The following is a 55346-nucleotide window of genomic DNA, read 5'->3' as shown; positions in this document are numbered from 1 at the left end:
CCAGAATCCCTCCTTTTGGGCCATCCGAAAAATAAAATCACCGATAGAAAAGAAACGATAGTAATAGTTAAAAACCTCTCATGTGCGGCAAAATTGTCAACACGGTCGTTTACAGAGATTGTGGATAAAAAAAGTCGAAAAATAGCGATTCTGCCCGTAGAAGAGAAAAAAAGCAGACGGTTATCCGCATCCCTGTGAGTAACGACATACACATAGGAAGGAATCTGTCCACAAACTTATCCACACCCTGTGGAAAAACCGATTAGCCTATCGGAGTTATTCACGTTTCAAAACAAAGACATAATAACAGATATAAGGCATGGTATCAATGGTTTTTTCACACTTATCCACAAACACAACCACTGGTAGTAGAGACATATTCACACCTCTATATTTTGTGTACAAGCTGTAGATAAACTTGTCGAAATCTGCTTTTGTGGATAAAGTAATATCCACAGATCCGGGAAATAGTTTTGTGGGGATATTTTCCTTGGGAGCGGGAGTCCACTTTTGCTTGACTTTTTTACTATATGTCCTTATAATGCAAAAGAATGTCTGTGCTAGACGGAGGTGTATACGATAATGAAACCAACATTTAATCCTAACAATCGCAAGCGCAAAAAGGATCATGGATTCCGTAAGCGCATGAGCACAAAAAATGGCCGCAAAATTTTAGCTGCTCGTCGCCGTAAAGGCAGAAAAGTTCTTTCCGCGTAAGGCCACATTTCCAGTGGCCTTTTTGTTTGCGCAATGATGTCGGAAAATTCTTTTTAAGGGTGAAGAGGAAGCCGAACCGCGATCGCCATGTGGAACCTTTCTCGTGGGAGAATCGTTACCTAGCTATGCATAGGGATCCAAAAGCGGGGAAGTGATGAAGCCTGATTGAAGAATGAGACCGACTTTTTTATTGAGTTGGGGGAGTTTTAACGTGAATTCCCCTATTATTTTTTTTGATTTTCGCACAAAGTACATATACTTTGGGAAAAAAGTGGACGAAACAAGGATATACTGGTAGATGCTGTTTGCATTTTCTACTATAATTGTGATGTTAGGGGTTGTTTACCTTGCATCGTTCACACCGGCTCAAAAAAAATGAGCACTTTCAAGCAGTGTTTCAACGAGGAACTTCGGTTGCGAACAAGCAATTTGTCCTGTATTTTGCCAAACAGGAGGAACAGGCTGCTTTTCGCGCCGGAATTTCTGTCAGCAAAAAAATTGGTAACGCTGTTATCCGCAACAGAGTCAAACGGCTGATTCGCGAAGCGGTAGCGCGACTGGAGTCAGACATTCCGCTCGGTCTCGATCTTGTCATCATCGCCCGTCCGGGAGTGGAAGCCATGTCGCTTGATGCCATTGAGCAATCTCTGTTGCACGTGATGAAGCGCGCCAAAGTTATCAAGCGGGCACCCGTACATAATGGAAAAAGAGGGTGAAACGATGATTGGAAGAGTCATGGTCTGGTTGATCCGCGGATACCAGTTGTTTATTTCTCCGCTGAAGCCTCCTACGTGCAGATTCGCGCCCACCTGCTCGCACTACGCCATCGAATCGGTTCGCCGTTTTGGTGCGTGGCGCGGAGGCTGGCTGGCTCTTCGCCGCATCCTGAAATGTCATCCGTTTCACCCGGGCGGGTTTGATCCGGTTCCGGATCAACGCAAATAAGCATACCTCAATTGAAGCGGGGAAAAAGGAGGATCACCCTTGAGCAGACGTACCCTCAGCATGCTAATGCTGACCATGCTGGTTCTTGTACTGTCAGGCTGTAACCCGGCGACTGCCGAGCCGATCGGACCTGACGCAAGCGGCTTCTGGGACAAGTATCTCGTATATCCCTTGTCCTGGTTGATTAAAGAAAGCGCTTTGGTGCTTGGAGACAACTACGGTCTCGGTATCCTGATTGCGACCGTTATCATCCGATTGATTGTGCTGCCATTGATGGTCAAGCAAATCAAGAGCTCCAAGAAAATGCAGGAGCTTCAACCGGACATGCAAAAAATCCGTGAGAAGTACAAAAATGATCCGCAAAAAGCGCAACAGGAAACAATGGCTCTCTTCCAGAAACACGGCGTCAATCCACTCGCGGGATGCTTGCCGATGCTGGTGCAAATGCCAATCCTGATCGCCTTTTACCATGCCATCATCCGGACAGAGGAAATCAAGTCGCAATCGTTCCTCTGGCTGACGCTGGGTGAAAAAGACCCGTACTACATCTTGCCGATCATCGCTGCGATTACGACTTACCTGCAGTCGAAAATGATGGGACAAACCACACAGGGCAACCCGCAAATGCAAATGATGCTGGTCATGATGCCGCTGATGATTTTGGCTATCGCCGTCACTTTGCCATCTGCGCTGTCCCTGTACTGGGTATACGGCAACCTGTTTACCATCGTGCAAACGTATTTCCTGTATCGTGATAAAGGCAATAAGCTTTCTCCCAAGGAGGGAACCTCCAAGTGAAAAAGGTGGTAGCTACGGCAAAAACGATAGACGATGCTGTGCAAAAAGCTTTGCTGGAATTGGGTATACCGCGTGAAAAGGCGAGTATCCGCGTTCTGGAGGAGCCAAGCAGGGGCCTTTTTGGACTGATTGGGGCCAAGGACGCCAAAGTGGAAGTAGAATTTCACTTTGACCCGGTTGCACAGGGACGTGACTTTCTTCAAGATGTTTTGTCTAACATGAAGGTGAACGCCAAAGTGGAGACTCGTACAAATGAAGAGGGCATTCTGTTTGATATTCAGGGCAGCAACCTGGGAATCATCATTGGCCGCAGAGGGCAAACTCTGGATTCCTTACAGTATCTCGTTAACGTCGTAGCGAACCGTCATGCGGACAAACATGTGCGCATCACATTGGATGCGGAGAATTACAGGATGCGCCGCAAGGAAACGTTGGAGCAGCTGGCTGACCGGGTAGCCAAAAAAGCTTTGTCTACCAGACGGGATGTGCGGCTGGAGCCGATGTCAGCGGCGGAGCGCAAAGTCATTCATGCCTTCCTGCAAAAAAGAACGGATGTCGTTACCTTCAGTGAGGGAGACGAGCCGAACCGTTATATCGTCATTGCACCGAAAGAAGCCTCGCGTTAGGCTTCTTTTTTTTTTGGTGTTTACCGGAAAAGTCGTGAACTGTCGGGCAATCGACAAGTTGTAACAGGCGAGCGTATAGCGCGGTCGGCAATAAAGTTGTCCACTGTGGATAAAGCCGGGGAGGGTTGAGCTTTTCGCAAAAAGATCATACTGTGGATAACAAGAACGGACAGCAACCTTGGACGGCGGGGTTGCTTTTTCCTGTTGCAAATGAGCGTGTGGAAAATTGCACTTTCATTTGGAATTTTTCAGGGCGATCTGTTAAGCTAGTAAGTTAGTGGCTGACTTGTCTGATTGGAAAGCTAGAGGTGAAGGTCATGAAATTCGATACAATAGCAGCGGTCGCGACACCGATGGGCGAAGGCGGTATTGCTGTCATTCGGGTCAGCGGTGCGGAAGCGATCGAAGTTGTGGATAAGATATATAAAGGAAAACAGCGGTTGTCCACAGTGGACAGCCATACGATCCACTACGGTCACCTGTACGATCCACAGACGGGTGAGCGGGTGGAAGAGGTGCTGGTGTCTGTCATGAAGGCTCCGCGAACGTTCACGCGAGAGGATGTAGTGGAGGTAAACTGTCACGGGGGAATCGTATCGGTTGAAAAGGTGTTGGAGCTGATTCTCGATAACGGTGCCAGACTGGCAGAGCCGGGCGAATTTACGAAGCGTGCGTTTTTAAACGGACGCGTCGATTTGTCTCAGGCGGAGGCTGTGATCGATCTGATCCGGGCGAAGACAGACAGAGCGATGAAGGTGGCTTTGAACCAGGTGGAGGGCAAGCTGTCGCGGCTTATTCGGCAGTTGCGGCAAAATTTGATTGAAGCCATGGCGCATATCGAAGTCACGCTGGACTATCCCGAGCACGACGTCGAAGAGTTTACGCAAAACTTCCTGCGCGGAAAATGCGAGGAGGTAAAAGCCGAGATTCAGCGGCTCCTGCAGACCGCCAAGCAGGGGAAAATATTGCGCGAAGGCTTGTCTACGGCGATTATCGGGCGGCCGAATGTAGGAAAATCTTCTTTATTGAACAGTCTCGTTCAGGAGGAAAAAGCAATCGTCACCGATGTGGCCGGGACGACTCGCGACGTCATTGAAGAGTACGTCAATGTGCGCGGGGTGCCTCTGCGTCTGATTGACACGGCTGGAATTCGCGACACCGACGATATTGTGGAGAAAATCGGGGTGGAAAAATCGCGTCAGCTTTTGCAAAAGGCGGATCTTGTGCTGCTCGTCGTCAATTACAACGAGCCGCTTACAGCTGACGACTATGCGATTTTTGAAGCGGCAAAAGGCTTTCAGGTGATCGTAATCGTAAACAAGTTCGACTTGCCGCAAAAAGTGGATCTGGAAGAGATCAAGCGCCATTTCCCGCAGCAGCCGCTCATCATGACCTCTGCGCGTGAAGAGAAGGGCATCGACTTGCTGGAGCAGGCGATTGGCGATATTTTCTTCAGCGGACGCGTGCAGCAGGACGATTTGACCTATGTGAGCAATGCCCGGCATATTCAACTGCTTCGCCAGGCGGAAAAAGCGATTGACGAAGCGCTGGCCGGTATTGACGATTTGCTGCCTGTCGATATGGTTCAGATCGACATCAAAAAGTCGTGGGAGCTGCTCGGCGAAGTGATTGGAGAGAGTGTCGGTGAGGATTTGATCGACCAGATTTTCTCCCAGTTTTGTCTGGGCAAGTGATCGAAACGAAATGGACTTGGCACACGCCCTAGCAGGGAGTACCGACAGGGCGTGTAGCTTGTTTTTTTGGGAAGCTTTTCAAGTGTAAGCGAGAGAGTCACTCACGAGTAAGGAGGAAAACAAAAATGAACGTTGTACCTGCGTATGAAGCGGGCTCGTTTGACGTCATTGTAATCGGGGCTGGCCATGCCGGCTGTGAAGCGGCTTTGGCGGCGGCGCGCATGGGCTGCAGCACGTTGCTGTTGACGATCAATCTGGACGCTGTAGCGTACATGCCGTGCAACCCGTCTGTAGGTGGCCCGGCAAAAGGCCATGTGGTGCGGGAGCTGGACGCCCTTGGCGGCGAAATGGGACGCAATACCGATAAAACACACATTCAAATGCGCATGCTCAATACAGGGAAAGGTCCTGCCGTACATGCCCTGCGCGCCCAGGCAGACAAGTTCGCCTATCAGCATGAAATGAAAAAAACGATTGAAAATACGCCAAATTTGATCCTCCGTCAAGCGATGGTCGAGGAGTTGCTCGTCGAGGACGGTGTCTGTGTAGGGGTTCTCACCAATACAGGTGCGCGTTACAAGGCAAAATCAGTCGTTTTGACGACCGGAACGTATTTGCGCGGAAAAATCATTCTCGGCGATTTGCAGTACGAGAGCGGGCCGAACAACATGCGGCCGTCGATTCGTCTGGCCCATCATCTGAAAGAACTCGGCTTTGAAATGACGCGCTTCAAGACAGGTACACCTCCGCGTGTGCATAAGAACAGCGTCGATTTTTCCAAAATGGAGATTCAGCCTGGAGACTCGGTGCCACGTGCCTTTTCCTATGAAACAACGGAGTTTATCATGGACCAGCTGCCTTGCTGGCTGACGTACACCAATGAGGAGACGCACGGGCTTATCAACTCGAACCTGCATCGCGCTCCGATGTACTCGGGAATGATCGAAGGGACAGGACCACGTTACTGCCCGTCGATTGAGGATAAAGTCGTACGCTTTAACGACAAGCCGCGCCATCAGATCTTCCTGGAGCCGGAAGGACGGAATACGGAAGAAATGTACGTGCAGGGCTTGTCCACAAGCTTGCCGGAAGACGTGCAGTTGGCGATGCTTCGTTCGATGGCCGGGTTGGAAGAAGTCAAAATGATGCGCCCAGGCTATGCGATCGAGTACGATTCGATTGTGCCGACGCAGCTGTGGCCGTCGCTGGAAACGAAAAGATTGCCAGGTCTGTTTACCGCAGGGCAAATCAACGGGACTTCGGGGTATGAAGAGGCAGCCGGCCAAGGGCTGATGGCTGGAATCAATGCAGCGCGCCGCGTCCAAGGCAAGCCGCCGGTGATTTTGGGCCGGGAACAGGCGTACATTGGCGTTTTGATCGACGACCTCGTGACAAAAGGCACAACAGAGCCTTATCGCCTGCTGACTTCCCGCGCCGAGTATCGTCTGCTTTTGCGTCATGACAATGCTGACCTGCGCCTGACTGATATTGGCTATGAAATCGGCCTGATTAGCGAGGAGCGCTACAAGCGTTTTACGGAAAAACGCCGTTTGATCGAGCAGGAAAAGGAGCGCGTGGAAAATACGCGTGTGCGCCCTGACATGGAGCACGTACAGGAAGTGTTGCGTGCAGCGGGATCGCCGGAATTGACGGAAGTAATCGAGTTGGCCCAGCTGCTGCGCCGTCCGGAGCTGACTTATCACCACATCGAGGCGATGGTTCCTTCGCCGGAAGCATTGCCGGATGAAGTGAAAGAGCAGGTAGAGATCCAGATCAAATACGATGGCTACATTAAAAAGTCGCTGCAACAGGTCGAGCGGATGAAAAAAATGGAGGAACGCCGCATTCCGGCAGACATCGACTACCATCAGATTTCCGGCTTGTCCAAGGAATCCCGGGAAAACATGTCCAAAATCCGCCCGTTGAACATCGGCCAGGCGGCACGTATCGCAGGGGTAACTCCTGCGGACATTTCCGTTTTGATGGTGTATCTGGAGTATAAACGCGCAGGTGCAGCGGAGTAAGGAGATCAGCAAAATGACCAAAGAACAGTTTGCCAAGGCTCTCGCAGCGCAAGGTATTTCGCTAACGGATCGGCAGAAGGAGCAGTTTGACTATTTTTTCCGCCTGCTTGTGGAATGGAACGAAAAAATGAATCTGACGGGTATTACCGAAGAAGGGCAAGTGTACATCAAGCACTTTTACGATTCGATCACGCCTGCTTTGTACTTTCCGTTTGACCAGGTAAAATCGGTGGTGGACATTGGCGGCGGTGCCGGCTTCCCCAGCATCCCGCTGAAAATTTGCTTCCCCCATCTGAAAATGACGATTATTGATTCGCTCAACAAGCGCATGAGCTTTTTGCAGCATGTGGCGGGCGAATTGGGGCTGGATGACGTCTATCCCGTGCATGGACGGGCCGAGGATCGCGGTCAGGAGGCCGGCTATCGCGAGCAGTTTGATCTCGTGGTTGCCCGTGCTGTTGCGCGGCTGAATTTGCTGGCTGAATTTTGTCTGCCATTTGCCCAACCGCAGGGCCATTTTATCGCGCTCAAAGGGGCCGATATTACGATGGAACTGAACGAAGCGAAAAAGGCGATCAAAACGTTGGGCGGCAAAACGCGAAAGGTGGAGACGTTCCACCTGCCCGAGGAAGCTGGCGAGCGCAACATCGTCATCATTGAAAAAATAGAGCCGACGCCGAAGAGCTATCCCCGCAAGGCGGGGGTTCCGGCCAAGAAGCCGATTCTATAGCAAAAGGATGGCAGGAGATCGCAGTTGGTTGCTGCGGTCTTTTTTGTTTTTGCGAAGTGGGGAGGGGGAGGTAGCTAGTAACATGGAAGTGGCTTATAGGAGACCTAAAAAGTTTCCACCAGACCAATCGACCCACGAGTCTTTATATTCCAAGATGAAACAGCCGCTTGGGCTAGTTTTCTTTTTTCTTTGCAAACAAGCAAAACAAAAAGTCACCATTTCTGGTGACTTCGTGAGAATCATATTAATTTGTCAGTTCATAGCAATAGACGGAATAGTTGTAGTTTTTGTTTTCAGAAGAGGAAACTTCTCTGTAAACTTCGAACCAATACTGTTTTCCAGCCTCTACATCAATATCGATATAGTCCTTGGTTTTAGTTGTAGTTTCACCGTTGCAATCTAAAGTAAATAGTTGTCCACCTGCTTTGGAGTAAGTTAATTGAAGACGAATCTTTTGAGTTTTTGTAGCAATGAAGGTGAATTTGTCCTGACTGTCATTGTTATCCCTATCAAGTTTACCATTAATTTGGTTCCCATGAGCCGCATAAAAAGAATTGGCGCTTTTCCAATTGTTATTTGGTTCATACTCCTGGTAAACAGCTGCAAATGCTGAGGTAGAAAAACTTAATGCAAGAGTTAAAGCAACTAGACCACTAGCAAGTTTCTTCATTAATAGTATCCTCCCAATATTGTAAATACATGGAATATCTGTAATTTACCACTTCTTTTCTTTGTGTGTAAATATATTCCATATATAATTCACATAATGTTCACTTTTAATATTGTTACGAAAGCTATAAGCTTCGTGCACTGGTAATGCCAAATAGGTGTTGGTTTTCATCAGCTTCTGGCTATTTTATTGCGATTGTTCCTTCCTTTTTAGTGGAAGCCACCATGGATGGGAAACAAGGAGCGTTTTAGTAAAGACGTGAGCAGGCAATGAGAGATTGACTTTCGAACTTAAAGCCTCGGCAGCTTAAAATTTTGCCTGTTTGGACTGGGGGCGATTTACGGGGTTTAATATAGTGGATCGATCTAGAGGACGGGGGCATGGTTCTAGCAGGAAAGCCGCACAGGTGGTTACTGGCGTATTTTTGGGGTGGTCGGGGCGATCATTAAATTTAAACGACTCAGTGAAAGGCATGGCGACTGTGAATAAGACCGTGAATAAGATGCGGGGAGGCATCAGTGATTTGGCTGATGTTTAGTATCAGCATGTACATAACAGCGTGACTTTGCACTTCTATCTTCTGTTTTTCAGACTCCGCTCTGTCACCAAGATTTCACACCCCACCGATGAGAGCATAGGCGAGGAGGCGCGGGGAAAACACAGTGACAAAGCCCATTTCTATGACCACGATCACAATGGATGTTTCACGTGAAACGTTTTTCCCAAGCAGGAATTGGGCAAAGCTTGCAGAATTACTTAATATAAAAGAAACTAAGTCATTTATAGAGAGAATGACAATAGACAAAGGGGATTTTCAAAACGATCGGGTAGGCAACAATTGAGTCTGGCAGGAAGTGCATCGGATAGGGCTTGGGAACTTTGGTAAGCAGGAGTCAAAAGCTTTCCTTTGATAAAAATGGGATGCAAAGGTCAGGAACGTTTCTGCGTGAATGGGCTAATGATCTGAAATGCTAGGGAACGGAAACTAGCTATGAAGAACTAGCCTAGCCTCGTTTCACAATGTACACAGGACAACCGCATCCACTCAACGCTAAAAGGAAGGCTCTACGATTCCTATTTAACCCTTGGATACTGTATACGGCGTAGCGGAGGGGATTACCTGCGAAATGCCCGATGTTGGACGTTGATGCACTTCTCCATGTCTGACAAAAGGTAAGGTGTGCGAACAAGGTTGTTTATGTTCTAACAGTCGATTCCAGCCGATGTATATACTAGAAAGAAAAATAGCTGGTTACTGAGATTCTGCCATGTGAATGGTCAGAACCTTTTTCGCGTGGGAGAATGTTGCCGTTTTTCTCTATGCAAAAATTTGTATCGAGCAGCGGGTTGGAGCGAAACGGTTGTGTTTGGTCAGTTTCTGGCGTCACAGGATTACATTTTTGCAGGTGATGATGCAAGGGGAGCATGACAAATCGAGGTGTCATGACAGCGAAGGTTGGAATGATTGATGAAGAAGCCCGTGCCAATGTGGCATTCAGTTCTCGTGCAGATGCTCAGGAAGAAAGCTTGATTCTTTTTAAGCTTTACGCACAGAGCAGCGGAGATTTTACATTAGCGCGGATGGAACGGGTAGAAGTGGGGGATTTTCTATGGCAGTGAAGGATTCATTTTCTCGGATTTTTGGATTGACGGACAAGACAGATAATGAAGAAATCAGGCAGCTACCAGTCGAGGAGATTGTGCCGAATCCATATCAGCCTCGGACGGTTTTTGATGACGAGAAAATCGATGAGTTGTGTCAAACGATTCGCACTCACGGTCTGATTCAACCGATCGTTGTACGGGTGAGAGACGGTCGTTACGAGTTGATTGCCGGAGAGCGACGTTTGCGCGCAACCAAAAAGCTAGGCATGGAGAAGATTCCTGCGATCATCAAAGATTTTAACGACGCGCAAACCGCCTCGATTGCCTTGATTGAAAATCTTCAGCGCGAAGGACTGACGGCGATTGAAGAGGCTGTGGCCTACCAGAAGCTGATCGATTTGCACGACTTGACGCAGGAAAGTCTGGCGCAGCGTCTGGGCAAAGGGCAATCGACTATTGCCAACAAGCTGCGATTGTTGCATTTGCCCCAGGAGATTCAAGATGCGCTGTTGACTCGCCAGGTGACAGAGCGCCATGCGCGCGCTTTGATTCCACTCAAAGACGCGGAACTGCAAGTAAAAGTGCTGGCAGAAATTTTGGAACGAGAGTGGAATGTCAAACAGACAGAAGTGCGCGTCAAGCAGCTTCTGGAAGCAGCGGAAAATCCAAAGGCGGAAAAAGAGTCGAAGCCGCGCTGGAAAGCATTTTCCCGAGATGCCCGAATCGCGATCAACACTGTGCGTCAGTCTATTGACATGGTCATGCAGACAGGCTTGCCAGTGGAGACGAACGAAGAAGACCATGAAGAATTTTATCAATTCACGATTCGGATTCCGAAAAACAACAAGTAAGGAACTAAGCGCATATGCAAAATGGCGGGCGAGTTGTTTGACTGCTTGCAAGCGCAAGCTGAATCGCGATCGCGGTCGCACATTTTGGGAAAAGGCTCGATTGGCGTTGCGAATCGTGAGGTGGGGAGCATTTATGGCGGAAATGTTCCCTCTATATCCTCTATATAAAGAACGGAAAGCCAACTCCCGTTACGGGACTGAGCATATTCAAAAGATAGAGTGTAAAAACGGCAAGGGCATGGCGACACGGTCGCCTTTCTTTTTGTGCAAATCCATGTGATAAAATGAAAATGGCTGGACAATGAGAGCCTTACGACTGCAACATCTGCACAGATGTCTCTTTTCTTTTCTTTTCTTTTCTTTTCTTTTCAGTGATGTACAAAGGCATTCATCCACGACCTTGAACGTTTTTCCCAACGTTTGTTTGCTCAGAAGGCATCTTTTACTGGAAAAAGGAGACGGACAAAATCAAAAAAACAGCGTACGGGCAAGCAATAAATCTGGTAACATGGGTAGTACCAAGCTGTTTATTGCATTTTGGGGTTGTCTCGGTTTCCCGATGAGAGCTTGGCTTGCGGGTTAGTGTATCACAGGCAAGCTGGCAAGATTTTTGCTGCATAAGTGAGAGTCGCTGGCAAAACTTTTGTTGCAAAAGTGAGAGTTGCAAAGAAGGCAGTGCGAAAAAAGGCTGTTTTGATGTTTCTTTCATGGTGACTTTCTCAGCGAAATAAACCCTAAACCCTTTTGCAAAAAGCTTTTCTGCAAAAATGTCAGATGCGCACAGTTGAGAGGCACGTCATTGGCCCAACCTTGCCAAGTTCTTAGTAGTTAAAGAAACTAGGTAGTTAAAATCTAGGCAGTTAAAAATCAGCTCTGGTCGAGCAGGATCAGAAAAAGCATAGGCAGTTAAGATGGCGGTTACGATTTTTTTCGTACAGACCAGATATTTTGAAGGAGTCCTGGAAAGGTGAAAATTCCATCTTGCCAGGCAAAATCTGAAACCAGAAGCTTTCCTACACAAAAAAAATGAGGTGGAGAAGTTGGGTAAAATCATTGCGGTTGCGAACCAGAAAGGCGGCGTCGGGAAAACGACTACATCCGTCAATCTAAGTGCTTGTCTGGCCGCATTGGGGAAAAAGGTGCTGCTGGTGGATATTGATCCACAAGGGAACGCAACCAGTGGTATTGGGGTAAACAAAGCCGATGTCCGCTATTGCATTTATGATGTTCTCATTAACGACATCAGCCCCGTCGATGCGACTCTGCCTACCGAGATCGAAGGATTGATGATTATTCCGGCGACGATTCAATTGGCAGGAGCAGAAATTGAATTGGTTCCAACAATTTCCCGGGAGGTTCGTCTGAAAAAAGCCTTGGAGGTTGTAAAGGACAAATACGATTTTGTCATTATCGATTGCCCGCCATCCTTGGGAATTTTGACAGTCAATTCCCTGACGGCTGCTGACTCGGTCTTGATCCCGATTCAATGTGAATACTACGCATTGGAAGGATTGAGCCAACTGTTGAATACCATTCGCCTGGTACAAAAGCACCTCAATTCGCAACTGGCGATTGAAGGCGTCGTGCTGACCATGCTGGATGCACGCACGAATTTGGGGCTGCAAGTAATTGAAGAAGTGAAAAAATATTTCCAGGACAAAGTATACAAAACGATTATTCCACGAAATGTTCGTTTGAGCGAAGCACCGTCACATGGACAAGCCATTATCACGTATGATCCACGCTCGCGTGGTGCAGAAGTTTATTCTGACTTGGCGAAGGAAGTGGTAGGGGTATGAGTAGAGGCTTGGGAAAAGGGCTGAATGCACTTATTACGTCCAATCTCATTGAAGAGGGGGAGCAAGTAAAAGATGTTTCCGTCAGTGAGATTCGTCCCAACCCGTATCAGCCTCGTAAAGAATTCGAACAATCAGCTATTGAAGAATTGGCAGACTCGATACGGGAACACGGAATTATCCAGCCGCTGATTGTCCGGAAAAGCATCAAAGGTTACGAGCTGGTAGCGGGAGAAAGGCGTTTGCGTGCCGCCAAACTGGCAGGCTTGAAGCAGGTTCCGGTAGTCGTCAAAGCCTACACCGATCAGCAACTGATGGAGATTGCGCTCATTGAAAATTTGCAGCGGGAAAACCTGAATCCGTTGGAAGAAGCGGAAGCTTACGATAAGCTGATCGCGCACCATGATTATACCCAGGAACAACTTGCCAAACGGATTGGAAAAAGCAGACCGCATGTAGCCAATATGCTTCGCCTGTTGCAACTGCCGGATAGCATTCGGAAAATGCTTGCAGCGGCGGAATTGACCATGGGCCACGCTCGGGCACTTTTGGCTGTCTCGGATGCAGAAGTGCAAGAGCAGTTGGCAAATGATGTCGTGAAAAAAAGTTTGAATGTGCGGCAACTCGAAGAACTGGTCAAACAGTTGAGTGTTTCACGTGAAACAAAGAAGAAAAAGCCGGCAAAAAGCGAACCGATTTTGATTGAGCTGGAAGAACGGCTGCGCACTCGCTTTGGAACTGCCGTCAAAATTAAAAAAGGCGCAAAACGTGGCAAGATCGAAATTGACTTTTATTCGCAGGAAGATTTGCAGCGGATCATTGAGATACTGAATGATGAGAAGTAAGTCCAGGAGGTAGTCATGGCGATCATCTATTTGGATAACGCAGCTTCAACTTGGCCGAAGCCCCCCAGCGTGAAAGAACGGATGGCTGAAGTCATCGAAGATTTTGCCGCCAATCCTGGCCGGGGTGGACATACCTTGGCGATGAAAGCGAGCAAAACCGTGTTTCGGACACGCGTGCAGTTATCGCGGTTGTTTGGGATTCAAAACCCGAATAACCTCTTTTTTTATCTAAATGCGACACAGGCACTTAACCAGGCGATCAAAGGCTTTCTGAAGCCGGGCGATCATGTGATTTCTTCATCAGTGGAGCATAACTCCGTGAGGCGTCCTATTGAATATATGCGCCGCGTTCATCAGGTAGAAGCTACTTTTGTCGAGCCTAGAGACGATCATCTTTTTCATGTTGAGGATTTTGTCAAGGCAATCCGCCCAAACACGCGTCTTTTGGTCGTCAGCCACGCTTCCAATCTGACAGGAGTCATTTTGCCGATTGCAGAGTTGGGCAAGCTGGCAAAAGAGCGGGGTATCAAGTTTCTGGTAGACGCCTCCCAATCGGCGGGAGTGCTGCCCATTCACGTCGAGGAAATGAATATTGACATGTTGGCTTTTCCGGGGCACAAAGGGCTGTACGGTCCACAAGGGACAGGCGGATTGTACGTGCACAGCGACATTGATCTGGAGCCGTTGCTTCACGGGGGAACAGGCAGTCAGTCTGAAGCGATTGAACAACCGACGACACGTCCAGATCGCTACGAGAGCGGGACGTTGAATACAGTCGGTTTGGCAGGATTACAGGCCGGGGTTGAATTTGTCCTGGAAAAAGGCGTGGAAAACATCCGCCAGCATGAATGGGAGCTTGCCAAAAAAACAATGACAGGTCTGCAGCAAATCCCTGGGGTGCAGGTTTACGGTCCGGGAATTGAAACAGAACGGGTCGCCGTAGTGGCCTTCAATATCGGGCAAGTGGATGCTTCGGAGGTTTCCTTTATTCTCGATCAGCAATACGGCATTGCAACGAGATCGGGCTATCATTGCACGCCGCTGGGCCACCATACTGCAGGTACTGAGCAGCGGGGTGCCGTGCGTGCCAGCTTTGGGGTTTTTAATACAGAGAAAGATGTAGAAGCGCTTATGAACGCGGTCAGAGAGATAGCATCCGCGTTTTCGTAAAGGTAGCTATAGGGGGACAAAAACGTGATCTTGCTAGGAACCATAGTAAACGCTGGCGCCATCATAGCAGGAGCTTTGTTGGGGAGGCTCTTGACGAGAATCCCCGATTCGATCCGGCATACGGTCATGCAAGGGATTGGACTTGCTGTCATGATTTTGGGCATCAAAATGAGCCTTGGATCGGACAACTTCTTGCTGGTGATCGTCAGCATTGTTTTGGGGGCAATAATAGGGGAATTGATAGCGATTGAAAAAGGCTTGAATCATTTGGGCCACTGGCTGGAGCGGAAGGTTGGCGGCGGCAAAGGCAGTATTGCTACCGGTTTTGTAACGGCTACGCTGGTTTATTGTATCGGCGCGATGGCGGTTCTGGGGGCGATGGACAGCGGATTGCGCAACAACCACGATATTTTGTTCACCAAAGCGCTTCTGGACGGTTTTTCTGCGATTATTTTCACTTCGACGCTCGGAATTGGCGTCATGTTTTCGGCCGTACCTGTGTTTTTGTACCAAGGCTTGCTGACGTTGCTGGCTACCCAAATTTACAATGTGGTGAGCCAAACGATGCTCGATGCGATGCTGACAGAAGTAACGGCAGTGGGCGGCTTGATGATTATTGCGATCGGAATCAACATTTTGGAGATAAAAAACATCAGCGTAGCGAACATGCTGCCAGCATTGCTGATTGCGGCACTGGGGGTTCCTGTTAGCCAATGGTTGTCCAGTTTTTTATAAGATAGCGGTAGATAGCGGGAAAAAGACTCTTTCTGCGTGCAGGAGGAGTCTTTTTTTATGGGTGGTGCAGTTGCGGCGGCGATCCGATAATGGAAAAAAGGCAATTCAGCAGAGGTGGCTGGTACAAACAAATCGGGATGCGAGTAATGAAATAACGGCTATATCAAAAGAAAAGATCGTGTGATAATGACCAGTAAAATCGAGTGAGCGTTATGGGGAGAGAAAGGCTATGATTGGTTTTGTCGTCAACCCTGTGGCGGGTAATGGCAAAGGAAAACGAGCATGGGAGAGTATAGAGCCTGTTGTAAAGGGCCTGGGAGCCGTTTTTTCCGTAAGGGAGACATCTGGAGAGGGCGAAGCGGAAAAGTTGGCAAAACAGTTGATTCAAAAAGAGGGAGTAAATAAAATCATTGCTGTTGGTGGAGACGGAACCGTGCATGGCGTGTTGAACGGAATCTACCAGTCTGGACAAGCATGCAAGTTTGGGTTGGTGCCAGCAGGATCAGGGAATGATTTTGCGCGCGCACATGGCATTGTACGTGATCCGTTTGTGGCAGTGGAGCGGATTTTGTCGGAAAAAGAGGAAAGACGGATAGATTTGCTGCTGATGAACGGGCGAATTGCCGCAAATTCGATCGGAGCAGGCTTTGATGCGCAAGTCGCAAAGGCAGCAGAGTCAGCAAAGTATAAAACCTGGTTGAATCGCTGTGGATTAGGTAGACTGGCTTATCCCATTTCCGTCTTGCTGGAGCTGCGCACATTCAGGCCGGCGAATCTGAGCTTGCAGGTCGATGGGCAAACGATCGACAAGACGGGGGTTTGGCTTGTGACAGCCGCCAATATTGCCAATTACGGCGGAGGAATGAAAATTTGTCCCATGGCGGTCGCAGACGATGGCTTGGCTGATTTATGCGTGATAAGCAATGCAAGCCGGGCTGAGCTTTTGCGCGCCTTTTTGAAAGTATACACAGGTACCCACGTCACGCATCCCAAAGTTTCTTTTTATCGGGGGAGGCAGATCAAGATTGAAACGGCTGTGCCGCTTATGGTTCATGCCGATGGAGAAGTGATCGGAGAAACACCCGTTCAGGTGGATATACTCCCCGGTCAACAGGTGATCCTCGTCTAAAAAAAGAGACTTGCCATCCGCAATGGAATCGGGCAAGTCAAGGAAATAAGTATTGATGTGAAAAGATTGAGGGAAGATGGTCAGTCGTGCAAAACACTATCCAAACGGTTCGGCGCAGCAGCGAGCGTTGCAGCTTTGACCAAACCAGAGGCAATAATCTCAGCCATGTTCATGACGACGGCCAATCGCGTGTTTTGAAGTACGAAATACTCCATGAAGCCGCCAACATTGACGATTCCTGTAATGTGGAACGTACCGACTGGCGGCAGTTCCTTTTTGACTCCGGCACCCGGCTTTAGCGGTCCGCTGATGACATTGATGTTGCCGACGTGGCTGAACTGGCCCAAACAGGCATCTACGGCAATCAGTGTGGCGTTCGGGTGGTTTGTTTGGATGTAATCGAGCTTTTCTCGCAAATTCATCGCATGTACCGGATCGTCCAATGTTCCGTACACCTGCAAATGATTCGGTGCCGCCGCCACCAGTTTGCTCCCGACGAGCGGGCCAAGCGCGTCACCTGTAGAGCGGTCTGTGCCGATACATACAATCACAATGTCCTCATCATACGGTTTTAAGCGAAAGCGCTGCGCAAGGTGACTAGCCAGATGATCCTCTGCGTTTTCACTGCGGTATTCCACTTTAAAAGGTGGCAAAGAACAGTTTTTGAGATTTTCAAACGTACCCATGGCTACCCCCACTCTTGCGGTCTTGGCCTAAACGTTATAGAAGAGTATTCACAGTATAGTACCGGGACGTCATTTTTATACCTGCTAATGGGAAGGTTGTGGAGGTTTTGAAAAATCAGCGAAACTGGCAAGCGGGTAAGTGAACGGGTAAAATAAAAGGAGCACGTCAGCCAGTCTTGTGAAAAAGAATACAAGGCGACGAAGGAGGGAGAGGGATGGAAGGAGAGACCGTACTGATTGCGTTTGATTCTACACAGCAAGCTCTGCGTGCGGAAATGCTGCTGGAGTACGAAGATATTGACATCGACACAAGACCGACCCCAAAGGAGATAACGGCCGGCTGTGCCCTTTCCATTGAGTTTCCTTTGCCTGACTATTCTCGCGCCAAAACGATCATGGAAGAGCAGCAAGTAGTCATCCGCGGATATTTTCGTCAGTTTTTCGGCCGATACGAGGAGATTGACGAAAACGGCAGACAGAAGGAGAGGGCAAAATGAGTACAAATACAGAAGGCTTTTTTCAAAAGCTGTACAACCAGATTTACAGCTATCTGACAGATGCCGATATGTGGGTAAATGTAGGGATGGTGTTGGTCAAAATACTGGCAATTGTCATCGCATCGCGTATTGTGGTTTCGTTGCTGCACGCGACAGTCAACCGCATTTTTCACCATCGTCATGGAGGCGGCAAGATCCAGCTGGATCAACGCCGTGTCGATACGATGCGCGTGCTCGTCAACAATATCGTCCAGTATACGATTTATTTCCTGGCGATTTTGATGATCTTGCAGCTGCTCGGGATCGACTTGCGGCCTGTTTTGGTGAGTGCGGGGGTTCTCGGGCTGGCAGTCGGCTTTGGGGCGCAAAGTCTCGTGCGTGACATCATCACCGGTTTCTTTATTATTTTTGAGGACCAGTTTGCTGTAGGAGATGTCGTGACGATCAATAACATGACAGGCACTGTACAGGAGATTGGCTTGCGTATTACACGCGTCCGTAGCTGGACGGGAGAGGTGCATATTTTTCCGAACGGCACGATTACACAAGTGACCAATTTTTCGCTGCAAAATACATTGGCGGTCGTGGATGTCTCGGTAGCGTACGAGGAAAATCTGGGGCAGGTCGAGGAAGTTCTGAAAGAAGTGCTGGCAAAAGCGCAAGCCGAGCTGCCGGACATCGTGGCAGAGCCACAGATTTTGGGTGTGCAGGCTCTGGGGCCGTCTGAGGTCGTCATGCGAGTGACTGCCGAGTGCAAGCCGAATGCACATCACGGCGTCAATCGCAACCTGCGGGCGATGATTCGCACCGAGTTTACCAAACGGGGCATCCAGATTCCGTATCCGAAAATCGTGGCGATGTCGGGAAAAGCACAAGGGCAAGCATAGAAGAGAGAGGAGAAGAAAGATGGAAAGGAAGCAATTCGGGCTGGGAGACATCGTACAGATGAAAAAGCCGCATCCATGCGGAACAAATGCGTGGAAAGTCATTCGCACGGGCATGGATGTGCGGATTAAATGTACAGGCTGCGATCACAGCGTCATGATCGGGCGGCTTGAATTTGAACGCAAGATGAAAAAAATATTGGTTCGCGCAGAGGAAGAGCCAAAAGAGTAAAGCAAAAAACTTTTGAAGGAACCATCTGTCTTTTTCTGCAATGTCCGTAAACAAAGGTGGGGCTGACAATAGCGCGAAAGGATGGGTCAGGCCCGCAGGCCATCATTTTGCCCGGTCATGACGCCAGGCAGGTCAAGCTGGCAGGACAAGCTGGAGAAGAAAGTGCCTCGTGGTCTGCTGCGAGATCAAGCGGGCCATGTGAATAAGTCAAAACGGTCCGGCTTCACGAGTGACGAGAAGTAGTGGAAGCTGGTTGTGGATAAAAAAAGGATGCAGCCTGTAGCAAGAGGCGCATCCTTTTTTCTTTTTGTACGATCAGATGTATCTCCCGGTGATTGTACTTGAGTCCATGACCGATCATTTTCCGTCGGCAGTATAGCCTGAAAATGATCTATGTGGGACGGGGGAAGGTAAGATGCATGGCCATGCAAGCTTACCTTCAGATAGGCCGGATGGCAGCGGGAAGCTTAGTCGCAGTCACAACCTACGATTACGAGAAGGATGAAAAGAACCAGGATCAGCGCGAAATCGTCGAAGCCGTTAAAGATACCCACTTGCTAACACCTCCTACCCTAGTTTCAATACTCATGCTATGTAGGAACATGAAAAGGGGTATGGGCGAATGCCCTGGTTCCTGAAGAAAATAAGTTATCAACAGCCTATCCACAGAAAATGTGGACAACTTTTTGTCGGAAAATGAAGAATAATAAGGGGCCGCGGGATTGATTGAGTTGTGGATAAAAAGTTATCCACAACAATATCCACAAATCTGAATTTTCTCTGGATAAACCAGTTCTTTTTAGTAAATATTTAAAATATTTTTATTAGTAAGAAGGAATTTCGAGGTGCAGCACGTAATTACACTAACTAGATATTGGAAAAGATAATGACAAGGAAAAGGGGCGATTGAGAATTGAAAAAGCAAGTATTTGCATCCGTTACAGCTTTGGCTATTGCACTTTCCGCCGTATCGGTTCCGTTCATCCCGTACAGCACGCCGGCAGTTGCTTTTGCAGCGGAAAAGCCAAATTATCAAACCCGCGCTGAAATTCCAGACCAGTACAAGTGGAAGCTGGATCATATTTACCCGACTGTTCAGGATTGGGAAAAGGACGTAGCCAAGGTGGAGGCTTTGGCGAATGCGTTTACCAAGCATCAGGGCAAGCTGGGGACATCTGCGGCGGCCATGCTCGCTGCTTTCGATGATTACGTGGACATGATGCGACTGAACGACAAGGCGTATGTGTACGCCAACATGTCGCTGGACGTAAACTCGGCCAACTCAGAGCTGCAAAAGCTGGCAGACCGTGCCGAGAAAATGTACACGCTTGTCTCGGAAAAGACAGCATGGCTCCAGCCAGAAATCGTTGCCATCCCGGATGCGAAAATGAAAAGCTTGCTCGCCGACAAGTCACTGGCACCTTACAAGCTGTTTATTGAAGACATGCTGAGAACCAAGCCACATTCGCTTTCTACAGAGACGGAGGAGCTGCTGGCCAAATCCTCTCCGCTGGGCAATGCGCCAACCAACATTTACAGCATGCTGTCCAAAGATGTGAAGTTCCCGAAAATCAAGGATGAACAAGGCAAGGAAGTCCAACTGACGCGCGCCAACTTCGTTTCGTATCTGGAAAGCAAGGACCAGCGCGTGAGAAGAGATGCTTTCAAGGCATACTACAGTGCCCTGACTGAATTCCAGGATTCGTTCGCACAGACACTGGCGGCAAAGGTGAAAAGCGACAATTTCTACGCGCAGGCACGCAACTACAAATCTGCGCTGGAAGCGAGCCTGACCCCGAACAACATTCCGACCAAGGTGTACGATGAGCTGATTGACACGGTTAATGAAAATTTGCCGCTTTTGCATCGCTACATTTCCCTGAAGAAAAAAATGCTCGGCGTGAAGGAATTGCACATGTACGACATCTATGTGCCAATCGTTCCGTCCGACGACAAATACATTTCCTTCGAGGAAGGGAAAAAGATCGTCACCGAAGGGCTGAAAGTAATGGGCGACGATTACGTGAAGGTGCTGGAGGAAGGACTGAATGGCGGCTGGGTAGACGTCTATTCGACCGACGACAAACGCACGGGCGCGTACCAGTGGGGAGCCTATGACACGCATCCGTACGTGCTTTTGAACCATCAGGGCACGCTCGATGACGTGTACACCATCGCCCACGAGATGGGGCACGCCATGCAGTCGTACTACACGAACAAGAACCAGCCGTACATTTCGTCCAACTATCCGACCTTTACGGCGGAAGTGGCTTCCACGATGAATGAGACGCTGCTGTTCAAGAGCATGTACGCCCAGGCGAAGACGAAGGAAGAGAAAATGTATCTCCTGAACCACTACCTGGAGAACTTCCGCTCGACCTTGTTCCGCCAAACACAATTTGCCGAGTTCGAAAAGGCGATTCACGAAAAGGAGCAGGCAGGAGAATCGCTCAACGCCGAGGCGATCAAAAAAATCTACCTCGACCTCAACAAAAAATACTACGGCAAAGACATGGTTTCCGACGAGGAAATCGCCATGGAGTGGGCGCGCGTCTCCCATTTCTTCAATTATAAATACTACGTGTACCAATACTCCACGAGCTTTGCAGCGTCCCAGGCGCTGGCCAAGCAGATTATGGATGAAGGACAGCCGGCTGTTGACCGCATCCGCAAAAACTTCCTCGAAGCGGGCAGCTCGGCTCCGCCAATCGAGGTGCTGAAGGCAGCGGGCGTAGACATGTCTACATCCAAGCCGATTGAACAGGCTATGGAGATTTTTGAAGAGACATTGAATGAACTGGAAAGACTGGTGAACGAAAAGTAAAGCGTTTATCGTCTGCATACCAAAGCAAAGACTCCCTGTTTTCAAGCGGCAGGGAGTCTCTTTTTTTGCCAACAAAGACTTTGCGTTACACCATGATTGGAGAAACCTCCTGATTGACGGGACGGTAAAAAAGGGAAACGGTTTCGCGTAATCAATCATTGTAATAAACGAATCAAGAGGGATGGCCAATTCATGTTTATTCCAAACAACCACTAATAAGCAATCCCCACCCGTACACGCAAATAATCCGAACGGCCAAGCTGCCCGTACGTAAACTCCGCCGTATCGGGAACAGAAATTTGCATGCCATCTACAGGCAAGTAATCGACCTCCACCCGGTACTTGCCTGTGTAGCTACCATCAGGCAAGTAGGTCGGACACACAATCGTCCAGTCCAGCCCGGATTGCTCTAACAGCAAGTACGCCTTGTGGTGCTCCTCGGCAGCCCTGGTCAGCTTTTGCCGCGATTCGCTGGACTGGTAGCGGAGCAAATCGGGGGAGACTCTGCTTTGCAAAATTCCCGCTGTGCCTACGGTGACAATTCGCAGGACGCCCTCCTGTTTCATGGCGCGCACAATGAGCGGCATGCTTTCCGACAGCGTTGTCGTACCGTCTGTGCCAAGCGCGCTGATAACGGCGTCGACACCCTGCATTGCCAGCTTGACGTCCTGTTCATTCAAGACGTTTCCCGTAAGTACGCGCACATTTTCGTGCAAAGGCTGGGGGAGCTTGTCGGCAGAACGCACCAATACCGTAACGTCATGGCCGTCTTCCAGCGCGTAGCGTAAAATATGGCTGCCGACGCGTCCGGTGGCGCCCAATAGCAAAAGCTTCATGCTGTATTCACCTCATAGCGGGATCGTGTCCATGTTTTTTAGTAAGTCTAGCATTTCTTTTTTTGTCCCACCACCATCAGCTATCGTGGAGGTGGAAAGGGGGGACATTCGCCAGCGTCGCGAGCTTCCTGACAGGGCCTAAAGTTGCCACAAGGAGACAATTGTATTCTTAAAACCAAATCTATATACTTAAAAGGATGTTAGGATGATGACAAGGGAGTGTATATAGATGGGTGCATCTTGCGGGATTGTTGGGCTTCCCAACGTAGGAAAATCGACACTGTTCAATGCCATTACACAAGCGGGCGCCGAGTCGGCGAACTACCCGTTCTGTACGATTGACCCGAACGTGGGGATCGTAGAAGTTCCGGACCCGCGTCTGACAAAGCTGACAGAGATCGTGGTTCCGAACAAGGTCGTTCCGACGGCATTTGAGTTCGTGGACATTGCCGGCCTGGTAAAAGGCGCGAGCAAAGGCGAGGGGCTTGGCAACCAGTTCCTTGGACACATCCGTGAAGTAGACGCAATCGCTCACGTGGTTCGCTGCTTCGAGGATGAAAACATTACGCACGTGGCAGGCCGTGTCGATCCGCTGAGCGATATCGAGACGATCAATCTGGAGCTGATTTTTGCCGATCTGGACTCTGTCGAGCGACGTATCGACCGTATCGCACGCAAGGTGAAGTCCGGCGACAAGGAGTCCAAGCAGGAGCTGGACGTGCTGGAAAAACTGAAGGCTGCATTCGAAGAAGGCGAGCCCGCGCGCAGCGTGGAACTGGACGACGATGAGCGCAAATTGATTCGCGACCTGCACCTTTTGACGATCAAGCCGATGCTGTACGTTTGCAACGTGGCAGAGGACGGAATCAACGACGCAGACAACAATCCGCACGTGCAGGCTGTTCGCGAGCATGCGGCAAAAGAAGGAGCAGAGGTCGTTGTCATCAGCGCCAAGGTAGAGGCTGAAATTGCTGAGCTGGAAGGCGAAGACAAAGAAATGTTCCTGCAGGAGCTCGGTTTGGCAGAGTCCGGACTGGACCGCCTGATTCGCGCTGCTTACAAGCTGCTCGGTCTAGTTACCTACTTTACGGCAGGGGTACAGGAAGTGCGCGCGTGGACCATCCGCAAGGGCACGAAGGCTCCAGCTGCAGCAGGGGTGATTCATACCGATTTCGAGCGCGGCTTCATTCGTGCAGAGGTTATTGCTTACGACGATCTTGTAGAGGCCGGTTCCGTAGCGGCAGCCAGAGAGCGTGGAAAGTACCGTCTGGAAGGGAAAGAGTACGTTGTGGCTGACGGAGATGTCATGCATTTCCGCTTCAATGTTTAGTACGAAATAGTTGCTTCACGATAGGCGTTTTGCTATAATACGATAATGCGAGTATTTATGGAGTGCATGTTTGATGCGTTTCGTTTTGGCACTCGCTCCTTGCCCGCACAGGGCCGCAAAGTCCATAAGGAGGTGAAAAGGTATGCGTCAATACGAAGTTATGTATGTATTGCGTCCAGACCTTGAAGAAGAGAAAGTAAAATCCAATGTAGCTCGTTACAGCGAAGTTGTGACTAACTACGGTGGCGAAATCTCCAAGCTTCAAGAAATGGGTAAACGTCGTCTTGCGTACGAGATCAATAAGTTCCGTGAAGGTTACTACGTTCTGATGAACTTCAAAGCGAACGCTGATGCAGTTGCGGAAGCTGAGCGTCTGATGAAAATCAACGACGACATTATCCGCTTCATGTTCGTTCGCGATGAGAAGTAATCGTTGTCGCGGTCAGAGGGGGAACCAAGATGAATAAAGTTATTCTCATCGGCAACCTGACGAAAGATCCTGAACTTCGCTACACGCCAAATGGCGTTGCCGTTGCTACTTTTACCGTGGCTGTCAATCGTCCCCGGACCAATCAGGCCGGTGAGAGAGAAGCTGATTTCATTAATATTGTCGCTTGGCAAAAACTTGCCGATCTTTGTGCAACCTACTTGCGCAAAGGCAGACAAGCTGCCATTGAAGGACGCATTCAAACGCGCTCTTACGATAATAAAGAAGGAAAACGTGTTTATGTAACGGAGGTCGTTGCGGAGAACGTTCAATTTTTGGGCGGTCGAAGCAATGATGGCGGCGGAGAGAATGCAGGATTCGATCCAGGATTTGGTGGCGGAAACAAGCCATCCGGTCAGAGAAACAACGACTTTGATCCGTTTGGTGATCCCTTCGCGAGTGCAGGCAAGCCCATCAACATTTCTGATGATGACTTGCCATTCTAAGAATCGGAAAACTTTCACATTCCTAAGAAGGAGGGACTATCATGGCACGCAAAGGACGTCCTAACAAGCGTCGTAAAGTATGCTTCTTTAAAGTAAACAAAATCAAGCACATCGACTATAAAGATGTAGACTTGCTCAGAAAATTCATCAGCGAGCGCGGCAAAATCTTGCCACGTCGTGTAACTGGTACTTCTGCGAAGTATCAACGTGCTCTGACTGTCGCGATCAAACGCGCTCGTCAAGTAGCACTGCTGCCTTACACGGCTGAATAATTTACACAGACGATAAAAAGGGGGACACAATTGCGTGGCCCTCTTTTTTCCATATTTTTCGCTACTCATAAATGAGGTGCTGACATGCCTTCCAAAACGAAGCAATTGGCTGAAAATGCCCTGATGCTGGGTATTGCACTGGTACTGTTGTTCCTGAGTACATATACCGTACTGGGAGCACTGGTCAGTTTCCTTTTACCGCTGCCGTTTCTTTTCCTGGCCGTAAGCCGCAACGTGTCCAGTATGGTGTGGATCACGGTCGTGTACGCGTTTCTCGGCTGGATCATTGCAGGACCCGTCGCTGCTACGATCGCCGTGAGCGGAGCGGTTTGGGGCTCTGTTATGGGAATTGTCTATGCGAAAAGCGGGAAGGCACTTCCGGCGATTGTAGCCGGGGCGGGTGTTGTGTTCCTCAGCACCGTTTTCACGCTTGCCTTCATGGCATTTGGAATGAACCTGAATTTCCAGACCATACTGGAAGAGGCGGCTCGCATGCGCCCTTCCTTTATGACAAAAGAGCAATTTGACCAGATGGTCGCTCTCATCAAGATGGTGTTGCCTGCAAGCATAGTGATGTTCAGCTTTCTCTCCAGCGCAATTACACATGGATTGGCCAGTCTGATCGGAAGACGGATCAAAAAGCCGATTCCGGCATTGAAGCCAATCCGGGAGTGGAGTTTCCCGAGATCGTTGCTGTACTACTATTTCCTTGCCATGATTAGCATTCTGCTGTTTGGCGCAAGCATGCAGGGAACGTTCTGGGAAACGGCGATCATGAACGTAAAAGTCATGCTGGACGGGATTTTTACGCTGCAAGGCTTGAGCTTTTGCCTGTTTGCAGCGTACCTGTACGGGTGGAAGAGATTGACGCCAGTGCTTGTGGTCTGTCTATTTATTTTTCCGATCTTAAGCACTATACTTAGTCTGGTAGGGATATTTGACTTAGGGCTTCGTTTGCGTGAAAAACTGGAAACAAGAGTGAAGAGGGGCTGAGGAGATGCCCAAATTCCTGTTAAAGCGTTGGTACGGGATGCACATGGTCCTGGCACTCAGCTTTAGCTTGTTGTTGTTGGGGATTTTGACCCTGCACCATTGGATGTACGGGGCGATCGGCATGATCTGCTTGATTGGCCTGATTTTATACGCCCTTCAGGCAGAAAAAGGATTTCAGCGGGACTTGCGCCTGTATTTGGCGACAGTCACCCACCGTGTGAAAAAAGCCGGAGAAGGCGTGATTCAGGAGCTGCCGATCGGGATTCTCCTATACAACGAGGAAAAGGCAATCGAGTGGGTCAACCCGTTCATGACACAGATGTCCGGGGATGAGTCGATGATCGGGAAGAGCCTTCAAGAGGTATTCCCCCAACTCGTGTGGAAGCCGGAACAAAAACGGCTGGAATTTACTTACAATGAGCGGGTTTACGAAGTCATGGTTCGGTCCGATGAGCGTCTTTTGTATTTCAAGGACATTACGGACTTCAAGGAATTGACGACGCGTTACCACCGCGAAAAGGCTGCTCTCGCCATTATTCACCTCGACAACCTGGACGAGGTTGGACAAGTCATGGACGATCAAAGCCGCACGCTTTTGTCGACGAGCGTGGCTGGTGTGATTACAGAGTGGGCCAACAAACATGGCATATACCTTCGCCGAATCACGGCTGACAAATTTTTGGCGCTGATGGAACGGGAAGCACTTGATAAATTGGAAGAAACGCGTTTTGACATTCTCGATGTGGTGCGGGAAATGACCGCGGACAACAAGATTCCGATTACGCTCAGTATCGGGGTGGGGGCGGCTGCAAGCACGTACATCGAGTTGGGGCAAATGGCCCAATCGAGCTTGGACATTGCGCTGGGGCGCGGCGGCGACCAGTGTGCGATCAAGATCGGCAACAAGCTCACCTTCTATGGCGGCAAATCGAATGCGGTTGAAAAACGGACGCGCGTTCGGGCACGGGTAATCGCCCATGCGTTGCGTGATTTGATCCACGAGGCGGAGCATGTGATCGTCATGGGTCACAAGCAGCCGGATATGGACTCCATCGGTGCTTCGCTTGGTGTGTTGAAAGCCGTGCAGTTGCACAACAAGGCAGCCTATATCGTCATGGATGAAGGCAACAACTCTGTCGAACGCTTGATGCGGGAGATTTATGCCAATGAGGAATTGGCTGATGCGTTTGTTACACCGGAGCAGGCGATCAGGCTGGTAACGGGCCGCACGCTGCTGGTAGTTGTCGATACGCATCGTCCTTCGCTGGTCATCGAGCCGAAGCTGCTTGGTGAAACAAGCCGGATCGTCGTCATTGACCACCATCGGCGCTCCGAAGAATTCATCGAACCGGTTCTGTTGTACCTCGAACCGTATGCGTCTTCGACGTCCGAGCTGGTCACAGAGCTTTTGCAATACCAGAGCGAGCGGTTGAATATCGACAATCTGATTGCCACCGCACTGTTGGCAGGGATTGTGGTCGATACGAAAAGCTTTGCGTTTCGCACGGGCTCGCGCACGTTTGAAGCGGCGTCTTTCCTGCGGCGCAACGGGGCCGACACGGCCGCTGTCCAACGTTTGCTGAAGGAAGATTTGTCGCAGTATGTGAAGCGGGCGCGTATCATTATGAATACGGTGACGTACCGAGACAACATGGCGATTGCCATCGGTGATCCTACCGAGAACTACACGCAAGTCCAGGTGGCGCAGGCGGCGGAGCAGCTGCTCACGCTCTCGGGCATCCAGGCATCTTTTGTCATTGCCGAACGGGGAGACGATACAATCCTGATTAGCGCACGTTCTCTGGGCGACATCAATGTGCAGTCGATCATGGAGCTCTTGGGAGGTGGCGGACACCTGACAGGAGCCGCTACGCAAATTCAGGGCATTTCCGTGAAGGAAGCGACACGACGTTTGAAAGAAGCGATTGACTCGGTCGTGTAGGCCAATATGAAAAGGGGGAAACGATGATGAAAGTCATTTTTCTTCAAGATGTAAAAGGCCAAGGAAAAAAAGGCGAAATCAAAGACCTGTCTGAAGGCTACGTACGCAACTTCCTGCTGCCGCGCAAGCTGGTGAAGGAAGCTACAGATAGCAACATCAAAACGCTGGACGCGCAAAAGCGCAGCGAAGAGAAGCGCAAGGAGCAGGAGAAGCTGGAAGCACAGGAGCTGGGCAAGAAGCTTGAAGAGCTGACCGTAAAAGTAACGGGAAAAGCTGGCGAGGGTGGACGGCTGTTTGGTGCCATTTCCAGCAAACAAGTCGTGCAAGCTCTGGAGGAGCAGTTTAAAATCAAAGTGGACAAACGCAAGCTGGAGATGGACGCCATCCGCGCACTTGGCGTAACCCAGATCAAAGTCAAGCTGCACAACGAAGTAACGGCAACACTCAAAGTTCACGTGGTGGAAGAATAATGACGCAATCCTGGAGGGTGTGACGTGAGCGACCTGTTTTTGGATCGTGTGCCGCCGCAGAACAAGGAAGCGGAACAATCAGTGCTGGGTGCCGTGTTCTTGTCTAAGGAAGCGTTAATTACGGCCATCGAGATTCTCCGCCCGGAGGATTTTTACAAGACAGCGCATCAGCGCATCTTTCAAACCATGGTGGACCTGTACGAAAAAGGCGAGCCAGTCGATCTGGTTACCGTAACCGCTGAGCTGCAGGATCACAAGCTGCTGGACGAAGTCGGCGGCGTCACGTATTTGACGGAAATCGCCAGTTCGGTACCGACAGCGGCGAATATCGAATACTACGCCAAAATCGTGGAAGAAAAAGCGCTGCTTCGGCGCCTGATTCAAACGGCGACAAAAATTGCGAATGACGGTTACTCCCGCGAGGACGACGTAACGGAGATCATCGCAGATGCCGAGAAGTACATCATGGAGATCGGGCAAAACCGTAACAGCGGCGGGTTTACGCCAATCCGTGATGTACTTCTGGAAACGTATGAACGGATCGAGTTTTTGAGTCAACGCCGGGGAGATATTACCGGAATCCCTTCCGGATATACCGATTTGGATAAAATGACTGCCGGATTTCAGCGCAGTGACCTCATCATTCTGGCAGCCCGTCCTTCTGTCGGGAAGACGGCCTTCGCCTTGAATGTCGCGCAAAACGTCGCTGCACGAGCTGGAGAGACGGTCGCCATCTTTTCTTTGGAGATGGGCGCTTCCCAGCTGGTACAGCGGATGATCTGTGCCGAGGGCAATCTGGATGCTTCGCGGATGCGTTCCGGGATGCTGGAGGAAGACGACTGGCAGAAGCTGACGATGGCGATTGGGACGCTGGCGAAAGCGCCGATTTTTATTGACGATACACCGGGCGTGACCGTTCAGGACATTCGTGCGAAATGCCGCAGATTGCAGGCTGAACGCGGCCTGGGTCTGATTCTCATCGACTATCTGCAACTGATTCACGGCCGGGGCAAGGGAGACAACCGTCAACAGGAAGTATCCGAGATTTCCCGGACGCTCAAAGGGATTGCCCGTGAGCTGAATGTTCCTGTCATCGCTTTGTCCCAGCTGAGCCGTGGTGTAGAGCAGCGGCAGGACAAGCGTCCGATGATGTCCGACATCCGCGAGTCCGGTGCGATCGAGCAGGACGCCGATATTGTTGCGTTTTTGTATCGGGATGACTACTACGACAAGGAAACGGAAAACAAAAACGTCATCGAGGTCATCATCGCCAAACAGCGTAACGGCCCGACCGGGACGGTAGAGCTGGCATTCCTCAAAGAATTTAACAAATTCGTAAGCTTGGATCAGCGCTTTCGAAATCAGGCTGGTTAATCGAGCGAATGGACAAAAGGCCGGAGCAATTCCGGCTTTTTTTTCTTGCTTGAATTGCCGAACATATTACCATTCCACTATTTAAATGTTCGTATTTTCCGTTGACATACAAGAAATGGTTTAGTACACTTAGATTGTTTCAGGCCCAAAAGGACATGATGATATCAGGAGGTGTTTTTCGATGTCAACAGTCGTTGTCGTCGGAACCCAGTGGGGCGATGAAGGTAAAGGTAAAATTACAGACTATTTGGCTGAAAGCGCAGAGGTAGTGGCACGTTACCAAGGCGGTAACAATGCAGGCCATACCATTATTTTTGACGGTAACAAATATAAGCTGCACCTGATTCCATCTGGAATTTTCTATAGTGACAAAACCTGCGTAATCGGAAACGGTATGGTAATCGATCCGAAGGCGTTGGTTAAAGAGCTGGAGTACATTCACAGCTTCGGTTTTTCTACAAGCAACTTGAAAATCAGCGACCGCGCACATGTCATTATGCCGTACCACATCAAGCTGGATGGCGTGGAAGAAGACAGCCGCGGAGCTAACAAAATCGGTACGACCCGCAAAGGGATCGGTCCGGCGTACATGGACAAGGCAGCACGAATCGGTATCCGCATCGCCGATCTGTTGGATCGCGACGAGTTTGCCCGCAAGCTGGAACGCAATCTGGCAGAGAAAAACATGCTGCTGGAGAAGCTGTACAACACGACTGGATTTGAACTGCAAGAAATCCTGGATGAGTACCTCGCTCTGGCTGAAATCATTCGTCCATACGTAACCGACACATCTGTTGTACTTAACGATGCGATTGACAACGGAAACCGTGTTCTTTTTGAAGGGGCTCAAGGCGTACTGCTCGACATCGACCAAGGTACGTATCCATATGTCACCTCCTCCAATCCGATTGCGGGTGGCGTGACTATCGGTTCCGGCGTGGGACCAACCAAAATCAAACAAGTAATCGGTGTAGCGAAGGCGTACACCACTCGCGTAGGTGACGGTCCGTTTTTGACCGAGCTGACTGACGCTACTGGCGACCGCATCCGCGAGGTTGGTCTGGAGTACGGAACGACAACCGGCCGTGCCCGTCGTGTGGGCTGGTTTGACAGCGTGGTAGTTCGTCACGCCCGTCGTGTGAGCGGTGTTACTGGCCTGGCTATCACCAAGCTGGATACACTCACTGGCATTGAGACACTGCGCATTTGCACAGCGTACAAATACAATGGCCAGATCATTGAATCGTTCCCGGCAAACCTCAACCTGCTGGCAAAATGCGAGCCGGTATACGAAGAACTGCCAGGCTGGACCGAGGACATCACAGGTGTCCGCAATCTGAACGACTTGCCAGAAAACGCTCGTCACTACATCGAGCGCATCACCCAACTGACAGGGATCCCGTTGTCGATTTTCTCCGTAGGACCAGATCGCGAGCAAACGATCGTTGTACGTGGCATCTACGGATAAGACTGGTTCCAACGTCATAGCAAAAAAGACGGCCTGACCATTTTCATGGGCGGGTCACATGAAAAAAGCTGTCGATCATTCGGCAGCTTTTCCTTTTTTTTGCGGACAGACAAGAAACGGCATCCTCTGGGCATAAGGTTAGACATAAGGAAAAAGGGAGAGGTGATCGTGATGATGGGGTTTGACCAAAAAGCCAAGAAGCTGCTGGGGAAAAACGTACAGGTGAAGATGATTAACGGCGTTGTTATCAAGGGGACAATGACTCATTTCAACAACGGTTACCTTTGCTTCATCACCACATACAAACAGCAAAACGACGCAAAGAAAACGACGATTCGCAGACTCGCCTTAAAAGACGTAACATCGATGCAAGAGGTGTAAGCCTGGATGCCCGCGACGAAATAAGCCATCTTTTCCTCCAAAAAGGGAAAGATGGCTGTTTATTGTGTTTTCGTTTTCAAATCTGGCCGCCATGCGAGCGGATGATGGCGGTCGCTTCGTCTCCCCGTTCTTCGGCAACGACTGCAGTCAGCAGCACCGTCCGGGTCAGATTGTCGTCACCGCGGTCGGACATCCCGCTGGCATCCGGATTCGCCGCTGCCAGAACGCGTGCATCCGGTCCGCTTGGAAAATCGCCAGCCAGTGTCAGCACCCCTAACCCCGGAAAATCGCCGGAAACCGGATTGGTGATCTGTTCGATGCCGTCCCCTGGAAATTGACCGACTTTGTCGATTTGAATGGTGGTAAAGCCAGCTTGGCGAAGTGCCTTTTCAGCTTGCCTGGCCTCATCCTCCGTATGGAATCCAGCCAAAATGTTGCGCTCTCTCACGTAATCAGCCTCCCATTTATGAAAGAAAACACCAATTGTATGACCATATGGTGACGCTTTGTCATATTTTTTATTCGACAGCAATTTACACTTGATGCCGTCGTGAAACTTATGGTAAAGTCGACATAGTTGGTTTCTTTAGGCATTTTGGCAGATAATTGGAAACTAAATTTTGGGATATATGACCTGGTCGGTATATTAAAAATTTTCGGAAAATGGAACGAGATAGCTGTATCTGTTTTCAGGAGGGACAAGTTATGCAATGGTCTGAGTGGAAGGCCAAGCTGCAGGAACGGTCCGAACGCATCGTTCGGGATTGCAGCGATCTGGCGAAACGCGCAATGAAACGTACAAGCTCGTACATCCAGGGACATAAAAAGCAAACGATTTCCATCGCAGCGGGATTGCTGGTGACGATCGCTGCCGGAGCCTCGGCGCAATATTACTACACAAGCAATGTCATTTCGGTCTATCACGTTATCGTAAACGGACAGGAAATCGGTGTCGTGAACGATCCAAAGGTCATTCACGATTGGACAGCAGCCAAGCTGGAAGAGGAAAAAGCCAAAAAAGGGCTGAATCTGACGCTGGCCGATTACATTACCTTCAAGGAAGAGCGCCAGTTCAAGGCTCCTTTTGACAATGAGGCCGCAGTCAAAGCGCTGTCTTCCATGGCAGACATCAAGGTTCAGGCAGTGAAGCTGGTCATCGACGGCAAAGTGGTTGGCTACTTGCCCGATCAGCAATCGGCTGAGGAAGTGCTCGCAGATGTGAAGCAAAAATATTCCGGTGTACCTGCTGGCAAGAAAGCAGCAGTCGCAGCGGCTTCCATGGCGGACGTAAAAGCAAACCCGGTAAAAGAAGTGACATTCAAAGAAAAAGTAGAGTTGCAGACGGAGTCAGTAGCTGCAGCTCAAATTTTGCCTGCCGAAAAAGTGGAAGAGCTGTTGATTAAGGGCACGTTCAAGGAATTGAAGCACACGGTAGTTGAGGGCGATTGCATCGGCTGCATTGCCAAAAAGTACGGAATTACCTCAAAAGATATTTACGCCAACAACCCTGGCATTACAGAAAATACGCTTTTGCAGCTTGGTCAGGAAATCAACGTCACGGCGATTCGTCCTTTGGTTACGGTACGGGTAAAGGAAGACGTGTCGCAGCAGGAAGTCATTGCGTTCCCTACGCAGATCAACAACAATGACAAGCTTCCCAAAGGGGAAACAAAGGTTATTCAGGAAGGCAAAAACGGTACGAAGCTCGTTCATTACGAGGTCGTGAAAGAAAATGGACAAGTTGTCGAACGCAAAATTGTCAAACAAGACGTAATTACACAGCCTGTCGCAAAAATCATGGAGCGCGGGACAAAGGTTATTCCTTCGCGTGGGACAGGCCGTTTGAGCTGGCCTGCCAGCGGATACATCAGCAGCGGATTCGGCATGCGCTGGGGCCGATTGCATAAAGGAATCGATATTGCCGGAACAGGGTCTGTCATGGCGGCGGACAACGGACGCGTCAAATTCGCGGGTTGGGACGGCGACTACGGAAAAGCGATCATCATCGACCACGGAAACGGAATGGAAACACTGTACGGTCACTTGAGCGTCATCAACGTAAAGGTCGGCGATGTAGTTCAACAAGGGAAGAAAATTGGCGTAAAAGGTTCGACCGGAGACTCTACCGGTATCCATCTCCATTTTGAGGTTCATCAAAATGGACGAGTTCAGAACCCAATGCGTTTCTTAAAATAGATATGTAATTTTTGGATGGAAAAGGGCGACTCTTTGGAGGAGCCCTTTTTGCTGTGTCAGCCCTTCTGAAGACCCGAATGGCAGGGAGTGGCTGGCAGGGGCTTCTATGCAGAGAGGACATGGTGTATTGTAGAGGAATAGCGATGTTCGAAGTGGAATCCTTATTAGGGAAAAGGAGGGAGCGGGATGGCAAAACTCCTCGTGGTAGACGATGAAAAACCGATTGCAGATATATTGAAGTTCACATTTGAAAAAGAAGGGTATCAGGTCGTGTGCGCCTACGATGGTGACGAAGCGCTTGTAGTCGTCCAGGAAGAGCAGCCGGATTTGATTTTGCTCGATGTCATGCTGCCGGGCAGAGACGGAATGGACGTCTGCCGGGCCGTCCGGCAAACGCACGACGTGCCGATCATCATGCTGACGGCCAAAGACTCGGAGCTGGACAAGGTACTCGGTCTGGAGCTGGGGGCGGATGATTATGTCACCAAGCCTTTCAGCACCCGTGAGCTGGTGGCGCGGGTCAAAGCGCATTTGCGCCGCCATCGTCCAAGGGCAGAGGAAAAAGAAAGTCAGCACCTGTTGCGCGTGTACGAGCTGGAAATTGATTTGAACTCGTACACCGTGGAAAAGGCGGGAGAGCCGCTGGATCTGACGCATCGCGAGTTTGAGCTGCTGGTGTACCTGGCCCGTCATCAGGGACAAGTTTTGACGCGGGAGCACCTGCTTCAATCCGTGTGGGGCTTCGACTATTTTGGCGATGTACGGACGGTGGACGTCACGATCCGCCGCTTGCGTGAAAAGATCGAAGATGACCCGAGCCAGCCGAAGTACATTATTACACGGCGCGGCTTGGGCTACACCATGCGCAATCCCGGAGTGGGAGGCACGCCTGGATGATGCGGCGGCTGTTCAAAACGATCCAGTGGAAAATGGTCGTCATCTACATGCTGCTGATTCTGCTTGCCATGCAGTTCATCGGCGCTTATTTTGCCAGGGAAGTAGAGAGCTATTACATCAATAACTTTTCCGAGGCGCTCAATGCCCAGGCGAGTCTGTTGGCGAGCTTGCTGGAGAGCGATCTGCGGCCGCGCGACGGGAAGGAGTCGAGCGCAGAGCAAAACCGCCAGGACATCGACAACCTCATCAACAACCTGGTGAAAATAAACGGTGCCAACGTGCAAGTCATCGACCAGACCGGAACAGTAGTCAGTACGACAGAGGACAAGCGGACGATTGGTCAGCGCACCTCGCAGCCGGAGGTTACAGTAGCGTTGCTCGGAACGCGCAGTGAGTCGATGCGGATTGACCCGCGCACCGGAGCAAGGGTAAAGGTGCTGGTGCTGCCCGTAAAAGGCGACCAGATCGTCTATGGCGCCGTCTACATGATGGCTTCGATGGAAGGCACCTACACGACGATTCGCAAAATGAACGGGATTTTGGCGACGGGCACGATGTTTGCGCTCGTCATCACGGCGGGCCTGGGGGTCGTGCTCGCGCGAACGATCACCAAGCCGATAAAGGAAATGACCAGACAGGCAAGGCTCGTTGCCGACGGTGATTTCAACAGCAGTGTACGGGTGTACAGCGACGACGAGATCGGCCAGTTGGGAATGGCTTTCAACCATATGACACTGCGGCTGCAGGAAGCGATTTTGCAGCAGGAGGAAGAACGGGAAAAGCTCGCCGGCATTTTGAGCAACATGACAGACGGCGTGATCGCGGCCAATCGCAACGGCCAGATTATTTTGTTCAACCGCGCAGCCGAAGAGATACTGCAGGTGCGGATGGCAGATGTTTTGCGAAAAAACAGGACGCTGGCTGATCTGCTCGGTCTGCCTCCCGAGGAAGAGATGTCTTTGTACGCGCAGGAGGAACCGCTTTTTATTGAAATGCGGCTGCCCAATCGGGAAGAGGTCATTTTGCGCGTGACATTTACGCCCTTGCAGCACGACAGCGGAAAAAAGGGCGGGATTATCGCGGTGGTCGCGGACGTAACGGAGCAGCAACGGTTGGAGCAACAGCGCCGGGAGTTTGTCGCCAATGTCTCGCATGAGCTGCGCACGCCGCTGACGACGATCAAAAGCTACGTGGAAGCATTGCTGGACGGGGCGGTGGATGAGCCGGAACTGTCCAATCGCTTTTTGAAGGTAACGATGTCCGAGACAGAGCGGATGATTCGCCTGGTCAATGACTTGCTTCAACTGAGTCGCTTCGATTCGCAGGGCGTGCGTCTGCACTGCAAGGAGGCGGACATCAGCCGGCTTTTGCGCTATGCAGCCGATCGCTTTTCCATGTTCAGCGAGCAGCAGGAGGTACAGCTTACCGTTGATGTGCCAAACAAGCTGCCGCCTGTGTACATCGATTTGGATGCGATCAACCAGGTACTGGACAATTTGCTGTCCAATGCGATCAAATATACGTCCCAGGGCGGAACGGTTGTCCTGTCCGCCAAAGAAAATCGCAGTCAGAAGCGTGTGCAAATCTCGATTAGCGATACCGGAATCGGGATACCGGCCCGCGATTTGAAGCGAATTTTTGAACGGTTCTATCGGGTTGACAAAGCGCGCTCGCGTGGACAAGGGGGTACAGGCTTGGGACTGGCAATCGCCCGCGAACTGGTTCAGGCTCACGGCGCAGATATTGAGATTACCAGTGAATGGAACGTGGGGACGACGGTGACGTTCTGGGTCCCATTTGCCCAAGGAGGTAATGCGGGATGAAGCGGATGCTGGAGCCTGCCAAGACCGTCTTGCTGATCCTGTTGGTCGTGGCCAGTTTTTGCCTGACCGCTATGCTGTGGTCGAACCAGCCCAATTTGCAGTTTATCGAGCCGGCACGATACACGGAGTCGAAGCCGGTCATGGAAAAGACACTGGAGCAACTGGTGACTCCGGAGTCGGTCGTGTTTCATTACGGGGAAGAGCGCCATACGCGCGCAGTAGCGACGGATGCGCCATACAGCCTGATCGTAAACGAGATGTCAAAATGGATTTTCCTCGATTTCTCCCCATATGTGCTGTCCAATGAAAAGTGGGGAGAAATTGCCCGGGAAAAGTTGGGGCTGGAAGTAAGGTTTCGCAGTACGGTACCGCTGTCGATTGTATCGCGCCTGGTCACTTTCCGCGACGAGTATGACCGCGACATCAAGGGCATTGACCGCTTGTGGCTGTACTACGAAAAAGACGAGGATGTCGTCTACGCGTTGTTTCTCTCGACAGAGGAAGGGCGCATGATGCGTTCGCGCACCTCGATCAGCCCGAAAGATTTGCGCGACTCGTATTTGGCTTCCGGCAGCTCCATGCCGGAGCAAATCATGAAGGTCGTCAAGCCGGAGCGGATGTATTCGGTAATCGAAGGCCCGGCGCCGATCTGGAGCACGTATTACTTGCCCAAAAACCAGATGCGGATGCAGCAGTTCCGCTACAGCTATGTGCCTGTCACCAACGAACGGCTGATGGAGGCGTACTTTATCGACCAGTCGCTGGTCAGACAAATCATGGAGCGGGACAAAACGGTGATTCTCACCGATGGAAGCAGATCGATCCAACTGAGGGCAGAGCAGCAGGCGATCACCTTCACAGACCCCGCTTACCAGCAGCGGGCGCAGGAGCTGTCTGCCGAAGAAAAAGTGCAGAGTGCGGTTACTTTTATCAACAAGCATCTTGGCTGGCTGGACGATTTTCATTTTGAACAAATCAAGAAAAGCTACAATGAAAAAGATTTAATCACCTTCCGCCAGCATGTCGGGGCGTATCCGCTGGTCAGCACAGAAGAGCCGATCCAGATTGATACGATCCAGATTACCCTGGAAGCGGGACGGGTTGTGACGATGAACCGTTCTCTGCTCGATTTGGATAAATACATCGGCAACCAGGAGCAGACGATCATGTCCGGCCCGGAGTTGTACAAGCTGATCCGGGACAAAAAGTTGGCAGATACGGAGCAAATCACGAATGCCTATCTTGCCTATCAAACGGTCATGGGAGACGGATACGTGGATCTGGTTCCGACCTGGATCGTCGAGCTGGCGAATCAGGGGAATCTGTACATTCTCGCGCGAGTGAAGCAGGGAGGAGGAGGGGCGCATGGATTGGAGTAGAACGAAGACCATTCTGATCTGGGCCTTTCTTCTGCTCGATCTGTTTCTTTTCTATCAGGTGTACGTGACGCGCATCAGCCTCTGGAATGACAAGGAAGTGGCGCAGGGAGAAAAGTGGAACATGGAGCTGTATCTGAATCAGCAAAATATTTCCCTGGACACGGAGATCCCGCAGGAAACTCCGGAGATGGCCTATCTGGACGCGGAGTACGTCGGAATCAATCTGATTAGCTTGCAGGAGCTGCCGGGCATTCAGGCGACCGTGGAGAAAATGTCGCTTGCGGCAATGTTGGACCCGCCGATCCAGTTTCGCGGCCAGCTGGCGCCGAATGAGCTGTTGCGTCAGATCGGGCCAAGGCTGATGTACGCCGAGCAGTACGTGCCGGATTCGTATCAGTCGAATCCATCGCGGCTTTTGTACTGGCAGGTTTATGAGAAAATGCCGATCTTCGTCGCCCCTTTGGAAGTGTATTTGGAAAATGGAGCGATTTTTGGCTATCGGCAAACGTTTTTCCAGGTGCGGGAACAAAAAGACGGTCGGCAGGTCATCTCCGGCTACAAGGCGCTGCTTTCGCTGGTCGAAAAGCAAATGATCCAGCCAGGTGAACGGATTGAAAATGTAAGCCTGGGCTATTACGGTTCATACGATGCGGATAAGCAGGTGCTGGCTCCGGTATGGCGGGTCGTCCACGATGGCAAACAGCACTTTGTCAACGCGTTTACCGGTGCTCTGGAGCGGGCGATGGTTACGCAGCGATGAACAGATAGACAGCAAGGGAAAGTGACGGGAAGAGGGATGTTCGGTGAGATTTAGTGTGTTGGCAAGCGGAAGCACAGGCAATGCCATCTACGTGGCGACTGACCGTGTTTCCGTGCTGATTGATGTGGGGATTACAGGCAAACAGGCAGAGGCGGCGTTGCAAACGATCGGCGTCAATCCTGCCGATTTGAGTGCGATTCTCGTCACGCACGAACACGTCGACCATATCAAAGGGGTCGGCGTCATGGCGCGGCGATACAATTTGCCAATTTATGCCAACGAAAAAACGTGGGCGGAGCTGAATGGCCAGATCGGCACGATCAAGGAAGAGCAAAAGCGCCTGTTTGCCGTAGGGGAAAAGCGGGAGCTGGAGGACTTGGGCATCGAGTCGTTCGGCATCTCGCACGATGCGGCGGAGCCGATGGGCTTTTGCTTTTACCACGGCAAGAAAAAGCTCAGTGTCGCAACAGACCTGGGCTATGTCAGCGACCGGATCAAGGAGACGATTCGCGGTGCGGACGCGTATGTATTCGAGTCCAATCACGATGTCGAGCTGCTCCGCATGTCGCAGTATCCGTGGAGCATCAAACGGCGCATTTTGAGCGACGTCGGCCACTTGTCCAACGAAGCAGCGGGCGACGCCCTGACCGAGTGTCTGACAGGTGGGGCAGAGCGCGTATACTTGGCTCATTTGAGCAAGGAAAACAACATGATCGATCTGGCCCGCCTGACGGTGAAAAACATTTTGGAAGAAAAAGGGCTGACCGTCGGGGATGACGTGCATTTGCGCGATACATACCCGGACCGCCCGACCAAGCTGGAAGAGCTATAGGAGCGGTTCGATCCGGGTATGACGGCTGGTGATGGCATCGGAGAGCTTGACCATCGTATCAAGCTGAAAGCTGAGCTGGCTGTCCAGTTCTTTCGCTTTGCTTATCAGCTCGTCATGCGTCAACAGTCCTTTTGCAACGAGAATTTCGATGAGGGCGTGCAGGACAAGCGTATTGTGGTAATCCGTTTCCTGCAGATCGGCGAGCTTGGCGATGAGCTGTACTTCGTTCATACTCTATCAACCCTTTCTTTTCGCTGGCGTCAAAAAAAGCTTTTAATCTATCATATCCGCGCTCTTGGTGAAATATTCCAAGGGCTTTTTGCTTTTTCATTCCACAACCTTTCCATATTTCTCACGCGACTTTGCCGAAACCAGGTCGTATACTAAAGGTGTCATAAGGAACAGACAGCAAAGAACTCATCCATGCAAACAGTGGCACTAGGGTATAGGAGCAGGAAAAACCTGTAACCCTAGTAATTAGCAGAGGAAGAAGGAGAGTGTGAATCATGGGGTTTTACGATGATTTGACTCACGTGGAGCGGAAAAAACGAAGCGGTTCAATCGGTCGCACTGTCTTGACGTCCGTAACGTCAGCGGTAATTGGGGGAATGGTCGTCCTGCTCATGCTGCCGACTCTCTCCAATTCCGGATATATCAATATGGTCGAGCCAGGAACGTCAAACGACATTAGCAATCCCGCAGCCAACCTGTTTGCCACGCCTGTATCGGTGAAGGTTGAAACCAGCACAGTAAATGCAGTGAAAAAAGTGGAGAACGCGGTTGTCGGCGTCATCAATATCGGTCGTGCTCGCAGCAATTGGTTCAGAAATACGCAAGACATCGAGCAGGGCGAAGGTTCTGGCGTCATTTTCGAGAAAAAGGGCGGCAAAGCCCACATCATCACCAACTACCACGTCATCGACCAGGCGCAGAAGCTGGAAGTCGCCTTGCCGACAGGGGAAAAGGTGGAAGCAAAGGTTTTGGGTGCTGACCCGTTCGCCGATCTCGCCGTTTTGGAAATCGACGGCTCCAAGGTAACTACCGTTGCCGAGCTGGGAGACTCCTCCACGCTGCAAGTGGGCGAGCCGGCAATCGCCATCGGGAACCCTCTTGGCATGAAGTTTTCCCGCACAGTGACACAGGGTATCATCAGTTCCCTGGAACGCTCGATGCCAATGGACTTTAATGAAGACGGCCAGGACGACTGGGAACTGGATGTTTTGCAAACCGACGCCGCGATCAACCCCGGCAACAGCGGTGGCGCGCTCGTCAACATTCAGGGACAGGTTATCGGGATCAACACCTTGAAAATTTCCAAAGCCGGTGTAGAAGGTCTGGGCTTTGCCCTGCCAATCAATGACGTAAAAGTCATCGTCAGCGAGCTGATGGAAAAAGGCAAGCTGGAACGCGCCTATCTCGGCGTACAGCCATTCGACCTGACCAACGTGCCGCGCGTGCACTGGAAAGAAACCTTGAACCTGCCGGATGAAGTCAAAGCAGGAGTCGTCGTCCAAGGCGAAGTCGGCAAATTCTCCCCAGCAGGCCAAGTCGGCCTGAGACAATACGACGTCATCGTCAAAATGGACAACAAGGACATTGCCAACGGCGCTCAACTGCGCAAGTTCCTGACCTTGAACAAAAAGCCGGGTGACACCGTTGTGATTACGTACTACCGTGACGGCTTCAAGAAGACAGCTACCGTCAAGCTGGCGAAAACGCCGGAGTAATGAGTTGACGCGATAGTGTGAGCAACAACAGGAAAGCTGTTGGCAGACCGGAGCGTCTCGCCAGCAACCAACCGACAGCAATTCCGGGACGATTTTGTCCCGTTTGCATATAAGTAGTTCCCCCCTCTTACTATTTGTAAAATAGATCCCTTCTTTGTAGAGCGTCGAGCTGAGATCGGCGCTTTCTTTTTTTTGGTCGATAGGAATTTATAAAATTTTACCCTATCCACATAAGTGCAACTACGGCTCTGCTGTCGCCAAAGGCAGGGCAATCGCCGAGTTTTCTAATATTTCAGGATATCAATCCCTTTCTTAGTTTAGAACCGCTTCTTGGCTTTTGACATAAGACAAAGTGATTTTTACATGCTACTTCAACCATTAATATGAAGGAAATCCTTATTATATATTTGGTTATCGATAGTATACGTGTGACTTTTAGCAATGAAGATTCGTCTATAAATCACGAGTGATCCCATTTTTTTCAATAATGGGGATAATAAACAATTTTATTAGCTGATATTGTTCGTTTAGGATTCTAAAAATTTATTCAAAGGAGATGAGCTAGTTTGAAAAATGTTCTTAAAAAGTCAGTAACACTTGCGTGCCTAGCATCTATCTTAGTGACTGGCCAGGCGATAGCTGCCGAAACTTTATTCACCAATAGCTCCTCTACTAATAAAGAATATGATCGTAGCGCAGCAAAAAAATATGCTGAAAAGTATGCTGAGAGACCAGGAAACAAGAATTACGCAAATTACGGAAGCAACAGTGATGGCGGCGATTGCACAAACTTTGTTTCTCAGGTACTGCACGAAGGAGGTGGGTTGGATTTTCATGGCAAAGCAGGTTATAATCGGAATCAAAAGGATTGGTACTATTACGGTCCACATGTTCCCAAAAATACAAATGATAAAAAATCGCGCACATCATCTTGGACTGGAGCCCATCAATTTCGGGAGCACTGGGCCGTAGTGAATGGTTCCGGAGGAAAATTTGCTTATCAAGCCAAAAAGTACACAGTTCAAGAAGCAATCGATAATTTTGATGAAATTTATGATGATTTAAATGTTGGGGATATTGTTCAATTTGTTGATAAACACGGAAAGACATTACACTCACAAGTCGTACACAGGTTTAAAAATAAGGAAGTATATATGGCACAACACTCGGTTAATGATGAAGATTATTATTGGGGAACAGATTTGCCACTAAGTGAATGGCTCAATTATGGTGGTGCATATGTTATTACTATACAGATAAAAAAATGACGACAAATGGATGTTGATTGGAGATGATGATATGCGTAAGGCGAACAAAACGCATGTATTATTTTTCTCTGCAACGCTTCTTCTGGGGTTAGGCATCATTGGGGTTAACGCATATGCTGGTAACCCGCACGACACAGGAACGCTAGTTCAGCAGAAGGAGGAAGTCGATAAAGCAGAATTGCTAGCGAAGCTGGAGGAGGAATTCGAAAAGGAAGAAGAAGCTCTCTATCAGAACTATACCGATGAACAGGCAAAAAAGGTAAAAAAGTTAGCATGGGAAATTGGGAAATTGAGAGAAGAGTTATACCCTGTAGATCCTGAAGAAAAATTGAAAAGTCAACTTTTTGCTTTCAAACAAATGACGCTCATTCACGAAAAAGCTTATAAAGGTGAAAATGTGGAAAGCGTAGATTTCAATGATCCAGAAGTGATTGGAATTTTGGAAAGAATCGAGAAGAGAAAACAACTCATTGAACGAATAGAAAATGAGCTTTCTGGAAATGCGAAGTTTGGGAAGGGGAAGTCCGCTCAACAATTACTCCAAGAATTTGAAAAAGAGAGAATGGCATTACGTGACGCAACTTCGGATACAGGAAATTAAACAGGTACTTCTCTTACTTGTCAATCAGTGGGGCTGTCTGAAAAGTCGATTCATCGGCTTAGAGATGCCCCTTTATCGTTTTTTTTGGTCGATAGGAATTTATAAAATTATACCCTATCGACATAAGTGTAACTACGGCTCTGCTGTCGCCAAAGGCTCGGCAATCGCCGAGGTTTCTAAAGAGAACGAGACCGCTTCACCTAGCGACTTGGTTGTTTTCACATCCATACTTTACTTGGTTTCATAACAGCAAATTACCACGTGATGGACTTGTCTTGCTGTCTTTCTGGGGTAGAATAAGAAGCGACATGATATGCGCGGAAAAGAGGTAAGAGAGATGGACAAGATGATGGAAAGCATTCAAATAGAGGGTAAGAAAGTGGAGTTGCAGGCGGGGTATCCGGTGCGTTTTTCCTGCATGGAGCATCTGGAGCAGGAGCTGGACGACTACGTGAACGACTTCGAGGCAGCACCAGACACGTACCCGGCGCAGGCGATCGACGACAGTGCAGCTGACAAGCGCTGCCGGGTATGCGGCGAGCCAGGCCAGATTGCGCTTTTGAAAGAGAAAGGAATGTAGACGACCGTGCAAATTTCGATCATCACCGTAGGCAAGCTGAAAGAAAAGTATTTGCGTGAGGGCATCGCCGAGTATAGCAAACGCCTGTCTGCCTACTGCAAGCTGCAAATTATCGAGGTCAACGACGAAAAAGCCCCGGAAGAAATGAGCACGGCCGAAATGGAGCAGGTAAAACGCAAGGAAGGCGAGCGCATTCTGGCGCAGATCAAGCAGGACCAGTATGTGATTGCGCTGGCGATTGAGGGGCAAATGTGGTCATCGGAGAAGCTGTCTGCGGAGCTGGACAGACTGGCCCTGCACGGCCGCAGCCAGGTGGCGTTCGTGATCGGCGGATCGCTCGGGCTGGCGGATACGGTCCTGAAGCGGGCAAATGTGCTGTTGTCTTTTTCGAAGATGACGTTTCCGCATCAGTTGGTGAGGCTGGTGTTGTTGGAGCAGGTTTATCGGGGGTTTCGGATTAGTCGGGGGGAACCGTATCATCGCTAATGGTAAAATGTTAAGGGAGTTCATCACCTCCCCGATCCCGGTTTTATTAAAATTTGAGTAGGTTACGCCGTCCAGCACGCTAGGGTCGAAATCGGTAATATAGTCATAATTGTGGTAGACCTTTTGCAATAACTCAAAGGAGCGGGATTGCAAAGCTTCAATCGTGAAATCAAACAGTAAATTGATCTGAGTCACACGTCGCCCGATTTTTCTGGGCGATTCTTTTGTAATCTGGATGTCTTTGATGATCAGCCGGAGCAGTGACTTCTGTTCATCGGGATCAACACTCATGAGCACGTTGTGGAAATCAGAGAGCAATTTCTTTAGAGCGTGGAAGTCGACGGGTTCCGTTTCCTGATTGTCCAGCTGAACGACCAATCTTTCTCGCTGTTGATGGAGAGTTTTAAGCTCGTCTTGAAGTGCTATCAAATTCGGCTTGAATATTTCCAAAAGATCGGTATCCGTCATGATTTTTTCCTTGAGGTTATCGAGTTTCTTCTGTGTTTTGGCGAGTTTGCCTTCAATGAGTTTCTTCTGTTCGAGAAGAGGTTTCTCGGCATTCATTCTGTCAGAGTTGATCTTTTTCACCAGCTTTTCAAGCAGGTAATCGTCTGTTACGATTCGGGAAAGCTCATCAAACACTTGTTGCTCCGCTACATCCGCCCGTATCCCGTGTGGACTGCATACAGTTTTCCCTTTGTTGTGGTGTTGTCCGCAATTGTAGTAACGATAGGTTTGGCCGGTTGCCCCTTTGGATCTTCCGGCAACCATGCCATGACCGCAGGCAGGACACCGCAGCAATCCGGCCAGAATAAAGGGTGTATGGGAGCGGGTTGGCTTGTAAGACCGTTTTTTCATCAGCCGCTGGACATTTTCCCATTGTTCGTGTGAAATAATTGGTTGGTGTGTACCATCAGCGAGTATGTAGTCTGGATTTTTCCCTTTTCTTCTTTTCTCCGACCAGTTCTCCAATTGGTTGAATCTGATCTTTCCGATGTAAATGGGGTTATTCAATATATTTTTAACACCCAGGACGTTGAACGGGTTGTGGTTCTTTGTTCGATATCCCATTTCGTTGATACGACGTGTAATCGCCTTTAATCCCATACCCTGTTCTGCGTAATTGAAGATTGTCCGCACAATATGAGCTTCTTCCTCATTAACGACAAGCTCCTTGTTAACTGCATCGTAACCCAATATCCTGCCGCCATTGTATTTTCCTTGCTTTGCACGTTCGGCCATCCCCATTTTCACACGGGTAACGATTGTATTACGTTCCAGTTCGGAGATGGAGCTAATCATCTGGAATACGGTTCGTCCTATCGGTGTGGAAACGTCAAAGTTTTCATGCAAGCTGATTAGTTTGACGTTGTTTTTCTCCAAGGTTTCGATAATGTCCAATGAGTCCTTCAATTTTCGGGCGAGGCGATCAAGTTTGAAGACCAATACATAATCAAAAGTTTGATTGCCGGCGTCTCTCAACAATTTCTTCATTTGCGGTCGCCCTTGAATACTTTTGCCGCTGACACCTTCATCAATGTATCTGGCAACAATTTCAATGCCATGAAGATCGGCGTATTTCTCAAGCTCAGAGATTTGGGCCGGGATGCTGTATCCTTCCGTTGCTTGTTCTTCAGTACTTACCCGGGCATATATGGCCGCTGCTTTATTACTCTCCAAGTTTATCCCCCTCCATCTTCGCTTTTATTTCATTTTTCAATTCATCAAGAAGTGGTTGAAATTTATGGACTGTATACTTGGTGTCTGCAAGCTTTGAAGTAACGTGAATTACCGCCACGATATCCGAAATAAGATTGAAAATTTCTTGATCGTAGTCAAGTGAGTTGATTTCGGAAAGGAGATTTAGACGATGTTTGAGCTCTTCTTGATTAGCAATCAAATGTAACCGATTCAAAACATTTACGGCGAAATCGTTTATTGATTGGTTATCTTGATTCAATGGTTGCAATGGTAGACTTGTTTTTAACCACTCATCGTATGTCAGCTTAATCTGATACTTATGACATGCAGTGATCAGATCAAAAAGAGTTTGTCTCATCTGAGATTGATAGATTAGCAATACAATCTGTTCAATCTCAATTCCAAGCACTTTTGCGAGTTTTTCCGCATTTTCAAATGAGGGTGCATATTTGCCCATTTCAACATCGCGGATGTAGGTGTGAGATACCCCCGTCAGCTCCGACAATTCACGATAACTTAGTTCCTTCGCCGTTCTTTTTGATTTGATAAGTTCAGCAATATTCACTTTATATCACCTCAAAACTAGTATATTCGTAAATTTTAATATTTACAACATAAAATTTTTGTGATAAATAATAGTATCAAGTAATGTAAAACAAATTGTTTACAAAAAGGAGGGTGTCTGATCGTGGTCAAGAGTCCCTATATATTCATCTGTCGGGAGACGGCGTTCATTCCAAGTGATATCTACCCACATGAAGTAGTTCAAGAGAAACGTCGAGCAGAACAACAGTTTCTTTCCAAGCTGGCGAAAATCCTGGACGATTATTTGAAAAATAATAGAGATCCTCCAGATTGTAATGACGCTGAAACGCAAGAATGACAACATGTCCATAACCATAATCAATTTGAAATGCATCATAACAACTAATAGGTCAGAAATCGTTCGTGACTACGTACATAAGGAGGTCAAAACGATGATTGATACTGTGAAATTCGACATACCACTAAAACTTACAGAAGCACAAATTGAGCAAGTGCCTTGGACGGAAATCAAAAAGACGATGCGGAGGAAAATGGTCAGATGCGAGTTGTTCAATACACAAGATGATACTCAGCCTCGCATCGTATACTCCTACAAGGAAGATGACTTGAATCGTGCATGGCTTAAAGTAGAACTGTCTGTGCCTCGCTTTCTGCATGGTAGCAACGTCTATGAGTTGAAACAAGCCGAAGTAGAGCCGACGCTCAGGAAGTTGCGTCGCTACGTTGCAAAGATGTTGCTGATTCCACTCTCACAAGTACCGCATTTTGAAGAGTGGGAAGTCGAGAAACTGCACATCTGCAAGAACTTCAATGTGGGCCCTCATTTACAAGATTACCTGAAAATGTTGTCCACCATTCAAAAGCCCGGTGGGTACAAGACGGTTCCTTACAGGGCCGCCGAGAGCAACAGACTGGAGTCCGTTGTTTATCAGCGGAAGTCAAAGAAAAACAAAAGCATTTACAAATTCTACGATAAACGGGCTGAGGTTGAGCAGAAAGCAAACTACCCCGGCAAGAACCAGCACCAAAAGGATGCCGAAGGGATTTTACGCTTTGAGATTGAGCTCACCTACGAAGAGATGAGAAAACAGAGCCCCAAAAGACTTGCAAAAGACCTGCTGAATCCGAAGTTCGCAGTCAAGGTGCTTCAAGAAGGGCTCGACTCGTTAGGTGTGACCAAGCCGATCAAGCAGTCATCATTAAACCAAATGATTGAGACCATCAATTCGCAGCGACTCAACGTCAGGAAAAAGAACATGTTGATTGCATTTCTTTACGAACTGCATATGAACGGCAAGAGCTACTGCAAACAGAAATATTGCCATACAACCTATTACGAGAATTACAACCAACTGAAGGAAATTCTCGGGATGAGCGAGATTCATTTCTCTGATGTTGATCTTCCGCCGCTCAAAGTCCATAAAGATTCATTCAAAAACAAAAAAAGCCGTTTTTCCAGCGAGCACGCCGGTAAAACGACTAAATAAAATGCCTAATGAAATTATACCATTACACTTAAAAAGAGAACAGCCAAAAACCATAATCAAGATACATAGGGAGGTATTCCTGTTGATACAGTTTATCGAATTCCGAATGCCACTCATAATGTCCGATAGCTCTGTTCTACGTCTTGAAAATAAGCAAACTCGTCGTTGTGTGTCTGTAGAGCTTTTGCCAAGCCGCACAGAAAAGCATTATAAAATTGCCAAAGTTCAGGTCGATGTTCCCTCACTGCTCATGTATGGAGATTATGACGAGAATGTGGGTATCGGAGACATCCCTTCTTTCTTAGAAAAAATATGTTCAGTGATTGCTAATCAGGTCGGTATATCAAGAGATTGTTTGCATCACCTGCCCTCCTGCAAAGTCGACAAGCTCACGATCGGCAAGAATGTATTCCTTGGGAATCGGGATTTTTATCGCGAAGACATTCCTCCAGCGGAATGTATCTTGTATAACGCCCCGAACAAATGGGTGTATCATGTCGGACCAAAAGCTACCTTCCTGACGGAATTCCGTGGTCAGGGGAAGAAAGTCATGCGGCCAAGTGATGCTTTTGCAGGGTGCGATTATACGAAGTCCATTTCCATTCCCGAGGGCATCATGAGTTACCGGTTTGATCTCACACAAGAGCAGATGACTCGAATCAGTAGACATCATCTGCTGACTCAACTGCTTGATGAACCAAAACTTCATGAAGTGCTTATGGAATGGTCGAACAAACTGCCAAAGTTACCGGTCTTTGATTCTTCAGACCAGGTCATACGATGCATCAAAGGTTCTCACGCCCCAATCCATACTAAGCATCGGCTGATAAGATTTCTCCGTTTATTGCTGGATTGCGGCTACAAAAAATGCAAACGATACTATTCAAAAGCATCGTTTTACCGACATTACTCCGATCTAAAAAAGCTGTTGAGGATACCTGCCATCATTTTGGCTGAATATAATGACGATGACGTGATGTTTCTTCAACCTTACCAAACATGGCAAGCAGAAAGCCGTCAAGGCCGAGGCGAAGCCGAGCTTGTGGAAGCCTTGACGAGCGTCTCTATTCACCAACACTATTGAATGGTCTCAGCGTTAGCTGGGGCTCGCTCACCGGCGAGGTGACGGGATGCAAGGGCGGTAGTCCTTGCGGGCCCCTCAGGGGCGGTGGGGTGGTCTTCTGTAACGGTAGGGGCCGCGAGCGTTAGCGAGCGGCCCATCTTCTGATATACAGGTTGAACTGTCTGTTGATTCAGATTGCATACACGCAAACGTGATATCGCCGATCTAAATTGACCGACAATACCGTGTTGTGTAAACATTACATCAGACCGTGCTCTTTCATACTGTAGTACTGATCGCCGCCAATAATGACATGATCCAGCACCTCAATGCCGATGATGTTACCTCCCTCTACAAGACGTTGTGTTATCTGAACGTCGTCGGTAGAGGGGCTTGGATTACCGCTCGGATGATTGTGTGCCACAATGATAGAAGCACTACTCCGTTTGATACTTGATCGGAATACTTCGCGGGGATGAACGATTAAAGCGTTTAAACTGCCAATCGAAATAGTTTCCCTCGCAATGACACCGTTCTTTGTGTTGAGAAAAAGCACAACAAAATGCTCGCATTGCAAATACCGCATTTCAGGAATTAGTAGTTTGGCAACGTCACGGGGGCTTCTGATGATATACGGCGATTCCGCTGGAACATTCAACTTTCTCGCCAGTTCAAGGGCGGCCAGGATTTGTTTTGCCCGTACTTTGCCGATGCCTTTAATCTGCATCAATTCTTGCTCCGTGACCGACATCAGATCGGCAATCGACGAGAAGCGGGTAAAGAGTTCTTCTACAATGTAAGAGCCGGGTCGCTCAGCAAGCGTTTGTGCAAACAGTTTTTTGATCGTATCGTAATGATTCATCGATTATACCTCCTGAATATGCAAAGGGGAGGAACCGCTTTGGCTCCTCCTCTTGCGTGATATGAGAAAATTGGGATAAGATGAAACTGAGATTTTCTTTTAGTCGCTCCTTTAACGGGCGGCTTTTTCTTTTTCAATCTGATCAATCTCCAACTGGATGAGCACGAGCTCTACCAGCACACGGGCGTACTGCATTCCTTCCCATGTGTTGAGCGGGGCATCCTTGTCCAGCAAACGTCGGGTTAGCATCAGCTGTCTTTTTCTTTCCTTCAGAAATCTCAGGCGATCCATTTTGTTTCACCTCCTTTCACGTGATGTGTTTTCTTGCATCAGGATCAGCATCTAATTATCCCGGCCTTCAATCCTGACTGGTGGTTTTCTGCACACAAAAAGTGATCAAGAGGGTGATTGTTGCTTCTTTAAGTGCGACAATGGCATACGTACCTTCATCGATCTGTACGCTGTAGATGAACCCCTTCTCCTCGCAGAAACCGAGGTATTCCTTTTGGCTGTTGCATTTAAATGCCTGATAATTCACGACCTTTCACTCCCTCTAATGGCATAAAAATAGCCCTTCTGCCATGAATCAGTGCAGAAGAGCCACTCAGTTCCGTTGACTTCTCTTTTTCACATACCGCTGTAACTGCTTTGGATAGTGCTTTTCAAAGTAGCGAATGACGAATCTGGTTGCCACATCCCTCTCAATCTTCCAGAAGCGGATGACGTATGCGTGCAAGACGTGACCGGCCATTCGAATGTCTCCGTTCAGAGCCAACCGATTTAACAGCACTACAAGGTCATCAGACAGATTCATTTTGTTCTGTTGCATTCGTTACAACTCCTTTCTTCCAATTTTCTCGTTCAAGCGACCGCAGGACGTTGATCATGTCCATTTGAATTTGCAGTCTTCTGATCAAGTCCCGAACCTGTTGTAGTCTGTGTGCGTTCCTTAGATGATTGGTGTCTGAGTTCCTCAACAATCTCTCCCAGACCAACAAATCGGCCTGTTTCAATTCCAGCGTTTTCAACAAATCCCTCATAGTCATCTCACCCCCTTTCATCGTCCCGGCACTCTCACAACCGGTCATTTTCACTGTCTAGCAACACCAAATAACCCGCTTTGATTCAAGCAGGTACCATTACCAAAAAACTATTGCAGATGAACCATCGTAGATTACGAGTGCGGGCGGACGGCAACTCTAAAACCGTAATGCATGTACCACCCGTCCATCTTCAAATCCCTAGCGATTTTTTCATAATCAATGTAGTAACTTAGTGACGAAGGAACGGAACCGAAGCAACCCTCATCGACCATCTCCGCTGCGACATCACATAAGTTGTCCACGTCAAAGTACGCACTATAGTCGCCGCTCTCTAACAGCCGCACAACCTCTTCCACGTTGTCCACGCATTCACAAAGAGCGATAACAACCCTTCTGTCATAGCGAGTCAAAACGTCGGCGGCTTTATTGATCATAAACACATTGTCATACTCGTTGATGGAGAAAGGTGCTTCGTAATCATGGATGGCGTATTCCTCATCCTCGCCCAGAATTTGCTTTAACCGTTTCTCCAATTCTTCACTACTCAGCGGTAGTGTCAGCCACTCACCAATTAATTTTCCTTCGTTGTACTTTGCCAGATTGGCAACATAGATTTTAACCTCCATACAGACTCCCTCCGATTAAAAAAAATAAATTTGTTCACCACACTTCATCCGGGCTTTCATTCAAATCAACACTGCCTGATCATCCAGATTCACCTCCTCTCAGTGTAGGAAGCCTCTCACCTTCCCTGTTCGCTGTGATGCTCAGCAGAGCGACAAAAACAAAAAAAGGACTGCGATCTACCGATAAATCTGTAGATCACAGTCCTTATAGAACCCGGTGGGGCATGAAACGGCAGGCGGGGGTACTTCAAATGTGCAGAGTGGTACTTCGGGGAAATCTGTCTATTTTTTTGCCCTTTAAGGCGATTTTACGATTGGTTTCGGTGAGTACCGATTGAGGTTGCTATATCTTTCGCAATTCTGTGAATCAGTTTTACTTCATCCATGCTCAGATTAATCAGCAAGCTTCTGTGTGCTTCTATGAGCATCCGTTTATCCAAAAGTTCGGTTTCAATATCCGTTTTGTGAAACTGGAACAGTTCGACAGGTGTAATCTCCAGTGCATTGATAATCTTCTCCAACGTGGCGAGAGAAATATTCCGGTCACCACGTTCAATGCCACCAATGTATGAATAATGAATGTCTGACTTTTCTGCCAAGGCTTCTTGAGTCAGCCCCTTTTCCTTCCTCAATGAACGAATTCTTTCCCCGATCAACTTTAAGAAATCTGACAATGATACCACCTCTACACAAGCGTAGGTGAGTATCGTTTATATCTGTCAGTAGTACAAACTAGAAAAAAATTATATAATTTTGCATAAAGATAAAATTGGTTGTCCTTGGTAACGATATAATAGATAGGTGTTTTTGTAGAGGTGAGATGGATGAGGATACAACATAACCTTTCAGCGATAAACTCGCTCAACAAGCTGAATCGGAATAATAGAAAAACTGCCACATCAATTGAAAAACTATCCTCGGGACTCCGCATAAACAAAGCGGCAGATGACGCTGCAGGTCTGTCCATTTCACAAAGAATGAGAGCACGAATCAGAGGTTTGGAACAGGCTGAGCGGAATATACAAGACGGCATTTCTCTCGTACAAACGGCTGAATCGGGCCTCGCCGAGATACAGAATCCGAATCTTCAGAGATTACGAGAGCTTGCCTTGCAAGCGGCAAACGGGACGTTAACTTTGGACGACAGACTACGCATTCAGGAAGAAATCGATCAAATCAAGAACACCATCAATGACATCGCAAACAACACCCACTTCAACGGCATCCATTTACTCAACGTGTCAGATACTCCACCATCGGGACTTACCGTTGTCAATTTGGCCAATGCGGTCAGCATTACCATCTTTGAACAATCCGGGATCAACACTATATATGAAAAAACTTTTTCCATCGCCGATCTGGTGAATGGCGTTTACTGGTCTACCCCGGCCCCGCCTCCACAGTCGAGTGAGTCTTATCATTTTTCGGTTGATCTTGCCACCAACACGTTTAAGACACGAGCGGAGACATGGGGATTTGGCAACAATATCACCGCAGTCAGGGTAAACGGACTCACTGGATATCTGGAGACAGAGGTTTACGCAACGAAACTCGTTTCCTACTCCGGTACCCCCTATGTCGGAGTGTCGCCAGAGAACATTCTCGGGAATGACCTGTCCGACTCGCCCAACTTCTCGGATGGGGGCGGGATATGGACTGAAATCGTTGTCCAATTTGAAGCAATGATTGACCCCAACTCCACCACATTACCCAGCCAATCCGGTGACGTGATCTTACAGGTTGGCCCCGATGCCGGTGATACATACAAGATCAAGTTAACGGATGCCCGCACGACAGCACTTGGCATCGATGATATTGCGGTTGATCCGCCCGAGAAAGCGGTGGAAGCGATTGGCAAGATTGACGACGCAATCAATAAAGTGTCCGCAAAACGATCAAAGTTTGGCTCCTATCAAAACGCATTGGAGCACATCCATAACAACGCCTCGAACTACAGGGTCAATCTTGCGGCGGCGGAATCGAGAATTACAGATGCGGACATGGCCAAGGAAATGATGGAACTTACGAAGAGCCAAATTCTATCACAAGCATCGCAGGCCATGCTGGCACAAGCAATCCATACCCCGGAAACAGTCATAACCCTGCTTCGATAGTTTATGTAAGAAAGGACGGGCTTTCCTTTGCAACAATTTGTGAGATCCATCAATACCTCCGACGCCTTCAAGATGAAGCTGGAGCAACTGGAACGAGAGTACAGGATTAAACTGGAGAGCATCAACAACGATATCCGGTTAAAAGAGCAGGAAATGGATCGTTACCGAAGTGTGGGCATCGGTGGAGAATTGGGCGGAGGCTTTTTGCTCCTGCTTAGCTGGGTAGGATTCATCATCGGATCACTGGCTGCCTTGATCGGAATCATGATGGCTACCGAAGATTCCAGAAGTGATGTTTTGCTCTTTGGAATGATCTTTTGCGTATTAGGTGTATTTTGTATCATCCTGGGTGCAATTTTTCGCAAAAAAGGGCTTTCTATTCGCAGAACTGCACAGGAAAAGCAGAAGGAAGCGGCAAAGCACTGTGAAGAGATTGAATCTGAACTTGCCAAACTGCGTGAGGAATTGAAACACTTGGAGGATTACTTCCAAGCCGAGATGTCCCACCAACGTCAGCTATACGAACGCCATATGCTTAATCAGCAAGAACTGATCGAACAGGAAGTATCGGCGATTCAACAGCATTCGGTATCTGCGGCAGACACGAAAGAATGCCCGAAATGTGCCGAGCTTGTGAAGGCAAGGGCAAAGATTTGCCGTTTTTGCGGCCATGAATTCAAATGTATAAGCAACTGTCGCTGAGGGAGTTACTGTAACTCCCGTCATTTGTTTGATGACCAGTTCTGGAGGGATTCGATGGAGTCACATTACTTCTGTAAGAAATGCAACGAATATCACGAGATCGAAAGCCGCATTGGCATGAAACATCTGCCATACAACCTTTCCAAAAATGATCTGACTACCTTCATCAATGTCGCTACGACCATCCCAACATACGAAGTTGTTACCAAGGGAATACCGCATGTCTTTGAAGGGACACATGATTTCGTCCGGGAAGTAAAAATAGCGGAACTGCTTCAGCAAAAATTCCCGAACATGGAAGCCTACAAGACGGTTGACGGCATGAAGGATTGGCTGGTTGATCGTTTGAACGGGAGTGATCAATCTGCGGCGAATGCGTTGAACCGCCTGCAAGGGGATATCGCGGGCGAAGTGGACTTCGTTCGTCAAATGCAAGGCGATCTGCGAAGTCTGTTCACGAAAACGGATTTTGTGCGGAATGTCGATGGAAGAGTTACCAGTAACAATCCCGGCATTGATGTCGTGGAGATGAATCGTCTGACCGGCGATGTCATTAATGAATATCAGGTCAAGACGTTGCGTTCGGCAGAAACCATCGACCAGACATTGAAAGAGTTTTTGCACAACGACCATTACCGCCCCGACATTACACTTGTCGGCCCGCAAGAATTGATCGACCGGGCCAAGGAGATGGGATTGCCGAATCCGACGAAGGTGATGGGCACTCTCGACAGCAACGCAGCCTCGGCGGAAGCGTTGAAAGAGAAGATTCTGAGCGGGGATTTGTCTGTAGGATTTACTCCTGTTGATGTTACGGAAAAACTTCTCGGAGGTGCTGCCATCGGAGCCGCAATCTCCGTTACGGTATCGGGACTCGTCCAGTTCATTCAGTACAAAAACGGGCAAATCTCATGGGAGCAACTGAAGGAGCGGATAGGGAAAGACGCGTTGAAAGGGAGTATCGCTGGAGGCGTTCTGGCCGGATTGACGTTGTTCATTCCGGGCGGGCTTATCGGACACGGTATTGGTTTCGTGGCCGGGATTACGCTTCGCAGACTGCTTGACAACGCCTTTGGAGAAGGCACATTCGGAGAAGTTTTGAAGACGGCGAACTCGGTGAAAGCCAACGTGGAGTTGTTGCATCATGGATCAATCTACATCGCCAAGCTGTCCGAAGTGAACGCCGATGTTCTGGA

General features: G+C 49.0%; 59 protein-coding genes and 1 pseudogene (1 of these 60 running past the window's edge). 46 read left to right on the top strand and 14 right to left on the bottom strand.

All coding sequences use genetic code 11. The annotated features are described in order from the left end of the window. Positions 1-579: 579 nt before the first annotated feature. From rpmH to rsmG, 8 genes are all read left to right on the top strand, one after another. Complete coding sequence (rpmH, locus tag AAFJ72_RS21590) at positions 580-717, top strand: 50S ribosomal protein L34 (RefSeq protein ID WP_211338251.1); 138 nt, start codon at positions 580-582, stop codon at positions 715-717. A gap of 347 nt (positions 718-1064) precedes the next feature. Beyond that, positions 1065-1433 carry a ribonuclease P protein component gene (rnpA, locus tag AAFJ72_RS21585; protein WP_122905488.1) on the top strand — a complete coding sequence of 123 codons (369 nt, stop codon included), beginning with the start codon at positions 1065-1067 and terminating at the stop codon, positions 1431-1433. 4 nt (positions 1434-1437) lie between these two features. Beyond that, positions 1438-1662 (top strand): membrane protein insertion efficiency factor YidD, encoded by a 225-nt coding sequence (yidD, locus tag AAFJ72_RS21580; protein WP_122905489.1) that lies wholly within the window; start codon positions 1438-1440, stop codon positions 1660-1662. A 39-nt stretch (positions 1663-1701) separates the two neighbouring features. Beyond that, positions 1702-2460, top strand: coding sequence for a membrane protein insertase YidC (yidC, locus tag AAFJ72_RS21575; RefSeq protein WP_432775676.1), 759 nt, complete (start codon positions 1702-1704; stop codon positions 2458-2460). Next, entirely contained in the window at positions 2457-3086 is a 630-nt protein-coding gene (gene jag, locus AAFJ72_RS21570) for an RNA-binding cell elongation regulator Jag/EloR (RefSeq protein ID WP_122905491.1), read from the top strand. The genes yidC and jag overlap by 4 nt, the downstream gene beginning before the upstream one ends. A gap of 317 nt (positions 3087-3403) precedes the next feature. Further along, entirely contained in the window at positions 3404-4780 is a 1377-nt protein-coding gene (mnmE, locus tag AAFJ72_RS21565; protein ID WP_122905492.1) for a tRNA uridine-5-carboxymethylaminomethyl(34) synthesis GTPase MnmE, read from the top strand. A gap of 125 nt (positions 4781-4905) precedes the next feature. Continuing rightward, positions 4906-6804 carry a tRNA uridine-5-carboxymethylaminomethyl(34) synthesis enzyme MnmG gene (gene mnmG, locus AAFJ72_RS21560; protein ID WP_122905493.1) on the top strand — a complete coding sequence of 633 codons (1899 nt, stop codon included), beginning with the start codon at positions 4906-4908 and terminating at the stop codon, positions 6802-6804. A 13-nt stretch (positions 6805-6817) separates the two neighbouring features. Beyond that, positions 6818-7534 carry a 16S rRNA (guanine(527)-N(7))-methyltransferase RsmG gene (gene rsmG, locus AAFJ72_RS21555; RefSeq protein ID WP_432775675.1) on the top strand — a complete coding sequence of 239 codons (717 nt, stop codon included), beginning with the start codon at positions 6818-6820 and terminating at the stop codon, positions 7532-7534. A gap of 244 nt (positions 7535-7778) precedes the next feature. Here rsmG and AAFJ72_RS21550 read toward each other — a convergent pair whose 3' ends face one another. Beyond that, positions 7779-8204, bottom strand: a complete 426-nt coding sequence (locus AAFJ72_RS21550) for a hypothetical protein (protein WP_432775674.1) — start codon at positions 8202-8204, stop codon at positions 7779-7781. Positions 8205-9629: 1425 nt separating this feature from the next. Here AAFJ72_RS21550 and AAFJ72_RS21545 point away from each other — a divergent pair. The 7 genes from AAFJ72_RS21545 to AAFJ72_RS21515 all read left to right on the top strand — a co-directional run bounded on the left by AAFJ72_RS21545 (position 9630) and on the right by AAFJ72_RS21515 (position 16335). Further along, a complete protein-coding gene (locus AAFJ72_RS21545) occupies positions 9630-9824 on the top strand; it encodes a hypothetical protein (protein WP_432775673.1) in 195 nt (64 codons plus the stop codon). Next, entirely contained in the window at positions 9815-10660 is an 846-nt protein-coding gene (gene noc, locus AAFJ72_RS21540) for a nucleoid occlusion protein (RefSeq protein WP_432775672.1), read from the top strand. The genes AAFJ72_RS21545 and noc overlap by 10 nt, the downstream gene beginning before the upstream one ends. 1040 nt (positions 10661-11700) lie before the next feature. Next, on the top strand, positions 11701-12459 hold the full coding sequence (locus tag AAFJ72_RS21535) for a ParA family protein (RefSeq protein ID WP_122902739.1): 759 nt from the start codon (positions 11701-11703) through the stop codon (positions 12457-12459). Next, positions 12456-13301, top strand: coding sequence for a ParB/RepB/Spo0J family partition protein (locus AAFJ72_RS21530; protein ID WP_432775671.1), 846 nt, complete (start codon positions 12456-12458; stop codon positions 13299-13301). Before AAFJ72_RS21535 ends, AAFJ72_RS21530 begins: the two co-directional genes overlap by 4 nt. A gap of 15 nt (positions 13302-13316) precedes the next feature. After that, a complete protein-coding gene (locus tag AAFJ72_RS21525) occupies positions 13317-14471 on the top strand; it encodes an aminotransferase class V-fold PLP-dependent enzyme (RefSeq protein WP_432775670.1) in 1155 nt (384 codons plus the stop codon). Positions 14472-14495: 24 nt separating this feature from the next. Continuing rightward, entirely contained in the window at positions 14496-15206 is a 711-nt protein-coding gene (locus AAFJ72_RS21520) for a DUF554 domain-containing protein (protein WP_432775669.1), read from the top strand. A gap of 229 nt (positions 15207-15435) precedes the next feature. After that, entirely contained in the window at positions 15436-16335 is a 900-nt protein-coding gene (locus tag AAFJ72_RS21515) for a diacylglycerol/lipid kinase family protein (RefSeq protein ID WP_432775668.1), read from the top strand. Between the two features lie 80 nt (positions 16336-16415). On the opposite strand, the gene yyaC is transcribed toward AAFJ72_RS21515, so the two are convergent. Beyond that, positions 16416-17021 (bottom strand): spore protease YyaC, encoded by a 606-nt coding sequence (yyaC, locus tag AAFJ72_RS21510; protein ID WP_122902743.1) that lies wholly within the window; start codon positions 17019-17021, stop codon positions 16416-16418. Between the two features lie 215 nt (positions 17022-17236). Here yyaC and AAFJ72_RS21505 point away from each other — a divergent pair, with 215 nt between their 5' ends. Genes AAFJ72_RS21505 through AAFJ72_RS21495 form a run of 3 tightly spaced genes read left to right on the top strand, consistent with a single transcriptional unit; the run spans position 17237 to position 18634 of the window. Further along, entirely contained in the window at positions 17237-17518 is a 282-nt protein-coding gene (locus tag AAFJ72_RS21505; protein ID WP_122902744.1) for a DUF3343 domain-containing protein, read from the top strand. Then, positions 17515-18405: a mechanosensitive ion channel family protein gene (locus tag AAFJ72_RS21500; RefSeq protein WP_432775667.1), complete on the top strand. Its 891-nt coding sequence runs from the start codon at positions 17515-17517 to the stop codon at positions 18403-18405. The genes AAFJ72_RS21505 and AAFJ72_RS21500 overlap by 4 nt, the downstream gene beginning before the upstream one ends. Positions 18406-18424: 19 nt before the next feature. Next, the gene (locus AAFJ72_RS21495) at positions 18425-18634 is read left to right on the top strand and encodes a DUF951 domain-containing protein (RefSeq protein ID WP_122902746.1); all 210 of its coding nucleotides are present in this window, start codon (positions 18425-18427) and stop codon (positions 18632-18634) included. 467 nt (positions 18635-19101) lie between these two features. Here the strand turns inward: AAFJ72_RS21495 and AAFJ72_RS21490 are convergent, their stop codons facing one another. Next, positions 19102-19188, bottom strand: coding sequence for a YjcZ family sporulation protein (locus AAFJ72_RS21490; protein WP_017246824.1), 87 nt, complete (start codon positions 19186-19188; stop codon positions 19102-19104). Between the two features lie 359 nt (positions 19189-19547). Between AAFJ72_RS21490 and pepF the strand changes: the two genes are divergently transcribed. Further along, positions 19548-21458: an oligoendopeptidase F gene (pepF, locus tag AAFJ72_RS21485; protein ID WP_432775666.1), complete on the top strand. Its 1911-nt coding sequence runs from the start codon at positions 19548-19550 to the stop codon at positions 21456-21458. A gap of 212 nt (positions 21459-21670) precedes the next feature. Here pepF and AAFJ72_RS21480 read toward each other — a convergent pair whose 3' ends face one another. Then, positions 21671-22294 carry an NAD(P)-dependent oxidoreductase gene (locus AAFJ72_RS21480; protein WP_432775665.1) on the bottom strand — a complete coding sequence of 208 codons (624 nt, stop codon included), beginning with the start codon at positions 22292-22294 and terminating at the stop codon, positions 21671-21673. Positions 22295-22523: 229 nt separating this feature from the next. Here AAFJ72_RS21480 and ychF point away from each other — a divergent pair, with 229 nt between their 5' ends. From ychF to AAFJ72_RS21430, 10 genes are all read left to right on the top strand, one after another. Next, positions 22524-23624, top strand: a complete 1101-nt coding sequence (gene ychF, locus AAFJ72_RS21475; RefSeq protein WP_432775664.1) for a redox-regulated ATPase YchF — start codon at positions 22524-22526, stop codon at positions 23622-23624. Between the two features lie 142 nt (positions 23625-23766). Further along, on the top strand, positions 23767-24054 hold the full coding sequence (rpsF, locus tag AAFJ72_RS21470; protein ID WP_122902750.1) for a 30S ribosomal protein S6: 288 nt from the start codon (positions 23767-23769) through the stop codon (positions 24052-24054). Between the two features lie 29 nt (positions 24055-24083). Then, positions 24084-24557 (top strand): single-stranded DNA-binding protein, encoded by a 474-nt coding sequence (locus AAFJ72_RS21465; protein ID WP_432775663.1) that lies wholly within the window; start codon positions 24084-24086, stop codon positions 24555-24557. Between the two features lie 41 nt (positions 24558-24598). Next, positions 24599-24829 (top strand): 30S ribosomal protein S18, encoded by a 231-nt coding sequence (gene rpsR / locus AAFJ72_RS21460; protein ID WP_122902752.1) that lies wholly within the window; start codon positions 24599-24601, stop codon positions 24827-24829. Between the two features lie 84 nt (positions 24830-24913). Next, positions 24914-25822: a DUF2232 domain-containing protein gene (locus AAFJ72_RS21455; RefSeq protein ID WP_432775662.1), complete on the top strand. Its 909-nt coding sequence runs from the start codon at positions 24914-24916 to the stop codon at positions 25820-25822. 4 nt (positions 25823-25826) lie between these two features. Continuing rightward, the gene (locus AAFJ72_RS21450) at positions 25827-27764 is read left to right on the top strand and encodes a DHH family phosphoesterase (RefSeq protein ID WP_432775661.1); all 1938 of its coding nucleotides are present in this window, start codon (positions 25827-25829) and stop codon (positions 27762-27764) included. Between the two features lie 26 nt (positions 27765-27790). Next, entirely contained in the window at positions 27791-28234 is a 444-nt protein-coding gene (gene rplI, locus AAFJ72_RS21445) for a 50S ribosomal protein L9 (protein WP_122902755.1), read from the top strand. A gap of 24 nt (positions 28235-28258) precedes the next feature. After that, positions 28259-29608: a replicative DNA helicase gene (gene dnaB, locus AAFJ72_RS21440; protein WP_122902756.1), complete on the top strand. Its 1350-nt coding sequence runs from the start codon at positions 28259-28261 to the stop codon at positions 29606-29608. A gap of 181 nt (positions 29609-29789) precedes the next feature. Further along, positions 29790-31076 (top strand): adenylosuccinate synthase, encoded by a 1287-nt coding sequence (locus AAFJ72_RS21435; RefSeq protein ID WP_122902757.1) that lies wholly within the window; start codon positions 29790-29792, stop codon positions 31074-31076. Positions 31077-31247: 171 nt separating this feature from the next. Further along, the gene (locus AAFJ72_RS21430) at positions 31248-31457 is read left to right on the top strand and encodes a hypothetical protein (protein WP_432777233.1); all 210 of its coding nucleotides are present in this window, start codon (positions 31248-31250) and stop codon (positions 31455-31457) included. A gap of 76 nt (positions 31458-31533) precedes the next feature. Here the strand turns inward: AAFJ72_RS21430 and AAFJ72_RS21425 are convergent, their stop codons facing one another. Continuing rightward, entirely contained in the window at positions 31534-31905 is a 372-nt protein-coding gene (locus tag AAFJ72_RS21425) for a hypothetical protein (RefSeq protein ID WP_122902758.1), read from the bottom strand. A gap of 257 nt (positions 31906-32162) precedes the next feature. Between AAFJ72_RS21425 and AAFJ72_RS21420 the strand changes: the two genes are divergently transcribed. The 6 genes from AAFJ72_RS21420 to AAFJ72_RS21395 all read left to right on the top strand — a co-directional run bounded on the left by AAFJ72_RS21420 (position 32163) and on the right by AAFJ72_RS21395 (position 39344). After that, the gene (locus AAFJ72_RS21420) at positions 32163-33653 is read left to right on the top strand and encodes a peptidoglycan DD-metalloendopeptidase family protein (protein WP_432775660.1); all 1491 of its coding nucleotides are present in this window, start codon (positions 32163-32165) and stop codon (positions 33651-33653) included. A gap of 186 nt (positions 33654-33839) precedes the next feature. After that, complete coding sequence (yycF, locus tag AAFJ72_RS21415) at positions 33840-34550, top strand: response regulator YycF (protein WP_432775659.1); 711 nt, start codon at positions 33840-33842, stop codon at positions 34548-34550. After that, a complete protein-coding gene (walK, locus tag AAFJ72_RS21410; RefSeq protein WP_122902790.1) occupies positions 34550-36373 on the top strand; it encodes a cell wall metabolism sensor histidine kinase WalK in 1824 nt (607 codons plus the stop codon). Before yycF ends, walK begins: the two co-directional genes overlap by 1 nt. Continuing rightward, on the top strand, positions 36370-37752 hold the full coding sequence (locus AAFJ72_RS21405) for a YycH family regulatory protein (RefSeq protein WP_432775658.1): 1383 nt from the start codon (positions 36370-36372) through the stop codon (positions 37750-37752). Before walK ends, AAFJ72_RS21405 begins: the two co-directional genes overlap by 4 nt. Next, a complete protein-coding gene (locus AAFJ72_RS21400; protein ID WP_122902762.1) occupies positions 37739-38512 on the top strand; it encodes a two-component system regulatory protein YycI in 774 nt (257 codons plus the stop codon). Before AAFJ72_RS21405 ends, AAFJ72_RS21400 begins: the two co-directional genes overlap by 14 nt. 43 nt (positions 38513-38555) lie before the next feature. Further along, entirely contained in the window at positions 38556-39344 is a 789-nt protein-coding gene (locus tag AAFJ72_RS21395; protein ID WP_122902763.1) for an MBL fold metallo-hydrolase, read from the top strand. Here the strand turns inward: AAFJ72_RS21395 and AAFJ72_RS21390 are convergent. After that, entirely contained in the window at positions 39339-39575 is a 237-nt protein-coding gene (locus tag AAFJ72_RS21390) for a hypothetical protein (protein ID WP_122902764.1), read from the bottom strand. The genes AAFJ72_RS21395 and AAFJ72_RS21390 overlap by 6 nt on opposite strands. 275 nt (positions 39576-39850) lie before the next feature. Between AAFJ72_RS21390 and AAFJ72_RS21385 the strand changes: the two genes are divergently transcribed. From AAFJ72_RS21385 to rlmH, 5 genes are all read left to right on the top strand, one after another. Further along, on the top strand, positions 39851-41071 hold the full coding sequence (locus tag AAFJ72_RS21385) for a S1C family serine protease (protein ID WP_432775657.1): 1221 nt from the start codon (positions 39851-39853) through the stop codon (positions 41069-41071). Between the two features lie 566 nt (positions 41072-41637). Further along, a complete protein-coding gene (locus tag AAFJ72_RS21380) occupies positions 41638-42339 on the top strand; it encodes an amidase domain-containing protein (protein ID WP_432775656.1) in 702 nt (233 codons plus the stop codon). 31 nt (positions 42340-42370) lie between these two features. Next, on the top strand, positions 42371-42940 hold the full coding sequence (locus tag AAFJ72_RS21375) for a hypothetical protein (RefSeq protein ID WP_432775655.1): 570 nt from the start codon (positions 42371-42373) through the stop codon (positions 42938-42940). A gap of 337 nt (positions 42941-43277) precedes the next feature. Next, positions 43278-43520 (top strand): CxxH/CxxC protein, encoded by a 243-nt coding sequence (locus AAFJ72_RS21370; RefSeq protein WP_432775654.1) that lies wholly within the window; start codon positions 43278-43280, stop codon positions 43518-43520. Positions 43521-43526: 6 nt separating this feature from the next. Next, the gene (rlmH, locus tag AAFJ72_RS21365) at positions 43527-44006 is read left to right on the top strand and encodes a 23S rRNA (pseudouridine(1915)-N(3))-methyltransferase RlmH (protein ID WP_432775653.1); all 480 of its coding nucleotides are present in this window, start codon (positions 43527-43529) and stop codon (positions 44004-44006) included. A gap of 639 nt (positions 44007-44645) precedes the next feature. Here rlmH and AAFJ72_RS21360 read toward each other — a convergent pair. Both AAFJ72_RS21360 and AAFJ72_RS21355 read right to left on the bottom strand, forming a co-directional pair. Then, positions 44646-45686 (bottom strand): annotated as a pseudogene (locus AAFJ72_RS21360) (recombinase family protein); the annotation flags it as partial. After that, a complete protein-coding gene (locus tag AAFJ72_RS21355) occupies positions 45676-46272 on the bottom strand; it encodes a helix-turn-helix transcriptional regulator (RefSeq protein ID WP_432775652.1) in 597 nt (198 codons plus the stop codon). The gene AAFJ72_RS21355 and the pseudogene AAFJ72_RS21360, both read right to left, overlap by 11 nt. Positions 46273-46395: 123 nt before the next feature. Here AAFJ72_RS21355 and AAFJ72_RS21350 point away from each other — a divergent pair, with 123 nt between their 5' ends. The 3 genes from AAFJ72_RS21350 to AAFJ72_RS21340 all read left to right on the top strand — a co-directional run bounded on the left by AAFJ72_RS21350 (position 46396) and on the right by AAFJ72_RS21340 (position 48824). Next, a complete protein-coding gene (locus AAFJ72_RS21350; RefSeq protein WP_432775651.1) occupies positions 46396-46590 on the top strand; it encodes a hypothetical protein in 195 nt (64 codons plus the stop codon). Between the two features lie 94 nt (positions 46591-46684). After that, positions 46685-47740, top strand: a complete 1056-nt coding sequence (locus tag AAFJ72_RS21345; protein ID WP_432775650.1) for a hypothetical protein — start codon at positions 46685-46687, stop codon at positions 47738-47740. A gap of 82 nt (positions 47741-47822) precedes the next feature. Further along, a complete protein-coding gene (locus AAFJ72_RS21340) occupies positions 47823-48824 on the top strand; it encodes a hypothetical protein (protein WP_432775649.1) in 1002 nt (333 codons plus the stop codon). 238 nt (positions 48825-49062) lie between these two features. Here AAFJ72_RS21340 and radC read toward each other — a convergent pair whose 3' ends face one another. The 6 genes from radC to AAFJ72_RS21310 all read right to left on the bottom strand — a co-directional run bounded on the left by radC (position 49063) and on the right by AAFJ72_RS21310 (position 52008). After that, complete coding sequence (gene radC / locus AAFJ72_RS21335) at positions 49063-49665, bottom strand: RadC family protein (RefSeq protein ID WP_432775648.1); 603 nt, start codon at positions 49663-49665, stop codon at positions 49063-49065. A 111-nt stretch (positions 49666-49776) separates the two neighbouring features. Beyond that, positions 49777-49956, bottom strand: a complete 180-nt coding sequence (locus AAFJ72_RS21330; RefSeq protein ID WP_432775647.1) for a hypothetical protein — start codon at positions 49954-49956, stop codon at positions 49777-49779. 67 nt (positions 49957-50023) lie between these two features. After that, positions 50024-50203 carry a hypothetical protein gene (locus AAFJ72_RS21325; RefSeq protein ID WP_432775646.1) on the bottom strand — a complete coding sequence of 60 codons (180 nt, stop codon included), beginning with the start codon at positions 50201-50203 and terminating at the stop codon, positions 50024-50026. Positions 50204-50269: 66 nt separating this feature from the next. Beyond that, entirely contained in the window at positions 50270-50494 is a 225-nt protein-coding gene (locus AAFJ72_RS21320) for a hypothetical protein (RefSeq protein WP_432775645.1), read from the bottom strand. Between the two features lie 345 nt (positions 50495-50839). Beyond that, entirely contained in the window at positions 50840-51334 is a 495-nt protein-coding gene (locus AAFJ72_RS21315; protein ID WP_432775644.1) for an antirestriction protein ArdA, read from the bottom strand. A gap of 308 nt (positions 51335-51642) precedes the next feature. Then, a complete protein-coding gene (locus AAFJ72_RS21310; protein WP_432775643.1) occupies positions 51643-52008 on the bottom strand; it encodes a helix-turn-helix domain-containing protein in 366 nt (121 codons plus the stop codon). A gap of 150 nt (positions 52009-52158) precedes the next feature. Between AAFJ72_RS21310 and AAFJ72_RS21305 the strand changes: the two genes are divergently transcribed. The 3 genes in view from AAFJ72_RS21305 to AAFJ72_RS21295 are tightly spaced (at most 54 nt apart) and all read left to right on the top strand, a layout consistent with a single transcriptional unit that may run on beyond the window. Next, complete coding sequence (locus tag AAFJ72_RS21305) at positions 52159-53448, top strand: flagellin (protein ID WP_432775642.1); 1290 nt, start codon at positions 52159-52161, stop codon at positions 53446-53448. A 27-nt stretch (positions 53449-53475) separates the two neighbouring features. Beyond that, entirely contained in the window at positions 53476-54150 is a 675-nt protein-coding gene (locus AAFJ72_RS21300; RefSeq protein ID WP_432775641.1) for a zinc ribbon domain-containing protein, read from the top strand. 54 nt (positions 54151-54204) lie between these two features. Further along, on the top strand, positions 54205-55346 hold the 5' portion of the coding sequence (locus AAFJ72_RS21295; RefSeq protein ID WP_432775640.1) for a hypothetical protein. Its footprint extends 181 nt past the window's final position; only the first 1142 of its 1323 coding nucleotides appear in the window; the start codon lies at positions 54205-54207; its stop codon lies off the right edge, out of view.

The sequence above is a fragment of the Brevibacillus gelatini genome (assembly GCF_050920745.1).
GTDB classification, from domain to species: Bacteria; Bacillota; Bacilli; order Brevibacillales; family Brevibacillaceae; genus Brevibacillus; species Brevibacillus gelatini.
The sequence above is the reverse complement of the archived record's forward strand: the minus strand, read 5'-3'. Positions and strand labels throughout refer to the sequence as shown.

Coding starts and splice junctions, on each gene's coding strand:
- AAFJ72_RS21505 (WP_122902744.1), top strand. CDS start 17,237: ATGGAAGGAGAGACCGTACTGATTGCGTTTGATTCTACACAGCAAGCT.
- AAFJ72_RS21345 (WP_432775650.1), top strand. CDS start 46,685: ATGATTGATACTGTGAAATTCGACATACCACTAAAACTTACAGAAGCA.
- AAFJ72_RS21420 (WP_432775660.1), top strand. CDS start 32,163: ATGCAATGGTCTGAGTGGAAGGCCAAGCTGCAGGAACGGTCCGAACGC.
- AAFJ72_RS21550 (WP_432775674.1), bottom strand. CDS start 8,204: ATGAAGAAACTTGCTAGTGGTCTAGTTGCTTTAACTCTTGCATTAAGT.
- AAFJ72_RS21525 (WP_432775670.1), top strand. CDS start 13,317: ATGGCGATCATCTATTTGGATAACGCAGCTTCAACTTGGCCGAAGCCC.
- AAFJ72_RS21480 (WP_432775665.1), bottom strand. CDS start 22,294: ATGAAGCTTTTGCTATTGGGCGCCACCGGACGCGTCGGCAGCCATATT.
- noc (WP_432775672.1), top strand. CDS start 9,815: ATGGCAGTGAAGGATTCATTTTCTCGGATTTTTGGATTGACGGACAAG.
- AAFJ72_RS21405 (WP_432775658.1), top strand. CDS start 36,370: ATGAAGCGGATGCTGGAGCCTGCCAAGACCGTCTTGCTGATCCTGTTG.
- AAFJ72_RS21315 (WP_432775644.1), bottom strand. CDS start 51,334: ATGGAGGTTAAAATCTATGTTGCCAATCTGGCAAAGTACAACGAAGGA.
- AAFJ72_RS21320 (WP_432775645.1), bottom strand. CDS start 50,494: ATGCAACAGAACAAAATGAATCTGTCTGATGACCTTGTAGTGCTGTTA.
- yidD (WP_122905489.1), top strand. CDS start 1,438: ATGATTGGAAGAGTCATGGTCTGGTTGATCCGCGGATACCAGTTGTTT.
- rsmG (WP_432775675.1), top strand. CDS start 6,818: ATGACCAAAGAACAGTTTGCCAAGGCTCTCGCAGCGCAAGGTATTTCG.
- rpsR (WP_122902752.1), top strand. CDS start 24,599: ATGGCACGCAAAGGACGTCCTAACAAGCGTCGTAAAGTATGCTTCTTT.
- AAFJ72_RS21500 (WP_432775667.1), top strand. CDS start 17,515: ATGAGTACAAATACAGAAGGCTTTTTTCAAAAGCTGTACAACCAGATT.
- AAFJ72_RS21430 (WP_432777233.1), top strand. CDS start 31,248: ATGATGGGGTTTGACCAAAAAGCCAAGAAGCTGCTGGGGAAAAACGTA.
- AAFJ72_RS21435 (WP_122902757.1), top strand. CDS start 29,790: ATGTCAACAGTCGTTGTCGTCGGAACCCAGTGGGGCGATGAAGGTAAA.
- yyaC (WP_122902743.1), bottom strand. CDS start 17,021: ATGGGTACGTTTGAAAATCTCAAAAACTGTTCTTTGCCACCTTTTAAA.
- AAFJ72_RS21515 (WP_432775668.1), top strand. CDS start 15,436: ATGATTGGTTTTGTCGTCAACCCTGTGGCGGGTAATGGCAAAGGAAAA.
- yycF (WP_432775659.1), top strand. CDS start 33,840: ATGGCAAAACTCCTCGTGGTAGACGATGAAAAACCGATTGCAGATATA.
- radC (WP_432775648.1), bottom strand. CDS start 49,665: ATGAATCATTACGATACGATCAAAAAACTGTTTGCACAAACGCTTGCT.
- mnmE (WP_122905492.1), top strand. CDS start 3,404: ATGAAATTCGATACAATAGCAGCGGTCGCGACACCGATGGGCGAAGGC.
- AAFJ72_RS21465 (WP_432775663.1), top strand. CDS start 24,084: ATGAATAAAGTTATTCTCATCGGCAACCTGACGAAAGATCCTGAACTT.
- walK (WP_122902790.1), top strand. CDS start 34,550: ATGCGGCGGCTGTTCAAAACGATCCAGTGGAAAATGGTCGTCATCTAC.
- AAFJ72_RS21385 (WP_432775657.1), top strand. CDS start 39,851: ATGGGGTTTTACGATGATTTGACTCACGTGGAGCGGAAAAAACGAAGC.
- AAFJ72_RS21330 (WP_432775647.1), bottom strand. CDS start 49,956: ATGGATCGCCTGAGATTTCTGAAGGAAAGAAAAAGACAGCTGATGCTA.
- AAFJ72_RS21305 (WP_432775642.1), top strand. CDS start 52,159: ATGAGGATACAACATAACCTTTCAGCGATAAACTCGCTCAACAAGCTG.
- ychF (WP_432775664.1), top strand. CDS start 22,524: ATGGGTGCATCTTGCGGGATTGTTGGGCTTCCCAACGTAGGAAAATCG.
- AAFJ72_RS21400 (WP_122902762.1), top strand. CDS start 37,739: ATGGATTGGAGTAGAACGAAGACCATTCTGATCTGGGCCTTTCTTCTG.
- rplI (WP_122902755.1), top strand. CDS start 27,791: ATGAAAGTCATTTTTCTTCAAGATGTAAAAGGCCAAGGAAAAAAAGGC.
- AAFJ72_RS21455 (WP_432775662.1), top strand. CDS start 24,914: ATGCCTTCCAAAACGAAGCAATTGGCTGAAAATGCCCTGATGCTGGGT.
- rpsF (WP_122902750.1), top strand. CDS start 23,767: ATGCGTCAATACGAAGTTATGTATGTATTGCGTCCAGACCTTGAAGAA.
- AAFJ72_RS21530 (WP_432775671.1), top strand. CDS start 12,456: ATGAGTAGAGGCTTGGGAAAAGGGCTGAATGCACTTATTACGTCCAAT.
- AAFJ72_RS21450 (WP_432775661.1), top strand. CDS start 25,827: ATGCCCAAATTCCTGTTAAAGCGTTGGTACGGGATGCACATGGTCCTG.
- mnmG (WP_122905493.1), top strand. CDS start 4,906: ATGAACGTTGTACCTGCGTATGAAGCGGGCTCGTTTGACGTCATTGTA.
- AAFJ72_RS21390 (WP_122902764.1), bottom strand. CDS start 39,575: ATGAACGAAGTACAGCTCATCGCCAAGCTCGCCGATCTGCAGGAAACG.
- AAFJ72_RS21375 (WP_432775655.1), top strand. CDS start 42,371: ATGCGTAAGGCGAACAAAACGCATGTATTATTTTTCTCTGCAACGCTT.
- AAFJ72_RS21370 (WP_432775654.1), top strand. CDS start 43,278: ATGGACAAGATGATGGAAAGCATTCAAATAGAGGGTAAGAAAGTGGAG.
- AAFJ72_RS21495 (WP_122902746.1), top strand. CDS start 18,425: ATGGAAAGGAAGCAATTCGGGCTGGGAGACATCGTACAGATGAAAAAG.
- AAFJ72_RS21545 (WP_432775673.1), top strand. CDS start 9,630: ATGACAAATCGAGGTGTCATGACAGCGAAGGTTGGAATGATTGATGAA.